The 57,077-nt window shown below is 56.0% G+C and carries 53 protein-coding genes and 1 other RNA gene (1 of these 54 only partly in view); 37 read left to right on the top strand and 17 right to left on the bottom strand.

The window, feature by feature from the left end; genetic code table 11:
• The first annotated feature begins 381 nt into the window (after positions 1 to 381).
• From speA to ACO6VX_RS11910, 3 genes are all read left to right on the top strand, one after another.
• A complete protein-coding gene (gene speA / locus ACO6VX_RS11920; RefSeq protein WP_010248849.1) occupies positions 382 to 2,358 on the top strand; it encodes a biosynthetic arginine decarboxylase in 1,977 nt (658 codons plus the stop codon).
• A gap of 169 nt (positions 2,359 to 2,527) precedes the next feature.
• Positions 2,528 to 3,448 carry an agmatinase gene (gene speB / locus ACO6VX_RS11915; RefSeq protein WP_010248847.1) on the top strand — a complete coding sequence of 307 codons (921 nt, stop codon included), beginning with the start codon at positions 2,528 to 2,530 and terminating at the stop codon, positions 3,446 to 3,448.
• A 197-nt stretch (positions 3,449 to 3,645) separates the two neighbouring features.
• Entirely contained in the window at positions 3,646 to 4,056 is a 411-nt protein-coding gene (locus ACO6VX_RS11910) for a YidB family protein (RefSeq protein WP_010248845.1), read from the top strand.
• Between the two features lie 55 nt (positions 4,057 to 4,111).
• Here ACO6VX_RS11910 and ACO6VX_RS11905 read toward each other — a convergent pair whose 3' ends face one another.
• Positions 4,112 to 4,867: a M48 family metallopeptidase gene (locus tag ACO6VX_RS11905; RefSeq protein ID WP_010248843.1), complete on the bottom strand. Its 756-nt coding sequence runs from the start codon at positions 4,865 to 4,867 to the stop codon at positions 4,112 to 4,114.
• Positions 4,868 to 5,138: 271 nt separating this feature from the next.
• On the opposite strand from ACO6VX_RS11905, the gene tkt reads away from it, so the two are divergent.
• The 7 genes from tkt (at position 5,139) to ACO6VX_RS11870 (ending at position 13,553) form a co-directional block, all read left to right on the top strand.
• Entirely contained in the window at positions 5,139 to 7,133 is a 1,995-nt protein-coding gene (gene tkt / locus ACO6VX_RS11900; protein WP_010248841.1) for a transketolase, read from the top strand.
• A gap of 314 nt (positions 7,134 to 7,447) precedes the next feature.
• Positions 7,448 to 8,467 carry an erythrose-4-phosphate dehydrogenase gene (gene epd, locus ACO6VX_RS11895; RefSeq protein ID WP_010248839.1) on the top strand — a complete coding sequence of 340 codons (1,020 nt, stop codon included), beginning with the start codon at positions 7,448 to 7,450 and terminating at the stop codon, positions 8,465 to 8,467.
• A gap of 51 nt (positions 8,468 to 8,518) precedes the next feature.
• On the top strand, positions 8,519 to 9,682 hold the full coding sequence (gene pgk, locus ACO6VX_RS11890; protein WP_010248837.1) for a phosphoglycerate kinase: 1,164 nt from the start codon (positions 8,519 to 8,521) through the stop codon (positions 9,680 to 9,682).
• A gap of 105 nt (positions 9,683 to 9,787) precedes the next feature.
• Positions 9,788 to 10,867 (top strand): class II fructose-bisphosphate aldolase, encoded by a 1,080-nt coding sequence (fbaA, locus tag ACO6VX_RS11885; protein WP_010248835.1) that lies wholly within the window; start codon positions 9,788 to 9,790, stop codon positions 10,865 to 10,867.
• A 190-nt stretch (positions 10,868 to 11,057) separates the two neighbouring features.
• Positions 11,058 to 11,939, top strand: coding sequence for a small-conductance mechanosensitive channel MscS (gene mscS, locus ACO6VX_RS11880; protein ID WP_022623840.1), 882 nt, complete (start codon positions 11,058 to 11,060; stop codon positions 11,937 to 11,939).
• 124 nt (positions 11,940 to 12,063) lie between these two features.
• Positions 12,064 to 12,687 carry an arginine exporter ArgO gene (gene argO / locus ACO6VX_RS11875; RefSeq protein ID WP_010671062.1) on the top strand — a complete coding sequence of 208 codons (624 nt, stop codon included), beginning with the start codon at positions 12,064 to 12,066 and terminating at the stop codon, positions 12,685 to 12,687.
• Between the two features lie 143 nt (positions 12,688 to 12,830).
• Positions 12,831 to 13,553 (top strand): oxidative stress defense protein, encoded by a 723-nt coding sequence (locus ACO6VX_RS11870; RefSeq protein WP_187493104.1) that lies wholly within the window; start codon positions 12,831 to 12,833, stop codon positions 13,551 to 13,553.
• A 256-nt stretch (positions 13,554 to 13,809) separates the two neighbouring features.
• Here ACO6VX_RS11870 and ACO6VX_RS11865 read toward each other — a convergent pair whose 3' ends face one another.
• Positions 13,810 to 14,715, bottom strand: coding sequence for a LysR family transcriptional regulator ArgP (locus tag ACO6VX_RS11865; RefSeq protein ID WP_010248822.1), 906 nt, complete (start codon positions 14,713 to 14,715; stop codon positions 13,810 to 13,812).
• A gap of 182 nt (positions 14,716 to 14,897) precedes the next feature.
• Between ACO6VX_RS11865 and rpiA the strand changes: the two genes are divergently transcribed.
• Positions 14,898 to 15,557 (top strand): ribose-5-phosphate isomerase RpiA, encoded by a 660-nt coding sequence (rpiA, locus tag ACO6VX_RS11860; protein ID WP_010248819.1) that lies wholly within the window; start codon positions 14,898 to 14,900, stop codon positions 15,555 to 15,557.
• Between the two features lie 279 nt (positions 15,558 to 15,836).
• Complete coding sequence (serA, locus tag ACO6VX_RS11855; RefSeq protein ID WP_010248817.1) at positions 15,837 to 17,075, top strand: phosphoglycerate dehydrogenase; 1,239 nt, start codon at positions 15,837 to 15,839, stop codon at positions 17,073 to 17,075.
• A 344-nt stretch (positions 17,076 to 17,419) separates the two neighbouring features.
• On the opposite strand, the gene ACO6VX_RS11850 is transcribed toward serA, so the two are convergent.
• The 3 genes from ACO6VX_RS11850 to zapA all read right to left on the bottom strand — a co-directional run bounded on the left by ACO6VX_RS11850 (position 17,420) and on the right by zapA (position 18,657).
• Positions 17,420 to 18,013 (bottom strand): 5-formyltetrahydrofolate cyclo-ligase, encoded by a 594-nt coding sequence (locus ACO6VX_RS11850; protein WP_010671060.1) that lies wholly within the window; start codon positions 18,011 to 18,013, stop codon positions 17,420 to 17,422.
• A gap of 92 nt (positions 18,014 to 18,105) precedes the next feature.
• A non-coding RNA gene (ssrS, locus tag ACO6VX_RS11845) (6S RNA) lies at positions 18,106 to 18,288 on the bottom strand.
• 39 nt (positions 18,289 to 18,327) lie between these two features.
• Positions 18,328 to 18,657, bottom strand: coding sequence for a cell division protein ZapA (zapA, locus tag ACO6VX_RS11840; RefSeq protein WP_008925677.1), 330 nt, complete (start codon positions 18,655 to 18,657; stop codon positions 18,328 to 18,330).
• 170 nt (positions 18,658 to 18,827) lie between these two features.
• On the opposite strand from zapA, the gene ACO6VX_RS11835 reads away from it, so the two are divergent.
• The 8 genes from ACO6VX_RS11835 (at position 18,828) to ACO6VX_RS11800 (ending at position 28,870) form a co-directional block, all read left to right on the top strand.
• The gene (locus ACO6VX_RS11835; protein ID WP_022623836.1) at positions 18,828 to 19,406 is read left to right on the top strand and encodes a YecA family protein; all 579 of its coding nucleotides are present in this window, start codon (positions 18,828 to 18,830) and stop codon (positions 19,404 to 19,406) included.
• 46 nt (positions 19,407 to 19,452) lie between these two features.
• Complete coding sequence (gene pepP / locus ACO6VX_RS11830; RefSeq protein WP_080694246.1) at positions 19,453 to 20,775, top strand: Xaa-Pro aminopeptidase; 1,323 nt, start codon at positions 19,453 to 19,455, stop codon at positions 20,773 to 20,775.
• Entirely contained in the window at positions 20,772 to 21,950 is a 1,179-nt protein-coding gene (gene ubiH / locus ACO6VX_RS11825) for a 2-octaprenyl-6-methoxyphenyl hydroxylase (RefSeq protein WP_124890312.1), read from the top strand. The genes pepP and ubiH overlap by 4 nt, the downstream gene beginning before the upstream one ends.
• 13 nt (positions 21,951 to 21,963) lie before the next feature.
• Positions 21,964 to 23,166, top strand: coding sequence for an FAD-dependent 2-octaprenylphenol hydroxylase (gene ubiI, locus ACO6VX_RS11820; RefSeq protein ID WP_010671056.1), 1,203 nt, complete (start codon positions 21,964 to 21,966; stop codon positions 23,164 to 23,166).
• Positions 23,167 to 23,598: 432 nt separating this feature from the next.
• Positions 23,599 to 24,696: a glycine cleavage system aminomethyltransferase GcvT gene (gene gcvT / locus ACO6VX_RS11815; protein WP_422458138.1), complete on the top strand. Its 1,098-nt coding sequence runs from the start codon at positions 23,599 to 23,601 to the stop codon at positions 24,694 to 24,696.
• A gap of 23 nt (positions 24,697 to 24,719) precedes the next feature.
• A complete protein-coding gene (gcvH, locus tag ACO6VX_RS11810) occupies positions 24,720 to 25,106 on the top strand; it encodes a glycine cleavage system protein GcvH (RefSeq protein WP_010248802.1) in 387 nt (128 codons plus the stop codon).
• Positions 25,107 to 25,186: 80 nt separating this feature from the next.
• Positions 25,187 to 28,060, top strand: coding sequence for an aminomethyl-transferring glycine dehydrogenase (gene gcvP / locus ACO6VX_RS11805; protein ID WP_022623832.1), 2,874 nt, complete (start codon positions 25,187 to 25,189; stop codon positions 28,058 to 28,060).
• 66 nt (positions 28,061 to 28,126) lie between these two features.
• Entirely contained in the window at positions 28,127 to 28,870 is a 744-nt protein-coding gene (locus tag ACO6VX_RS11800) for an SDR family oxidoreductase (RefSeq protein ID WP_187496079.1), read from the top strand.
• A 30-nt stretch (positions 28,871 to 28,900) separates the two neighbouring features.
• Here the strand turns inward: ACO6VX_RS11800 and ACO6VX_RS11795 are convergent, their stop codons facing one another.
• Both ACO6VX_RS11795 and ACO6VX_RS11790 read right to left on the bottom strand, forming a co-directional pair.
• Positions 28,901 to 30,340: a 6-phospho-beta-glucosidase gene (locus ACO6VX_RS11795; protein ID WP_422458137.1), complete on the bottom strand. Its 1,440-nt coding sequence runs from the start codon at positions 30,338 to 30,340 to the stop codon at positions 28,901 to 28,903.
• A 115-nt stretch (positions 30,341 to 30,455) separates the two neighbouring features.
• A complete protein-coding gene (locus ACO6VX_RS11790) occupies positions 30,456 to 31,175 on the bottom strand; it encodes a MurR/RpiR family transcriptional regulator (RefSeq protein WP_010248792.1) in 720 nt (239 codons plus the stop codon).
• A 169-nt stretch (positions 31,176 to 31,344) separates the two neighbouring features.
• Between ACO6VX_RS11790 and trhA the strand changes: the two genes are divergently transcribed.
• A complete protein-coding gene (trhA, locus tag ACO6VX_RS11785) occupies positions 31,345 to 32,010 on the top strand; it encodes a PAQR family membrane homeostasis protein TrhA (protein WP_033785639.1) in 666 nt (221 codons plus the stop codon).
• A 58-nt stretch (positions 32,011 to 32,068) separates the two neighbouring features.
• On the opposite strand, the gene ygfZ is transcribed toward trhA, so the two are convergent.
• Positions 32,069 to 33,055, bottom strand: a complete 987-nt coding sequence (gene ygfZ / locus ACO6VX_RS11780; protein ID WP_187507165.1) for a tRNA-modifying protein YgfZ — start codon at positions 33,053 to 33,055, stop codon at positions 32,069 to 32,071.
• 226 nt (positions 33,056 to 33,281) lie between these two features.
• Between ygfZ and sdhE the strand changes: the two genes are divergently transcribed.
• Together sdhE and ACO6VX_RS11770 are read left to right on the top strand one after the other, a co-directional pair.
• Positions 33,282 to 33,548, top strand: coding sequence for an FAD assembly factor SdhE (sdhE, locus tag ACO6VX_RS11775; RefSeq protein WP_010248781.1), 267 nt, complete (start codon positions 33,282 to 33,284; stop codon positions 33,546 to 33,548).
• Positions 33,523 to 33,933, top strand: a complete 411-nt coding sequence (locus ACO6VX_RS11770; RefSeq protein WP_010671050.1) for a protein YgfX — start codon at positions 33,523 to 33,525, stop codon at positions 33,931 to 33,933. Before sdhE ends, ACO6VX_RS11770 begins: the two co-directional genes overlap by 26 nt.
• Before the next feature lie 128 nt (positions 33,934 to 34,061).
• Here the strand turns inward: ACO6VX_RS11770 and fldB are convergent, their stop codons facing one another.
• Positions 34,062 to 34,580, bottom strand: a complete 519-nt coding sequence (gene fldB, locus ACO6VX_RS11765; RefSeq protein WP_010248777.1) for a flavodoxin FldB — start codon at positions 34,578 to 34,580, stop codon at positions 34,062 to 34,064.
• Positions 34,581 to 34,682: 102 nt separating this feature from the next.
• Here fldB and xerD point away from each other — a divergent pair, with 102 nt between their 5' ends.
• The 5 genes from xerD to lysS all read left to right on the top strand — a co-directional run bounded on the left by xerD (position 34,683) and on the right by lysS (position 40,908).
• Positions 34,683 to 35,576 carry a site-specific tyrosine recombinase XerD gene (gene xerD, locus ACO6VX_RS11760; protein ID WP_010248689.1) on the top strand — a complete coding sequence of 298 codons (894 nt, stop codon included), beginning with the start codon at positions 34,683 to 34,685 and terminating at the stop codon, positions 35,574 to 35,576.
• A 21-nt stretch (positions 35,577 to 35,597) separates the two neighbouring features.
• Positions 35,598 to 36,311, top strand: coding sequence for a bifunctional protein-disulfide isomerase/oxidoreductase DsbC (gene dsbC / locus ACO6VX_RS11755; protein WP_422458136.1), 714 nt, complete (start codon positions 35,598 to 35,600; stop codon positions 36,309 to 36,311).
• 3 nt (positions 36,312 to 36,314) lie between these two features.
• Entirely contained in the window at positions 36,315 to 38,048 is a 1,734-nt protein-coding gene (gene recJ / locus ACO6VX_RS11750; RefSeq protein WP_245116000.1) for a single-stranded-DNA-specific exonuclease RecJ, read from the top strand.
• Between the two features lie 231 nt (positions 38,049 to 38,279).
• Positions 38,280 to 39,378 (top strand): peptide chain release factor 2 gene (prfB, locus tag ACO6VX_RS11745; protein ID WP_099257461.1). Its coding sequence is split into 2 segments (ribosomal slippage): positions 38,280 to 38,354 and positions 38,356 to 39,378, totalling 1,098 coding nucleotides; the frame shifts between segments, so codons are not numbered across the junction.
• Positions 39,379 to 39,387: 9 nt separating this feature from the next.
• Positions 39,388 to 40,908: a lysine--tRNA ligase gene (lysS, locus tag ACO6VX_RS11740; protein ID WP_010248682.1), complete on the top strand. Its 1,521-nt coding sequence runs from the start codon at positions 39,388 to 39,390 to the stop codon at positions 40,906 to 40,908.
• 300 nt (positions 40,909 to 41,208) lie between these two features.
• Here lysS and ACO6VX_RS11735 read toward each other — a convergent pair whose 3' ends face one another.
• Positions 41,209 to 41,835, bottom strand: coding sequence for a serine protease (locus tag ACO6VX_RS11735; RefSeq protein WP_031592530.1), 627 nt, complete (start codon positions 41,833 to 41,835; stop codon positions 41,209 to 41,211).
• Positions 41,836 to 41,880: 45 nt separating this feature from the next.
• Positions 41,881 to 42,090 carry a hypothetical protein gene (locus ACO6VX_RS11730; RefSeq protein ID WP_062758376.1) on the bottom strand — a complete coding sequence of 70 codons (210 nt, stop codon included), beginning with the start codon at positions 42,088 to 42,090 and terminating at the stop codon, positions 41,881 to 41,883.
• Between the two features lie 105 nt (positions 42,091 to 42,195).
• Between ACO6VX_RS11730 and ACO6VX_RS11725 the strand changes: the two genes are divergently transcribed.
• The gene (locus ACO6VX_RS11725) at positions 42,196 to 43,359 is read left to right on the top strand and encodes an MFS transporter (RefSeq protein ID WP_010248677.1); all 1,164 of its coding nucleotides are present in this window, start codon (positions 42,196 to 42,198) and stop codon (positions 43,357 to 43,359) included.
• On the opposite strand, the gene ACO6VX_RS11720 is transcribed toward ACO6VX_RS11725, so the two are convergent.
• A complete protein-coding gene (locus tag ACO6VX_RS11720; RefSeq protein ID WP_010248675.1) occupies positions 43,356 to 44,276 on the bottom strand; it encodes a LysR family transcriptional regulator in 921 nt (306 codons plus the stop codon). The two genes, ACO6VX_RS11725 and ACO6VX_RS11720, sit on opposite strands and share 4 nt — an antisense overlap.
• A 102-nt stretch (positions 44,277 to 44,378) precedes the next feature.
• Here ACO6VX_RS11720 and lysA point away from each other — a divergent pair, with 102 nt between their 5' ends.
• Positions 44,379 to 45,635, top strand: a complete 1,257-nt coding sequence (gene lysA / locus ACO6VX_RS11715; RefSeq protein ID WP_132499425.1) for a diaminopimelate decarboxylase — start codon at positions 44,379 to 44,381, stop codon at positions 45,633 to 45,635.
• 32 nt (positions 45,636 to 45,667) lie between these two features.
• On the opposite strand, the gene ACO6VX_RS11710 is transcribed toward lysA, so the two are convergent.
• Positions 45,668 to 45,976: a PTS lactose/cellobiose transporter subunit IIA gene (locus ACO6VX_RS11710; protein ID WP_010671044.1), complete on the bottom strand. Its 309-nt coding sequence runs from the start codon at positions 45,974 to 45,976 to the stop codon at positions 45,668 to 45,670.
• Between the two features lie 178 nt (positions 45,977 to 46,154).
• Here ACO6VX_RS11710 and ACO6VX_RS11705 point away from each other — a divergent pair, with 178 nt between their 5' ends.
• From ACO6VX_RS11705 to ACO6VX_RS11685, 5 genes are all read left to right on the top strand, one after another.
• Positions 46,155 to 47,513: a PTS sugar transporter subunit IIC gene (locus tag ACO6VX_RS11705; RefSeq protein WP_010248669.1), complete on the top strand. Its 1,359-nt coding sequence runs from the start codon at positions 46,155 to 46,157 to the stop codon at positions 47,511 to 47,513.
• On the top strand, positions 47,510 to 48,937 hold the full coding sequence (locus ACO6VX_RS11700) for a glycoside hydrolase family 1 protein (RefSeq protein ID WP_010671043.1): 1,428 nt from the start codon (positions 47,510 to 47,512) through the stop codon (positions 48,935 to 48,937). The genes ACO6VX_RS11705 and ACO6VX_RS11700 overlap by 4 nt, the downstream gene beginning before the upstream one ends.
• 15 nt (positions 48,938 to 48,952) lie before the next feature.
• Entirely contained in the window at positions 48,953 to 49,270 is a 318-nt protein-coding gene (locus ACO6VX_RS11695) for a PTS sugar transporter subunit IIB (RefSeq protein ID WP_010248665.1), read from the top strand.
• A 96-nt stretch (positions 49,271 to 49,366) separates the two neighbouring features.
• Complete coding sequence (locus ACO6VX_RS11690) at positions 49,367 to 50,140, top strand: FCD domain-containing protein (RefSeq protein WP_010248663.1); 774 nt, start codon at positions 49,367 to 49,369, stop codon at positions 50,138 to 50,140.
• A complete protein-coding gene (locus tag ACO6VX_RS11685) occupies positions 50,137 to 50,589 on the top strand; it encodes a GNAT family N-acetyltransferase (protein WP_346550745.1) in 453 nt (150 codons plus the stop codon). The genes ACO6VX_RS11690 and ACO6VX_RS11685 overlap by 4 nt, the downstream gene beginning before the upstream one ends.
• Positions 50,590 to 50,629: 40 nt before the next feature.
• On the opposite strand, the gene ACO6VX_RS11680 is transcribed toward ACO6VX_RS11685, so the two are convergent.
• The 4 genes from ACO6VX_RS11680 to mutH form a co-directional block, all read right to left on the bottom strand.
• Positions 50,630 to 51,670 carry an NADP(H)-dependent aldo-keto reductase gene (locus ACO6VX_RS11680; RefSeq protein ID WP_010248659.1) on the bottom strand — a complete coding sequence of 347 codons (1,041 nt, stop codon included), beginning with the start codon at positions 51,668 to 51,670 and terminating at the stop codon, positions 50,630 to 50,632.
• Positions 51,671 to 51,810: 140 nt separating this feature from the next.
• Complete coding sequence (locus tag ACO6VX_RS11675; RefSeq protein WP_422431842.1) at positions 51,811 to 52,029, bottom strand: YgdI/YgdR family lipoprotein; 219 nt, start codon at positions 52,027 to 52,029, stop codon at positions 51,811 to 51,813.
• Positions 52,030 to 52,147: 118 nt separating this feature from the next.
• Positions 52,148 to 52,858, bottom strand: a complete 711-nt coding sequence (locus ACO6VX_RS11670; protein ID WP_010248654.1) for a TerC family protein — start codon at positions 52,856 to 52,858, stop codon at positions 52,148 to 52,150.
• Between the two features lie 99 nt (positions 52,859 to 52,957).
• Positions 52,958 to 53,635 (bottom strand): DNA mismatch repair endonuclease MutH, encoded by a 678-nt coding sequence (gene mutH, locus ACO6VX_RS11665; protein ID WP_010248652.1) that lies wholly within the window; start codon positions 53,633 to 53,635, stop codon positions 52,958 to 52,960.
• Between the two features lie 684 nt (positions 53,636 to 54,319).
• Here mutH and rppH point away from each other — a divergent pair.
• Together rppH and ptsP are read left to right on the top strand one after the other, a co-directional pair.
• A complete protein-coding gene (gene rppH, locus ACO6VX_RS11660; RefSeq protein WP_009087042.1) occupies positions 54,320 to 54,847 on the top strand; it encodes an RNA pyrophosphohydrolase in 528 nt (175 codons plus the stop codon).
• Between the two features lie 12 nt (positions 54,848 to 54,859).
• On the top strand, positions 54,860 to 57,077 hold the 5' portion of the coding sequence (gene ptsP, locus ACO6VX_RS11655) for a phosphoenolpyruvate--protein phosphotransferase (protein WP_010248647.1). Its footprint extends 29 nt past the window's final position; the window shows 2,218 of its 2,247 coding nt (coding positions 1–2,218); its start codon is at positions 54,860 to 54,862; its stop codon lies beyond the right edge, outside the window.

Raw genomic sequence — 57,077 nt, 5'->3', positions numbered from 1 at the left:
GGTTCTCTGCGCTGCGGCGCTGCGCTGGCTCTCTCCTGCCTCCCATCTGTTTCTCTTTCCTGCCGACGCGATGTCCGATGCGGTAATTTTACCGACACAGGCGCAGGCTAATCTTTATCTCTGCTCGATCGGTTTTGTCTCTTCTCTGCGCACGCGCAGCGGAACGACGCAGGTTATCCATGGTCAATACAGATCAGTTAAATGTTCTCTGTTTAAACGGAGATGGCCCGGGTGTTTTACACTTAACTCTCATGCGTGAATCGCGCTGACGGCAACGTCAGGTGAACAGGACATTGCGTTTAATGTGGCAACAGGTTTTCAGATTAGCGGCCATAAAGCCGGTTAACAGTTTCATCTTTCAACGGAAAATTGAGGTTCGCGATGTCTGACGACATGAAGAATATCAAAGGTTCGTCAGCTGGCGAACAGGGTACACTCCGCTCCATGCAGGAGGTTGCAATGAACGATCAGGATGCGAGCAAAATGTTGCGTACGTACAACATCGCCTGGTGGGGCAACAACTATTACGACGTTAACGAACTGGGCCACATCAGTGTCTGTCCCGATCCGGATCGTCCTGACGTGCGCGTCGATTTAGCTCGTCTGGTCAAAGAGCGCGAAGCGCAGGGCCAGCGTCTGCCTGCTTTATTCTGCTTCCCGCAGATCCTGCAACATCGTCTGCGTTCCATTAACGCCGCCTTTAAACGTGCGCGTGAATCCTACGGTTACAAAGGCGACTACTTCCTGGTTTACCCGATTAAAGTTAACCAGCACAAACGCGTGATTGAGTCCCTGATCCACTCCGGCGAACCGCTGGGACTGGAAGCGGGCTCAAAAGCCGAGCTGATGGCGGTGCTGGCGCACGCCGGTCAGACCCGTTCGGTGATCGTCTGTAACGGCTATAAAGATCGCGAATATATTCGTCTGGCGCTGATCGGTGAGAAGATGGGCCATAAGGTCTATCTGGTGCTGGAGAAGATGACCGAAGTGCGGCTGGTGCTGGAAGAAGCAGAGCGTCTGAATGTGGTGCCGCGTCTTGGTATCCGTGCGCGTCTGGCTTCGCAGGGCTCCGGTAAATGGCAGTCGAGCGGCGGCGAAAAGTCGAAGTTTGGCCTGTCAGCCACCCAGGTGCTGAAACTGGTTGAGATCATGCGCGAAGCGGGTCGCATCGACAGCCTGCAGCTGCTGCATTTCCATCTGGGCTCGCAGATGTCCAACATCCGCGACATCGCTACCGGCGTGCGTGAGTCGGCGCGCTTCTATGTCGAACTGGCCAAGCTGGGCGTCAACATCAAATGTTTCGACGTCGGCGGCGGTCTGGGCGTCGATTACGAAGGAACGCGCTCGCAGTCTGACTGCTCGGTCAACTACGGCCTGAATGAGTATGCCAACAACGTAATCTGGGCGATTGGTGCTGCCTGTGATGAGCACGGTCTGGAGCATCCGACGGTGATCACCGAGTCGGGCCGTGCGGTAACCGCGCACCACACGGTGCTGGTCTCCAACATCATTGGTGTGGAGCGCAACGAGTTCAGCGAACCTGAAACGCCGGATGCGGATGCGCCGCGCCCGATCCTCAGCATGTGGGAAACCTGGCAGGAGATGCACGAGCCAAGTACCCGCCGTTCGCTGCGTGAATGGCTGCATGACAGCCAGATGGATCTGTTTGATATCCATACCGGCTACTCGTCAGGCACCTACGATCTCAAGCAGCGTTCATGGGCTGAGCAGCTCTATCTGAGCATCTGCCACTATATTCAGCAGCATCTCGATCCGAGCAACCGTGCACACCGTCCAATCATCGACGAACTGCAGGAGCGGATGGCGGATAAGATTTACGTTAACTTCTCGCTGTTCCAGTCAATGCCGGATGCGTGGGGTATCGATCAGCTGTTCCCGGTACTGCCGCTGGAAGGGCTGAACAAGAAGCCGGAGCGCCGTGCCGTGCTGCTCGACATCACCTGTGACTCCGATGGCACCATCGATCACTACGTGGATGGCGACGGTATCGCGACGACCATGCCGATGCCGGAATATGACCTTGATAACCCACCCATGCTGGGCTTCTTTATGGTGGGTGCTTACCAGGAAATTCTGGGCAACATGCATAACCTGTTTGGTGACACCGAAGCGGTGGATGTCTACGCACGCGAAAATGGCGATGTGGAAGTGCAACTCTCCGATGAAGGCGACACCGTAGCGGATATGCTGCGTTACGTGCAGCTTGATCCCAACGAGCTGATGGCGCTGTTCCGCAATCAGGTTCAGGCATCCGATCTCGACGAAGAGCTGCGCGCGCAGTTCCTGGAAGAGTTCGAGAGCGGCCTCTACGGCTATACCTATTTAGAAGATGAATAATCGATCCTGGCGACCGGTAATCGCATATTGCAGTTGCCGTTAACTATGTCGATAATCTGACTCACTCAATCCCTTCCTCGTCGGGCCTAACGACGCGGAGGGGATTTTTTTCATCTCAACCTTAATGGTTTGCGGGCTGGCCCGACTTACGCACATAGAGAGAGCAATTATGTATAACACGCTTGGCAATCAGTACGACAACTCCCTGGTTTCTAACGCCTTTGGTTTCATGCGTTTTCCGCTGAATTTTCAGCCTTACGACAGCGACGCCGAATGGGTTATCACCGGCGTGCCGTTTGATGCCGCGACCTCGGGTCGTCCGGGCAGCCGCCTGGGTCCGGGCGCGATTCGCCAGATCTCCACCAATCTGGCCTGGGAAGGCTGCCGCTGGCCGTGGGATTTCGACCTGCGTCAGCGTCTGAACGTCGTCGATTGCGGCGATCTGGTTTACGCCTTCGGTGATTCGCAGGATCTCTCCGACAAATTGCAGGCCCATGCTGAAAAACTGCTGGCCAATGGCAAGCGCATGATGACCTTTGGCGGCGACCACTACGTCACACTGCCACTGCTGCGCGCCCATGCAAAACACTTCGGCAAGATGGCGCTGGTGCACTTTGATGCGCATACCGACACCTACTCCAACGGCCCGACCTTCGACCACGGCACCATGTTCTTTACCGCGCCGAAAGAGGGTCTGATCGATCCGCAGCACTCAGTGCAGATTGGTATCCGTACCGAATTCGACAAGAGCCTGGGCTTCAACGTGCTGGATGCGGCGCAGGTCAATGACCGCAGCGTTGACGATATCCTCGCCGAAGTGAAACGCACCGTCGGCGATCTGCCGGTCTATCTGACCTTCGATATCGACTGTCTGGATCCGGCGCATGCACCTGGCACCGGCACGCCGGTGATTGGCGGGCTGACCACCGATAAAGCGACCAAGCTGATCCGTGGCCTGCAGGGCATGAACATTGTCGGCATGGATCTGGTGGAAGTCGCACCGGGTTACGATCATGCTGATCTGACGGCACTGGCAGCGGCTACGCTGGCGCTGGATATGCTGCATGTTCAGGCTGTAAACAAAGGCTGATGCCTGCTGCCTGCCGGCTTCAGTCCGGCAGGCGCTGAACGCGGCGTCCTGTCCGTCGGGCGGACGCCGCTGCTGTGATCTTCCTCTCTTTGCCATGATCCGATCGATTCCCTTCTGACCCCGACGGGTAACCGTCAGGCGCGAACCCCTATCTGCAACTAAACTTACAGCGTAAAAATGGCGTAGTGGAGATAATCATGGGCTTTCTTGATGAACTGGCTGGCGCACTGGATGGCAACCAGAGTGAAGGGCATCCGCCGGGACAGTTACAGGCTGTCTGGCATTGGGTGCAGGAGCAGGGCGGTATTGAAGTGCTGCTGCAAAAATTCCAGCAGGGCGGGCTGGGTGAGGTGTTTGGTTCCTGGATCGGCACCGGCGATAACCATCCGGTTGGCCACAGTGAGATTCAGTCTGCTTTTGGTCAGGATGAACTGCAGTCACTGGCCGACAAACTCGGCACCGATGTGAAAGGTGCATCGGGTACGCTGGCCGCGCTATTGCCGCAGCTGATTGATAAAATGTCGCCGCAGGGACACATGGATGAACAGGCGCTGCATGACAACAAGCTGGATCTGGGCTCGATGGTGGATCAGATATTTAAGCGCTAGCGGACTTCGCACGGCTAAGCGCGCACGCCGGATGCATGCGCGCTCAGAGGCGGGATTACTTACTGTCGGCTGCAATTCTCTCACGAATATGCGCGGCGCGCGCTTCAGAGGCGGGATGTGAGTCAAACATCGAACTCTGACGTCCCTGTTCCATCTTCGCCAGCTTTTCAAAGCTGGTGGCCAGGCCCATTGGATCGATATTGCGCTTCTTCATCAGATCATAGGAGAAGTCATCCGCCTGTGACTCCTGCGTCTGGGAGAACTGCGCATTCACCAGTTTTTCACCCATTTCACCCAGCTGCGACTGCGACAGTGAACCAATCACGCCGCCAACCGAGGCGGCTGCGGTGCGGGCCGCGGTTGTGGCATATGCCAGTTGCATTGCCTTGCGCGTATGACCTAACGCGACGTGACCCATCTCATGACCCAGCACGCCTTCCACTTCATTGTCAGTCATCATATCCATCAGACCGCTGTAAACACGAATACAGCCATTTGCCATCGCCCAGGCGTTGACATCTTTGGTCTGATAAACCTTGTAGTTAGCCGGTACACCGTTGATGTTATCGCCCAGCGCCGCCGCGATCTTGTTCAGACGCTGCTGATAATCACTGTTAGCAGGCGCAATCTGATTATCTTTGTCCATCTGCTCACAGGATTTATCGCTCAGCTGTTTTACCTGATCGTCGCTGAGGGTATAAGCCTGATACGCCTGCGCGCCCGACTGCATCAGCGCATTGTTGTCTAAACCCTGACAGCCACTGAGCAGCGTGGTCAGTCCAAGCGCTAACACCATTTTTTTGATTTTCATGCTGTATCCCATTCATAACAAGGTAAGAAAAACAAACACCTGAAACTCAGACAGGTGAATAAACGATTTGGTTATAGCGTGCCAGTCTGCACTTTGCTAGCAGATATGGCTGGAAAAGCCATACGAAGCGGCTGCATTTAGCGTTTTACAGCATGTACTTTTGCCCCGTTTCTCATGTACATTGATGGGCAACTTTTTCCTTGTTTTGCCCGGTAACTCATTAATAACAATAAGTTAAGGTGCGAAGCATTAATCCGACCTGGAGTAGAAAATGCCCTCTCGTAAAGAGCTTGCCAACGCCATTCGTGCGTTAAGTATGGATGCAGTACAGAAAGCGAAATCGGGACATCCGGGTGCCCCAATGGGCATGGCGGACATCGCTGAAGTACTCTGGCGCGGCTACCTGAACCACAACCCAACCAACCCGCTGTGGGCGGACCGCGACCGTTTCGTGCTCTCTAACGGTCACGGCTCAATGCTGATCTATAGCCTGTTGCACCTGACCGGCTACGATCTGCCCCTGAGCGAACTGGAAAACTTCCGTCAGCTGCACTCAAAAACTCCAGGTCACCCGGAATATGGCTACACCGTGGGCGTTGAAACCACTACCGGTCCGCTGGGGCAGGGCATCGCTAACGCAGTCGGTTTTGCCATTGCTGAGCGCACGCTGGCAGCACAGTTCAACCGTCCGGGTCATGACATCGTAGACCACAACACCTATGTCTTCATGGGTGATGGCTGCATGATGGAAGGTATCTCGCACGAAGTCTGCTCACTGGCCGGTACGCTGAAGCTGGGCAAACTGGTGGCGTTTTATGATGACAACGGTATCTCTATCGACGGTCACATTGATGGCTGGTTCACCGACGACACCGCTAAGCGCTTTGAAGCTTATGGCTGGCACGTGGTGCGCGGCGTCGATGGTCACGATGCGGATGCGATTGCGAAAGCGATCGAGGAAGCGAAAAGCGTCAGCGACAAGCCTTCCCTGCTGATGTGCAAAACCGTTATCGGTTTTGGTTCACCGAACAAAGCCGGTACCCATGATTCACACGGCGCACCGCTGGGTGATGATGAAGTTGCACTGACCCGCAAACAGCTGGGCTGGACCCACGCGCCGTTCGTTATTCCTTCTGATATCTACGCTGAGTGGGACGCGAAAGAAGCGGGCCAGGCGAAAGAGTCTGCATGGAATGAGAAATTCGCCGCTTACGCACAGGCTCATCCTGAACTGGCTGCCGAGTTTAAACGCCGCGTCAGCAACGAACTGCCAGCTAACTGGCAGGAAGAGTCGCAGAAGTTCGTTGAGCAGCTGCAGGCGAACCCGGCGAAGATCGCCAGCCGTAAAGCCTCACAGAATGCTATTGAAGCTTTCGGTAAAATTCTGCCGGAATACCTGGGCGGCTCAGCCGATCTGGCACCCAGCAACCTGACAATCTGGTCTGGCTCTAAGCCGATCAACGAAGATGCTGCGGGTAACTACATCCACTACGGCGTGCGTGAGTTCGGTATGACCGCAATCGCCAATGGCCTGGCGCTGCACGGCGGCTTCCTGCCTTACACCGCGACCTTCCTGATGTTTGTTGAATATGCGCGTAACGCAGCGCGTATGGCGGCACTGATGAAGATCCGTCAGATCATGGTCTACACCCACGACTCTATCGGTCTGGGCGAAGATGGCCCGACGCACCAGCCGGTTGAACAGATGGCGAGCCTGCGCACCACGCCAAACATGAGCCTGTGGCGTCCATGTGACCAGGTTGAATCCGCGGTGGCGTGGAAATATGCCATTGAGCGTAAAGATGGCCCGACTGCGCTGATCTTCTCCCGTCAGAACCTGGCGCAGCAGGATCGTGACACGGCACAGCTGGCTAACGTAGCGCGCGGCGGTTACGTGCTGAAAGATTGCGATGGCACGCCTGAGCTGATCCTGATCGCCACCGGTTCCGAAGTTGAGCTGGCTGTCGGTGCCTGGGACAAACTCACCAGCGAAGGCCGCAAAGTGCGCGTGGTCTCTATGCCATCAACGGATGCCTTCGACAAGCAGAGTGATGAGTACCGTGAATCCGTGCTGCCAAAAGCGGTCAGCGCCCGCGTCGCAATCGAAGCGGGCATCGCTGATTACTGGTTCAAATACACCGGCCTGAACGGCGCTATCGTGGGCATGACCAGCTTCGGCGAATCTGCACCTGCCGATCAGCTGTTCGAACTGTTTGGCTTTACCGTCGACAACGTCGTCGCGAAAGCGAAAGCGCTGCTGGCGTAAAACCGGTCAGGCGGGCCTGTTCCCGCCCGGCTGTAAAAACAGAGGGACGAGATTTTCGTCCCTTTTATTTTTTTATTCCTGCAGTAATAACCGCCTTTTGCCTTAATTTGTGACACAGATCCAAATTTAAGCAGCCAGATTGATCACAATCATTCCTGTTATTCCTTCCTTCTATTATTGTAGCTGAACCGTTTCAGTCGCCAGGCAAATCGCCCTGGTTTCGGACAATGCCGGGTAAGAATCTCCTGTACAAAATGCAGTGAAACGCTCAGGCTAACGGCACGTTTTTTTCAGTCTGACGTGGCAGGAGAGAAATGACGGTACGGGTAGCGATAAATGGTTTTGGCCGGATTGGACGCAACGTCCTGCGCGCGCTGTATGAAACGGGCCGACGTGCAGAGATCACCGTGGTCGCGATTAACGAGCTGGCAGAAGCCACCGGTATGGCGCATCTGCTGAAATACGATACCAGCCATGGCCGTTTTGCTTTCGATGTCCGCCAGGAGCGCGATGTAATGTGGGTGGGTGGCGATACCCTGCGCATTTTGCACCGTGCAGCCATTGCCGATCTGCCGTGGCGTGAACTCGACGTGGATGTGGTGCTGGACTGCACCGGCGTCTATGGCTCACGCGCTGATGGCGAAGCGCATCTTCAGGCTGGCGCCAAAAAAGTGCTGTTCTCTCATCCCGGCGGAAACGATCTCGACGCCACAGTGGTGTATGGCGTTAACCAGCAGTTACTCACCGCCAGTGACCGCATCGTCTCCAACGCTTCCTGTACCACTAACTGCATTATCCCGGTGATTAAACTGCTGGATGATGCGTTTGGTATCGAATCCGGCACCGTCACCACGATCCACTCGGCGATGCACGATCAGCAGGTGATCGACGCCTATCACAGCGATCTGCGCCGTACGCGTGCAGCCAGTCAGTCGATCATTCCGGTGGACACTCGCCTGGCGGCAGGCATTACCCGTATTTTTCCGAAATTCAACGATCGCTTCGAGGCGATAGCCGTTCGCGTCCCGACGATTAACGTGACGGCCATTGATCTCAGCGTTTCTGTGCATCAGGCGGTGACGGCGTGTGAAGTTAACACCCTGTTGCGAAGCGCGGCAGAAGGGACATTTCGTGGTATAGTTGACTATACGGAATTACCGTTAGTCTCAGTAGATTTTAACCATGATCCGCACAGTGCCATTGTGGACGGAACACAAACGCGGGTCAGCGGTCAACACCTTATCAAGACCCTGGTCTGGTGTGACAACGAATGGGGCTTTGCTAACCGAATGCTCGACACGACGTTAGCGATGGCCGCAAGCGGTTTCAGGTAAGACGCGGTATGCGTCTGGCAAAACTTATGAGAATCAACGAGAGGATTCACCATGTCTGTAATTAAGATGACCGATCTGGATCTGGCTGGTAAACGCGTTCTGATCCGTGCCGATCTGAACGTACCGGTTAAAGAAGGTAAAGTGACGTCTGATGCACGTATCCGTGCTTCTCTGCCAACCATTGAAGCGGCGTTGAAACAGGGCGCGAAAGTAATGGTTACCTCTCACCTGGGTCGTCCGACCGAAGGTGAATACAATGAAGAGTTCTCGCTGCTGCCGGTAGTTAACTACCTGAAAGACAAGCTTAGCGGCACCACCGTGACCCTGGCAAAAGATTACCTCGATGGCGTTGAAGTCGGCGCTGGCGAACTGGTTGTGCTGGAAAACGTTCGCTTTAACAAAGGCGAAAAGAAAGATGACGAAGCACTGTCTAAAAAATATGCTGCTCTGTGCGACGTCTTTGTGATGGACGCCTTTGGTACCGCGCACCGCGCACAGGCTTCTACCCACGGCGTCGGCAAATTTGCCCCTATCGCCTGTGCTGGCCCGCTGCTCTCTGCAGAACTGGAAGCGCTGGGTAAAGTCATGAGCAACCCGGAGCGTCCGCTGGTGGCTGTGGTAGGGGGCTCAAAAGTCTCTACCAAATTTGACGTGCTGCAATCTCTGGTCAAAATCGCGGACACCGTGATTGTGGGCGGCGGCATTGCCAACACCTTCGTCGCTATCGACAACAACGTCGGCAAATCCCTGTATGAGCCAGATTTCGTTGAAGCGGCTAAAGGCCTGCGCGATCAGCACGGTATTCCGGTTCCAACTGATTCACGCGTTGGCACAGAATTCTCTGAAACTGCGACCGCTACTGTGAAAAAGGTTTCGGAAGTTGCGGATAACGAAGAGATTATGGACTTTGGTGATGAAACCGCACAGGCGATGGCTGCCATCCTGAAGGATGCTAAAACCATCCTGTGGAACGGCCCGGTGGGCGTGTTTGAGTTCCCTAATTTCCGTAAAGGCACCGAGATCGTGGCTAACGCCATTGCAGACAGCGATGCCTTCTCTGTTGCAGGCGGCGGCGATACCTTAGCGGCTATCGACCTGTTCGGCATTGAAGACAAAATTTCCTACATCTCTACCGGCGGCGGCGCGTTCCTTGAGTTCGTGGAAGGCAAAAAACTGCCTGCAGTTGCCATGCTGGAAGAGCGTGCGAAGCAGTAATCCTTTGGGGGCGATGCCTGGCGGCATCGCCTGAAGTCTTGCCCGTCTGGGCGTTTAAATCGACGTTCCTCAAGGGGAACAACGGTCACGAAACAGGACACAATCATGTCTAAAATTTTTGATTTCGTAAAACCCGGCGTTGTCACTGGTGATGACGTACAGAAGATCTTCAAAGTTGCGAAAGAGAACAAATTCGCACTGCCAGCCGTAAACTGCGTCGGCACTGACTCCATCAATGCGGCACTGGAAGCAGCGGCGAAAGTTAAAGCGCCAATCATCATCCAGTTCTCTAACGGCGGTGCTGCATTTATCGCGGGTAAAGGCTTCAAGACTGACAAACCACAGGGCGCGGCAATTTTCGGCGCTATCGCGGGTGCGCACCATGTTCACCTGATGGCTGAGCAGTATGGCGTGCCGGTTATCCTGCACACTGACCACTGTGCCAAGAAACTGCTGCCATGGATCGACGGTCTGCTGGACGCAGGTGAAGAGTACTTCCAGAAAAACGGTAAGCCACTCTTCTCTTCTCACATGATCGACCTGTCAGAAGAGTCACTGGAAGAGAACATCGAGATCAGCAGCAAATATCTGGCGCGCATGGCGAAACTCGACATGACGCTGGAAATCGAACTGGGCTGCACCGGTGGTGAAGAAGATGGCGTTGATAACAGCCACATGGACGCATCTGCACTCTACACCCAGCCAGAAGATGTGAACTACGCGTACGAAAAACTGAATGCTATCAGCCCGCGCTTCACCATTGCGGCTTCATTCGGTAACGTACACGGCGTTTACAAGCCAGGCAACGTGAAACTGACCCCAACCATTCTGCGCGATTCGCAGAAATATGTGTGTGAAAAACATGGCCTGCCGCACAACGCGCTGGACTTCGTTTTCCACGGCGGTTCAGGTTCTTCTGCTGCAGAAATCGAAGAGTCTATCAGCTACGGCGTGATCAAGATGAACATCGATACCGATACCCAATGGGCAACCTGGGACGGCATCCTGCAGTACTACAAAAAGAACGAGGGCTATCTGCAGTCGCAGCTGGGTAACCCGGAAGGCGCTGACAAGCCAAACAAAAAATACTACGACCCACGCGTCTGGCTGCGTTCAGCCCAGGCCTCTATGGTAGTGCGTCTGGAGCAGGCTTTCAAAGAGCTTAACGCTGTCGACGTGCTGTAACTGAAGAGTCGTTACCGTACAAAAAAGGCCCGAAAGGGCCTTTTTTTATGCACAATTTCTGGAAAAACAGGGTTAAACGCCGGTCGGTTTGGCGCTTAAGGAGATAATTGATTACCCTTGATGGCAGGGTGTCGGATGTCATCTGGCAGTTTTTTCATTCCCGGTGGGAATCTAACAACAGGGCTTATTAATGGAAGAGTTACACGTCGTCGACGGCTTAAACAACGCAGGTAACTGGCTGGTTCGCAATCAGGCGCTGATCATCAGCTATGCCGTAAATATCGTTGCAGCTATTGCCATCATTATTATCGGGATGATTATCGCCCGTATCATTTCTAATGCCGTAAATCGCCTGCTGCGCGCCCGTCACATAGACGCTACCGTGGCGGACTTCCTCTCCGCATTGGTGCGCTATGGGGTTATCGCCTTCACCGTTATCGCAGCGCTGGGACGCATCGGTGTGCAGACCGCCTCGGTGATTGCCGTGCTGGGTGCTGCGGGTCTGGCCGTGGGTCTGGCGCTGCAGGGGTCACTCTCTAACCTTGCTGCAGGCGTTCTGCTGGTCACCTTCCGTCCGTTTCGCACCGGCGAGTTCGTCGATCTGGGCGGCGTTATGGGAACCGTGCTGCATGTGCAGATTTTCTCCACCACGCTGAGAACGGCAGACGGCAAAATCGTGGTGGTGCCAAACGGCAAGATCATCAGCGGGAACATCGTCAACTTCTCGCGTGAACCGGTTCGCCGTAATGAATTTATCATTGGCGTGGCTTACGAGGCGGATGTGGATGAAGTGATCGCCTTACTGCAACAGGTTGTTGAAGCGGATAGCCGCGTGCTGAAAGATAAAGGTATCCAGATCGGTCTTAACGAACTGGCAGCCTCCTCTATGAACTTTGTGGTGCGTTGCTGGAGCAATAGCGGCGACCTGCAGGACGTTTACTGGGATCTGCTGAAGAACTTTAAGCGTGCGCTGGATGGAAAAGGGATTGGTATTCCTTATCCGCAGATGGATGTGCATCTGCATCAGAAGCCGACGCCTGAAGCAGAAGCAACCCAGGTTCAGCCACAGTAATCTTTAAGTGGGCGGCGTCTGTCGCCCATTCATTTTGCTAATCGCAGATTAATTCTTTCAATTTCCGCTAATCATCCTCTCTCTTTATACTTCTCCTCCTCTAACGATGTGAGGAAATAATCCTGTGTTATCTCTCTATTTTCAGGGGCTTGCCCTGGGCGCCGCGCTGATTCTGCCGCTGGGACCGCAGAACGCTTTTGTGATGAATCAGGGCGTGAAGCGTCAGTATCATCTGATGACGGCGGCCCTCTGCTCGCTGAGTGATATTCTGCTGATCTGCGGTGGGATCTTTGGCGGCAGTGCCTTGCTGAGCCAGTCTCCACTGCTGCTGATGGTGATCACCTGGGCGGGCGTAGCCTTTCTGTTGTGGTATGGCTGGGGCGCACTGCGTAGCGCTTTTCGCGGCGACGCCGATCTGGCGGATGGTGAGCCATTAAAGCAGAGCAGGGGACGCATTATCGCGACGCTGCTGGCAGTGACCTGGCTCAATCCGCACGTCTATCTCGATACCTTTGTGGTGCTGGGCAGTCTTGGCGGTCAGTTGCCGACCACCACCGCGCGTCAGTGGTTTGCGCTGGGCACCATCAGTGCGTCGATCCTGTGGTTCTTTGGTCTGGCGCTGCTGGCCGCCTGGCTGTCACCACGCCTGCGCACCGCCAAAGCCCAGCGCATCATTAACCTGCTGGTAGGCGCGGTGATGTGGTTTATCGCCCTGCAACTGGCGCGCCAGGGCATTGCCGGATTTTGATCGCAACGTCGATCCGGTGCGGTTATTGCCGCGCGGAGGCCGAACTTTTGCCATAATGACCACTCAAAGCATGGCGCATACCGATGCGCTGTTGGGCTTCGCCGGTTGGAAGCCGTCATAGTACCTTTTCAAGGAGGACTTTCATGAAACTGAAAGCATTGGCTCTGGCCGCAATCATGAGCGCCGGGGCATTGCCTGGCGTACACGCTGATGAGTTACCGAACGGGCCACACGTGGTGACCTCAGGCAAGGCAACGGTCGATGCCCGTCCCGATATCGCCACGCTCTCTATCGTTGTGAACGTGTCGTCAAAAGATGCCGCAGATGCGAAAAAGCAGGCGGATAGCCGGGTTGCACAATATTTCGATTTTCTGCAAAAAAACGACATTGAGAAGAAAGATATTGATGCGGCAAACCTGAGCACCCAGCCTGAGTACGATTACACCAAAGAGGGTAAATCCGTCCTGAAAGGCTACCGTGCGGTGCGTCAGGTGCAGGTAACCCTGCGTCAGCTGGACAAGCTGAATGATCTGCTGGACGGGGCGCTGAAGTCCGGTCTGAATGAGGTGCGTAGCGTCGAGTTAGGCGTGGCAAATCCGGAGAGCTACAAAGAGCAGGCGCGTAAAGCAGCGATTAAAAATGCGACTCAGCAGGCATCACAGCTGGCTGAAGGCTTTAACGCGAAGCTGGGATCGATCTACAGCATTCGTTATCAGGTCGCTAACTATCAGCCGATGCCGATGAACCGTATGTATAAAGCGGCTGCAGCGGCAGATACCTCGGCGCAGGAGACCTACGATCAGCAGAGCATCAACTTTGACGATCAGGTTGATGTGGTGTTTGAGATCAAGCCCAATACGCCATAGTGCAAAACGGGGCTGATGCCCCGTTAAGACTGCCGATGAATCTCAGGATCTGACCGCAATGAATAAATTCAAAGCGAAGGGAACATGGTCAGAGGAGGAAAGCGTCCCGCGCCATGGACGGCGCGGGCCGAGCGGCCAGGGATTGGCTTAAGCGCCTTTCCGATCTGACCTTGTTCCCTGAGCCGATCCATCCTTACAGCCGTTCGGGGCATAATTTGTCAGCAGTAAAAACGGGGCTTTCGCCCCGTTTTTGTTTTCAGGCTGCGACGTCATCCTGACGCAGCACCCGATGTCCATGCGCAATCAGCGCATCGGTCACCCGACGCATTAACCGGCTTTCCGGCGCAAAACGATGCCAGTAGAGCATCCGGCGCTGACACAAGCCTGGCGTCAGATCTATTAACTCACCGCTCGCCAGCTCACGCTCAATCTGCAGATGCGGGATCATACAGCAGGTCGAACCCTGTCGCGCCATCTGCACAAAGGCTTCAGAGGAGTTCACGATGTGGCAGGGCACACTGCCCGGTGAGAGATCAAAGTTCTGTTGCAGGAAGGCCTGATGCATATCATCAAGATGGTCAAACGCCACCGCAGGCGCTTTCAGCAGGGCAGAGCGGGTGACGCCGTTGGGGAAGAAGCGATCGGCAAAGTCACGCGACGCCACAAACAGGTAGTCGAGCGCACCGAGCTGATCCACCAGGCAACTGGGCAGCGGCTGTGGCTGAATACTCACCGCACCCACCACTTCACCACGACGCAGACGCTCCTGGGTGCGGGTTTCATCTTCGACCTGCAGATTCAGGCGTACGGGTGAATCTGCCAGCACATCCTTCAGTGCAGGCAGCAGCCAGGTCGCCAGACTGTCGGCATTGACCGCCAGCGACAGCAGCAGTGGCGTGGTGCCACTGTTCTCATCGCCCAGCCACTCCTCTTCCAGCAGTTCCACCTGGTGCAGCAACGCCAGCAGTTTCTGACCCTGTTCGGTCGGACGTGGTGGCACCGTGCGCACCAGCAGCGGCTGACCAAACAGATTCTCCAGCTGCTTGATACGCTGTGAAACCGCTGACTGGGTGATACATAATTTTTGAGCGGCACGCTCAAATCCGCGTTCGCGGATCACTGAATCCAGCGCCTGAAGCGTTCGATAATCCGGGCGTTTCATTATTCTTCTCTCTCCTTCAGGATGGATGTCACTATGCCACAAAAGTATCACCTGTGATGGCTCTCTTGTTTTTTGTGGGCTGGCTTCCAAAGCGATAAATCCGCGTCGGTCAGCCGAGCATTTTCAGCAAGCCTTGTTTTATACTACGCGCACTTCGTTGTCGCACAGGTTTTAAACATACCATGACCCAGGATGAACTGAAAAAAGCCGTTGGCTGGGCTGCACTTGAGTACGTGCAGCCGGGCACCGTTGTTGGTGTGGGCACCGGATCCACCGCTGCCCACTTTATCGATGCGCTTGCCACGGTCAGGCATCAGATTGAAGGTGCCGTCTCCAGCTCGGATGCCTCAACCCAGAAGCTGAAGAGCCTGGGTATTCAGGTGTTCGACCTGAACGAGATTGACCTGCTGTCGGTGTACGTAGATGGCGCGGATGAGATCAACCCACAGATGCAGATGATCAAAGGCGGCGGCGCGGCGCTGACGCGCGAAAAGATCGTGGCCGCCGTGGCTGAAACCTTTATCTGTATCGCTGACGCTTCAAAAGAGGTCGATGTGCTGGGCCGTTTCCCGCTGCCGGTCGAGGTGATCCCGATGGCGCGCAGTTATGTGGCGCGTCAGCTGGTGAAAATGGGCGGCTTGCCTGAGTATCGTCAGAACGTGGTCACCGATAACGGCAACATTATTCTCGATGTGCATAATCTGCGCATTCTCGATCCCATTGAGCTGGAAAAAACCATCAACGCCTTGCCTGGCGTCGTTACCGTGGGCCTTTTTGCCGCGCGTGGTGCCGATATTGCACTGATTGGCGGGCCTGATGGCGTGAAAACCATCAAAAAATGATCTGTCCGGCGTCGATGCGGCGTCGGTTATTTCTGCCTGCAAATCATCTTTTCTCGCTGCGGTGAAATTTGGTGACTTATGTCACATAACCGTCATCGGCAGCGGGTTCGTTCTCTCTTCCAGTCCGACCTCCTTATTTTGTCCGGCAATGTGCTGCCGTCAGCCGCTGCCGTGCTGGCGGCCGGGCAATCGTTTGTATTGCCCGACGCGATTTTTTTGATATTTTGACAGAAGGCTGGCTTATGGTAGTCCTCATTGAATGCTGAATAGGATCGGGAAATGGCAAAGGTATCACTGGAAAAAGATAAGATTAAGTTCCTGCTGGTGGAAGGTGTCCATCAGAGCGCGCTGGAGAACCTGCGGGCTGCAGGCTATACCAACATCGAATTCCATAAGGGCGCACTGGACTCCGACGCGTTAAAAGCATCGATCCGTGATGCACACTTTATTGGTATCCGTTCCCGCTCCCAGCTCACTGAAGAGATTTTTGCGGCGGCTGAAAAGCTGGTCGCCGTTGGCTGTTTCTGTATCGGCACCAACCAGGTTGATCTGCAGGCGGCTGCCAGCCGGGGTATTCCCGTGTTCAATGCGCCGTTCTCAAATACCCGCTCGGTTGCGGAGCTGGTGATTGGTGAGATGCTGCTGATGCTGCGTGGCATCCCGGAAGCGAATGCGAAAGCACACCGTGGCATCTGGAATAAGATTGCCAAAGGCTCATTTGAAGCGCGTGGCAAAAAACTGGGTATTATCGGTTACGGCCACATCGGAATGCAGCTGGGCGTGCTGGCAGAAAGCCTGGGTATGCATGTTTTCTTCTACGACATTGAAAACAAGCTGCCGCTGGGTAATGCCACGCAGGTACGCCATCTGGCCGATCTCCTCAACATGAGCGATGTGGTCAGCCTGCACGTGCCGGAAACCGTCTCTACACAGGATATGATTGGTGCAGAGCAGCTGGCGCAGATGAAGCCTGGCGCGCTGCTGATTAACGCCTCACGCGGCACGGTGGTGGATATCCCGGCGCTGTGCGATGCGCTGGCCAGCAAGCATGTGGGTGGCGCAGCCATCGACGTCTTCCCGAGCGAGCCAGCTACCAACAGCGAGCCGTTTATCTCTCCACTGAGTGAGTTCGACAACGTGATCCTGACGCCGCACATTGGCGGCTCGACGGAAGAAGCGCAGGAGAACATCGGCATTGAAGTGGCGGGCAAGCTGGCGAAATACTCCGATAACGGCTCGACTCTCTCGGCTGTTAACTTCCCCGAAGTGTCACTGCCGATTCACGGTATCAGCGCCAGTCGTCTGCTGCATATCCATGAGAACCGCCCTGGCGTGCTGACGGCTATCAACCAGATTTTTGCCGAGCAGGGCATCAACATCGCCGCCCAGTATCTGCAAACCTCGCCGTTTATGGGCTATGTGGTGATCGACATTGATGCAGAGCCGGAAGTGGCTGAGAACGCGCTGCAACTGATGAAGGCGATTCCGGGTACCATCCGCGCCCGTCTGCTTTACTAAGCGCTATCAACCTGAACAGGCGCTTAGTCGCGTCTCTTCAGGTAGTTAATACAGGCTCTCCCGATTTGCTGTAAGACCGAGACTGCGAAGAGAACACGGTCAGATCGGAAAGATGCAAAAGCCGCCATCCATGGCATGCCCGGCCCGCGCGATTACGCACCTCATCCCTGAGGTGCGCCCGTAACCGGGCCAACGCGTTGCGTTGTTTAAAAACGCTCCCGGCGTTTTTATCCGGGCGGCGGGACGCTTTCCTCTTCTGACCATGTTCCCTGCGCGTTAAGCTATTTTATTGCTGCCAGATGCGCCCAGGTATGGGTTTTCACTTGTCTGCAAAAGCGACTCTTCTACTCCCACTGCCAGAGTTTTGATGGCGTCATTACCGCCGGCAACGGCACATCCCATTCTGCCACCGGCAGGCTATCGACCTGCTGACAATCGTGTGCCAGGCCCACCGGCAAAAAACCGTGCTGCCGCCAGTTCTGCAGGGTGCGATCATAAAAGCCGCCGCCCATCCCCAGACGCTGTCCATGCTGATCAAACGCCACCAGCGGCACCATCATCAGATCCAGTTGATCAAGGGTGATCACCTGCCGGATATCCAGCGGCGGTTCAGGAATGCGCAGCTTATTTTTGAGCAATGGGGTATCGGGCGAATAGCGCAGAAACAACAAATTACCGGGGGAGAAGGGGTGTAAAACCGGCAGACAGACCGTTTTCTTCAGATGCCAGAGGCGGGCAATCAGCGGACGGGTATTCAGTTCGCCATCCACCGACAGAAACAGGGCGATATTGCGCGCTTCAGTCACCGGGGCGTAGTTGAGCGCATGTTCAGCGAGCTGCTCAGCGGCCTGCGTTTGCTGCTCATCGGTAAGTGCCCGTCGCAGATGTCGCACATGCTGGCGAATCGCCTGACGCTGGGTCATTGAAGGTTCAGACATGGAAGGTTCAGACATGATTTCCCCGCCGGATAAGTCGCTGTTGAGCGACTATAACATGTCAGTCAGGGGAAAAAAGCAGGACTACAGGAAGAGAGATCTCCGAGATGCCGCCGTAGGCTGTAACCCTTGAACCCTTGGTTCAAGGTGAACATGCCGTCATAACCATCAGGCTTCTCGGACGAACCGAGCATGCACACAGGTTACGAGCGTCACATTCTGTTTTTTCGAAATATCGGCTCAGGGGACTGGCCCACATGCAAACATCTCAGAGAAAATTTACCTCACCGTTACTTAAGTATAGCAACCATGAAGTTTTATTCGAACTTCGCACCCTCACGCTCAGAGATGCGACCCTGCTCAACTAATGCCTGTTCAATCGTCTGCTGCAACATACGGATACGCTGTTCCATATTAGCAGCATAATCGCGCGTTTTCACTTTCTCTTGCGCCAGCTCGTGGCAGACGTTTAACGCGGCGATGAACACCAGTTGTTCTGTATTGGTGACTCTAGTGCGAACTTTTAGATCTTGCAACCGTTGATTGAGATCTTCAGCCGCGCTATTGAGCGCATCTTGCTGCTCTGGCGGACAATTTACTCTCAACGAACGACCAAAAATTTGTAAATCTACCGGTTGTGCAGACATGCCACCTTCCTGACTGATTACTTCGCTCGCAACTCCCTTAGCAGTCAATGGCTTGGGAGGCGGGCAACTATATAGACCCACGAAATAAGATACAACCCCTTTTCTGGAAACCTTGAGGCAGCTAGTGGTAGCATAACACGAACTTATTCTGCCAACGACGATGAAAACTTATGTCCTTACAGAACGCAACCCCCGATTACAACGCGCTCGCGGCGGTGCTCTCACAGCAGGGCGTTGGAATGACGCCCGCGGAAATGCATGGCCTGCTGAGCGGGATCCTCTGCGGTGGTAACCAGGACACCAGCTGGAAGACGCTGGTACACGATCTGGCTAACGAAGGCATGGCGTTTTCACACACTCTTGCCGTGCCGCTGGCGGAACTACACGAGCATACGGCGACTACGCTGGAAGATGAAGGCTTCCTGTTTCAGCTGCTGCTGCCTGCTGACGACGACATCACTGTATTTGACCGTGCCGACGCGCTGGCGGGCTGGGTTAACCATTTTCTGCTCGGCCTGGGCGTAACACAGCCTAAACTGGATAAAGTCACCGGCGAAACCGGCGAAGCAATCGATGATCTGCGCACCATCGCACAGCTCGGTTACGAAGAAGATGAAGACCAGGAGGAGCTGGAGCAGTCGCTGGAGGAGGTGATTGAGTATGTACGTGTCGCCGCGCTGCTGTGCCACGATACGTTCACCCGCCCGCAGCCAACCGCGCCAGAAGTGCAAAAACCGACGCTACACTAATTTCAGGTCAACGAGTTTAACCGGTCAGTTTACAGGGAGTGCAGAGATGATTTCACTGGAACGATTCCTGCAGCGTCGTCAGGCGCTGCTGGCGAAGATGGTGCCTGGCAGCGCAGCGTTAATCTTTGCTGCGCCAGAAGTGATGCGAAGTAATGACACCGAATATCCGTTCCGCCAGAGCAGCGACTTCTGGTATTTCACCGGTTTTAACGAGCCGCAGGCGTTGCTGGTGCTGATCAAAAGCGATGAGAATCATAACCACAGCGTGTTGTTTAACCGCGTGCGCGATCCTGCGGCGGAAACCTGGTCTGGCCGTCGCCTGGGTCAGGAGGCTGCACCCGACAAACTGGGCGTCGATCGCGCTTTACCCTGGAATGATATTGGTGACCAGCTGCACCTGCTGCTGAATGGCCTGGATGTGGTTTACCATGCGCAGGGCGAATATGCCCACGCGGACACACTGGTGTTCAGCGCGCTGGATAAGCTGCGTCGCGGCTTCCGCCAGCATCTCAGTGCGCCCGATACCCTCACTGACTGGCGTCCCTGGGTGCATGAGATGCGCCTGTTTAAAGATGCGGATGAGATTGAACTGTTACGTCGCGCCGGGAAAATCAGTGCACTGGCGCATACCCGCGCCATGCAAGCCTGTCGGCCAGGCCTGTTCGAGTATCAGCTCGAAGGGGAAATTCAGCACGAATTTAACCGTCACGGCGCGCGTTTTCCCTCCTATAACACCATTGTGGGTGCCGGAGTTAACGGCTGCATTCTGCACTACACCGAAAACGAAAGCGAAATGCGCGACGGCGATCTGGTGCTGATCGATGCAGGCTGTGAGTTCCACGGCTATGCAGGCGATATCACCCGCACCTTCCCGGTTAACGGCAAATTCAGCCCGGCGCAGCGCGCGATTTATGACATCGTGCTGGCTTGCCTCAACCGCTCGCTTGAACTGTTCCGGCCAGGCATCAGCATTCGTGAAGTGAATGATGAAGTGGTGCGCATCATGGTCACCGGGCTGGTGGAGCTGGGCATCCTGGAGGGCGACGTCGATACATTGATCGCCGAGGAAGTCCATCGTCAGTTCTATATGCATGGCCTGGGCCACTGGCTGGGGCTGGATGTGCATGATGTCGGCCACTACGGCACCCCGAGCCGCGACCGCGTACTGGAGCCTGGCATGGTGTTAACCGTCGAGCCGGGTCTTTATATCGCACCGGATGCCGACGTGCCCGCGCAGTATCGCGGCATTGGTATCCGAATCGAAGATGACATTGTGATCACTGAAGATGGCATTGAAAATCTCACCGACAGCGTCGTGAAAGAGGCGGATGAGATTGAAGCACTGATGGCGGCGGCAAAACAGGCATGACGATTCTGATTGCCGGTGGCGGCATGACCGGGGCGACGCTGGCGCTGGCGATCTCCCATCTGACCCAGGGCACACTGCCGGTAACGCTGATAGAGAGCAGCGAGCCCGGCAGCCGGGCGCATCCCGGTTTCGACGGCCGCGCTATTGCGCTTTCTGCCGGTACCTGCCAGCAGCTTGCGGACATCAATCTGTGGCAGCACATCGCCCGTTGTGCCACGCCGATTACCGACATTCATGTCTCCGATCGCGGTCACGCCGGTTTTGTGTCGCTGGCGGCGGCTGACTACGCTATTCCGGCGCTGGGACAGGTTGTCGAGCTGTTTGACGTCGGTCAGCGTCTGTTTGCTGAGCTGAAAAAAGCACCCGGCGTAACGCTGCGCTGTCCGGCTCGTGTTACCCAGGCTAACCGCCGTGAGCAGCAGGTTGAGGTGACGCTGGACAGTGGCGAACAACTCAGCGGCAAACTGCTGGTGGCGGCGGATGGCACGCGCTCTGCGCTGGCGGCTTCGTGCGGCATTCAGTGGCAAAGAGACGACTATGAACAGCTTGCCGTGATTGCCAATGTTTCCACCGCGCTGCCCCATCAGGGCCGGGCATTTGAACGTTTTACCGAACATGGCCCGCTGGCGCTGTTGCCGATGTCCGGCAATCGCCTGTCGCTGGTCTGGTGTCATCCGGTTTCACAGCGTGAACGCATTGAGCAGTGGAGCGAGGCTGAATTCCTCAGCCAGCTGCAGCGTGCCTTTGGCTGGCGGCTGGGTAAATTCACCCATACCGGTCAGCGTGAGTATTACCCGCTGGCGCTGCACCGGGCGATGTCGCCGGTGACGCATCGCGTGGCGGTGGTGGGCAATGCGGCGCAGACGCTGCATCCGATTGCCGGGCAGGGCTTCAACCTGGGCCTGCGCGATGTGATGTCGCTGGCTGAAACGCTGGCAGCCGCCCATCGACAACAGCAGGACCCCGGCAGCTATGCGGTGCTGCATCATTACCAGCAGCGTCGTCAGCCCGACCGCGCTGCCACCATCGGTATCACCGACGGACTGGTTCGCGTCTTTGCGAATCGCTATGGCCCGCTGGTGGCAGGACGTAACCTGGGCCTGCTGGCGATGGATCATCTGCCGTGGTTAAGAAATCAACTGGCTGAGCGCACGCTTGGCTGGGTTAAGCGTTAATAAAGAGGCTCAGATGCAAACTTTTGATGTGGTGATTGCCGGTGGCGGTATGGTGGGACTGGCGGTGGCCTGCGGCTTGCAGGGCAGCGGACTGCGCATCGCCGTACTGGAAAAATCACCGGAGCCACCGCTGGCGCTGAGTGCGTCACCGTCAGTTCGCGTGTCGGCAATCAATGCCGCCAGCGAACGGCTGCTGCAGAAGCTGGATGTCTGGTCGACCATTCTCTCGCTGCGCGCCAGCGCTTATCACGGTATGGAAGTGTGGGATAAGGACAGTTTCGGCTCCATCGCCTTTGATGATGAGCAGCAGGGCCTGTCGCATCTGGGACATATCATCGAAAACCCGGTGATCCACAATGCGCTCTGGCAACGTGCCAGCGCCTGCAGCGACGTGACGATAATGGCACCTTCGCAGTTACAGCAGGTCGCGTTTGGTGACAACGAAGCCTTTGTTACTCTGCAGGATGGCAGCATGTTAAGTGCGCGATTAATGATTGCCGCTGACGGCGCTAACTCCTGGCTACGCAACAAAGCCGATATCCCGCTGACCTTCTGGGATTACGATCACCATGCGTTAGTGGCAAACGTCCGCACTGAGAAGCCGCACGACGCAGTAGCGCGCCAGGTGTTCCACGGCGACGGCATTCTGGCTTTCCTGCCGATGCAGGATCCGCATCTCAGTTCCATCGTCTGGTCGCTCTCGCCGCAGGAAGCGAGCCGTCTGGAAACCATGCCGGAAGCGCTGTTCAATCAGCAGCTCTCGGTGGCGTTTGATATGCGGCTCGGCCTGTGCCAGCTGGAAAGCGAGCGCAAATCGTTTCCGCTGGTGGCGCGCTATGCCCGCAACTTCGCGGCACACCGTCTGGCGCTGGTGGGCGATGCGGCTCACACCATTCATCCGCTGGCGGGTCAGGGCGTTAACCTTGGGTTTATGGATGCCGCCGAGCTGATCGGTGAGATTCGCCGTCTGCATCAGCAGGGCAAAGATATTGGCCAGCACCTCTATCTGCGACGCTATGAGCGCAGCCGTAAGCACAGCGCCGCAATGATGCTGGCGGGAATGCAGGGCTTCCGTGAAATGTTCGCAGGCAATAATCCGGCGAAAAAATTGCTGCGCGACGTGGGTCTGAAACTGGCTGACCGCCTGCCGGGTGTTAAACCCATGATGCTGAAGCAGGCGATGGGGCTAAATGATCTGCCCGCCTGGCTACGCTAAATCCGCCCTTCTGATAAGCCAGCTTCTGCTGGCTTTTTTTACGCCTGACACCGCTCTGCACCACAAAAAGGCAACGCTGCACCAGCACAGGTCTTCGTTTGATTTATTCTAATTTTGCGGGCGAATTCGCATTACTTTTTCTCATTCTTCTGTCCGCTGGGCGCGGGATTTTTTTAACATCCTGAATGCCATCCCGCATAAATTTGCTGCGTATATTTAAATTCCCTGCATTTATTGCGCGATTAATCACAAAATTGCAGTTTTATATCCTGTTGGCAGCCGTTCCTGGTTAGGCTGTGCCTCTGCTTTCGACCCCGGTTTGCTTATGGTTAATCGTCAGATTCGGTGGTAACGTCAGCCCTAAGAGAACGTTTGCGTCGGCACTGAATTCCGGCGCACTTTTGCACTCACTCGCTTCTGCACAGGATGGTTATGACTCAGCAAACACCTCTGTTTGAACAGCATCAGGCCTGCGGTGCCCGCATGGTGGATTTTCATGGCTGGATGATGCCACTGCACTATGGCTCCCAGATGGATGAACATCATGTGGTGCGCACCGACGCCGGTATGTTTGATGTCTCTCACATGACCATCGTCGACCTGACAGGCCCGCGTACCCGTGAATTCCTGCGCTACCTGCTGGCAAATGATGTGGCAAAACTGACCCAGCCAGGCAAAGCGCTCTACACCGGGATGCTGAATGCCTCGGGTGGCGTCATTGACGATTTAATTGTTTACTTTATGAGCGAAGAGTTCTTCCGCCTGGTGGTGAACTCTGCCACCCGTGAAAACGATCTCGCCTGGATCACGCAACACGCGCAGGGCTATGGCATTACTCTGACGGAACGCGACGACCTGGCGCTGATTGCCGTGCAGGGTCCGCAGGCGCAGCAGAAGGCTCAGACGCTGTTCAGCGAGGAGCAACGTCAGGCCGTTGCCGGCATGAAGCCATTTTTCGGCGTGCAGTCAGGAGACCTGTTTATCGCCACCACCGGCTATACCGGCGAAGCGGGATATGAGATTGCTATGCCTGCAGAGGAGGCGGCCGATTTCTGGCAGCGTCTGCTGGCTGCTGGCGTTAAACCTGCCGGACTGGGCGCACGTGACACGCTGCGTCTGGAAGCGGGTATGAATCTGTATGGTCAGGAGATGGATGAAGGCGTTTCACCGCTGGCTGCCAACATGGGCTGGACGGTCTGCTGGGAACCTGCTGACCGCGATTTCATCGGCCGGGAAGCGCTGGAACTGCAGCGTGAACGCGGTACCGAAAAGCTGGTAGGACTCATCCTCACAGAAAAAGGGGTGCTGCGTAACGGCTTGCCGGTGCGTTTCACCGATGACCAGGGGCAGCCGCAGGAGGGGACCATCACCAGTGGCTCTTTCTCTCCGACGCTGGGTTGCAGCATCGCCCTGGCGCGCGTACCGGCCTCAGTCGGCAGCACCGCCATCGTTGAGATCCGTAACCGCCAGATGCCGGTCCAGGTTACCCGTCCCGTTTTTGTCCGCGCCGGTAAACCGGTCGCTCAGTAAATTTTATTCAGGAGAAATGGCCAATGAGCAATGTGCCGAATACGTTGAAGTACCGCGACAGCCACGAGTGGGTGCGCAAAGAAGAAGATGGCAGCTACACCGTGGGTATCACTGAACACGCGCAGGAGTTACTGGGCGACATGGTGTTTGTCGATCTGCCGGAAGTGGGCGCGACGTTTGCCGCCGGTGAAGAGTGCGCGGTCGCGGAATCCGTTAAAGCGGCTTCAGATATCTATGCGCCGATCAGCGGTGAGATTGTGGCGGTCAACGAAGCACTGACTGACTCACCGGAGCAGGTCAACAGCGAGCCTTATGAAGGCGGCTGGTTATTCAAAATCAAAGCCAGCGACGCGTCTGAAATCGACACGCTGCTGGATGCGGATGCTTACAAAGCCTCCATCGACGAGTAGTCGTCAGGCGGCCTCACACAGAGGCCGCAGATTTATGTTTGCTCTCCGGTTCCCCCAGCCCGATTCAGGATTTACTGCTAATGACTCAGACTCTCAGCCAGCTTGAACACAACGGTGCATTCATTGAGCGCCATATCGGTCCTTCACCTGAGCAGCAGGCGCAGATGCTTGACGCTATTGGTGCCCGTTCGCTGGAAGCGTTAATCAGCACGATTGTGCCGGCAGACATTCAGCTGCCAGGCCCGCCAGCGGTTGGCGAAGCCGCCACTGAACAGCAGGCTCTGGCCGAACTGAAAGCGATTGCCAGCCAGAATCTGCGTTACAAATCCTGGATCGGTATGGGATACAGCGCGGTGATCACCCCGCCGGTCATCCTGCGTAATATGCTGGAGAATCCGGGCTGGTACACCGCCTATACTCCGTATCAGCCCGAGGTCTCCCAGGGCCGTCTGGAAGCGCTGCTGAACTTCCAGCAGCTGACGCTGGATCTTACCGGCATGGATATCGCGTCCGCCTCACTGCTGGACGAAGCGACCGCTGCCGCTGAAGCGATGGCGATGGCAAAACGCGTCAGTAAGCTCAAAAATGCCAATAAATTCTTCATTGCCGATGATATCCATCCGCAGACGCTGGATGTGGTCCGCACCCGTGCGGAGACGTTCGGTTTCGAACTGATTATTGATAGCGCGGACAAAGCACCCGATCATGACGACCTGTTTGGTGTGCTGCTGCAACAGGTGGGCACCACCGGCGAAGCGCACGATTACAGCGCGCTGATTGCCGGACTGAAAGCCCGCAAAGTGGTGGTCAGCGTGGCGGCGGACTTTATGTCGCTGGTGTTACTGGAAGCGCCAGGCAAACAGGGTGCGGACATTGTCTTTGGTTCAGCTCAGCGCTTCGGCGTGCCAATGGGCTACGGCGGCCCTCACGCGGCCTTCTTCGCCAGCCGCGACGAGCATAAACGCTCTATGCCAGGCCGTATCATTGGTGTTTCACGTGATGCGGCGGGCAACACGGCGCTGCGTATGGCGATGCAGACCCGCGAACAACATATCCGCCGTGAAAAGGCCAACTCCAACATCTGTACGTCGCAGGTGCTGCTGGCAAACATCGCCGGTCTCTATGCGGTGTTCCACGGCCCGGCGGGCCTGAAACGCATTGCCTCACGCATTCATCGCTTCACCAACATTCTGGCGGCGGGACTGCAACAGGGCGGCCTGAAGCTGCGCCATCAGCACTGGTTCGATACGCTGACGGTGGAAGTGGCGGATAAAGCCGCTGTGCTGAATCGCGCCCTGAGCTTTGGCGTTAACCTGCGTAGCGACATCCATAACGCCGTGGGCATCACGCTGGATGAAACCACCTGCCGCGAAGATATTCTGGCGCTGTTTGCCATTCTGCTGGGTGATGAACACGGTCAGGACCTGGAAAAGCTCGACAGCGAAGTGGCCAGCGAGAGCCACGCGATTCCTGCTGGCCTGCAACGCCACAGCGAGATCCTGACCCATCCGGTGTTCAACCGTCATCACAGCGAAACCGAGATGATGCGCTACATGCACAGCCTGGAGAAAAAGGATCTGGCGCTGAATCAGGCGATGATCCCGCTGGGCTCCTGCACCATGAAGCTCAATGCCGCGGCAGAGATGATCCCGATCACCTGGCCGGAATTTGCGGAGCTGCATCCATTCTGCCCGGCTGAACAGGCTACCGGCTATCTGCAGATGATCGGCCAGCTTTCGCAGTGGCTGGTGCAGCTCACCGGCTATGATGCGCTCTGTATGCAGCCAAACTCCGGCGCGCAGGGGGAATATGCCGGACTGCTGGCGATCCGTCGTTATCACGAAAGCCGTGGCGAGGGCGATCGTCATCTCTGCCTGATCCCAAGCTCGGCGCACGGGACTAACCCGGCCTCAGCCCAGATGGCGGGCATGGACGTGGTGGTGGTGGCCTGCGATAAACAGGGCAACATCGACCTTGGCGACCTGCGTGAAAAAGCGGCTCAGGCGGGCGACAAACTCTCCTGCATCATGGTGACTTACCCGTCAACTCATGGCGTTTATGAAGAGACCATCCGCGAAGTGTGCCAGATCGTGCATCAGTATGGCGGTCAGGTTTATCTGGATGGCGCGAACATGAATGCGCAGGTCGGCATCACCACGCCTGGCTATATCGGCGCGGATGTCTCGCACCTGAATCTGCATAAAACCTTCTGCATTCCGCACGGCGGCGGCGGTCCGGGTATGGGACCGATTGGCGTCAAAGCGCACCTGGCCCCGTTTGTGCCAGGACACAGCGTGGTGCAGATTGACGGTGTGCTGACGCAGCAGGGCGCCGTATCCGCAGCGCCGTTTGGCAGTGCATCCATTCTGCCAATCAGCTGGATGTACATTCGCATGATGGGCGCGGAAGGGCTGAAACAGGCCAGCTCGGTTGCGATTCTGAATGCCAACTACATTGCCCGCCGCCTGCAGTCGGCCTATCCGGTGCTCTACACTGGCCGTGACGGTCGGGTGGCGCACGAATGTATTCTCGACATCCGTCCGCTGAAAGAGCAGACCGGCATCAGTGAGCTGGATATTGCTAAGCGCCTGATCGATTATGGATTCCACGCACCAACGATGTCCTTCCCGGTGGCGGGCACCCTGATGGTGGAGCCGACCGAATCGGAAAGCAAAATCGAACTGGATCGCTTTATCGACGCGATGCTGGCGATCCGCATGGAGATTGATCGGGTGACGTCAGGTGAATGGCCGCTGGATGACAATCCACTGGTTAATGCGCCGCATACTCAGCTGGAAATCGTCAGTGAGTGGTCACATCCTTATAGCCGCGAACTTGCAGTCTTCCCGGCGGGCAGCCACAACAAATACTGGCCGACGGTAAAACGTCTGGATGATGTGTTTGGCGACCGTAATCTCTTCTGCTCCTGCGTGCCGATGAGCGACTATCAGTAATTTCCCCGCAGGCAAACGTTAACCACAAAGGGTCGATTCGTCGGCCCTTTGTACTGGAGAATCAGCATGAAACTGGCACTGGTTACGGGGGGCAGCCGCGGTATCGGGCGGGCCACGGCGCTGTTACTGGCCGTCCGGGGTTATCGGGTTGCGGTGAACTACCGTCAGCGCGAAGCGGAAGCTCAACAGGTGGTGGCGCAGATCCGGCAGCAGGGCGGTGAAGCCTTTGCTGTTCAGGCAGATATCAGTGATGAAGCCCAGGTGATGGCGATGTTTGCGCAGCTCGACCAGCAGTCCGAACCGCTGGCGTTGCTGGTGAACAACGCCGGGATTCTGTTTCAGCAGTGTCGCACCGAGCAGCTGGATGCGGCACGCCTGCATAAGGTCTTTGCCACCAACGTGATTGGGTCTTTTCTCTGCTGTCGTGAGGCGGTTAAGCGGATGGGCACGCATCACGGCGGCCAGGGCGGAGCCATTGTCAACGTCTCATCAGCAGCGTCGCGTACCGGTGCGCCTGGCGAATATGTCGATTACGCCGCTTCAAAAGGGGCGATGGACACGCTGACCAGAGGATTGTCGCTGGAAGTGGCGCAGCAGGGGATTCGGGTCAACGGCGTACGTCCGGGATTTATCTATACAGAGATGCATGCCGATGGCGGAGAGCCAGGCAGAGTAGACAGGCTTGCCAGCGTGATCCCGATGGGACGCGGCGGTGAAGCAGAAGAGGTGGCGGAAGCGATCGTCTGGCTGGCCAGCGACGCGGCCTCTTACGTCACCGGCAGCATCATTGACGCTGCCGGTGGGCGTTAACTCACTTCGCCGCTGATGCGGCGTGATGACTTACAGGTTTTCGCCGTTACTGGCGATAACCTGCTGATACCAGCTGAAACTCTTTTTCTTCCCACGAGAAAAATCGCCGCTGCCATCATCGTTTTTGTTCACATGAATAAAACCGTAACGTTTGTCGTACTGGCCGGTGGTAAACGAGACGCAATCGAGGCAGCCCCACGGCGTATAGCCTATTAATTCAACACCATCGTACGCCACAGCTTTCTTCATCTCTTCGATATGCGCACGCAGATAGTCGATGCGGTAATCATCTTCAATTACGCCATTGGCGTTTGGCTTATCGATAGCACCAAAGCCGTTTTCAACAATAAACAGCGGCTTCTGGTAACGCTCATACAACTCGTTCATGGCGTAGCGCAGACCAACCGGATCGATCTGCCAGCCCCAGTCTGACGCTTTCACATGCGGGTTTTTCACCACACCTTCAAAGCCGGTGATCGGATCGTCAACGCCGCTGGCATCGGTCTTCACTGCGTTGCTCATGTAGTAACTGAAACCGACATAGTCTGCACAGCCCTGGCGCAGCGTCTCGGCATCATCCGCTTCCATCTGAATGTCGTAACCCTTGCGCGCCCACTCTTTCAGGGTGTAGGCCGGATAGTAGCCGCGCATCTGCACGTCACTGAACACATAGCGCTGATGCATCGATTCCTGCGCCAGCACCACATCGTCCGGGTGGCAGGAGAAGGGATAGACCGGCACCATGGCGATCATGCAGCCAATCTGAAAATCAGGATTGATGTCGTGGCCGAGTTTCACCACTTTTGCACTGGCAACAAACTGGTGGTGCATCACCTGATACATCGCCTGTTCAGGTTTCTCATGTTCGGTAAAGATCACGCCTGAACAGCAGTAACCAAACAGCGGATACTGCCAGTTACGCTGGTTGTTGATCTCATTGAAGGTCATCCAGTATTTCACTTTGCTTTTATAACGGTTCAGCACCACTTCGCTGAAGCGCACAAAGAAGTCGACCACTTTGCGGTTGTGCCAGCCGCCATACTCTTTGACCAGGTGATAAGGCATTTCGAAGTGCGAAAGGGTGATGACCGGTTCAATGCCATACTTCAGCAGTTCATCAAACAGGTCGTCATAGAATTGCAGGCCCGCTTCGTTGGGCTGTTGCTCGTCACCGTTAGGGAAGATACGGGTCCAGGCAATCGAGGTTCGGAAACATTTGAAGCCCATCTCGGCAAACAGCGCGACATCCTGTTTGTAGTGGGAGTAAAACTCCACACCCTTGTGGTTCGGGTAGAAATGACCCGGCTGCACGCCGTCGGTGATCACCCGGTCAACGCCGTGTGAACCGCCAGTCATCACGTCAGCAATGCTGACGCCTTTGCCGCCCTGATCCCAGCCGCCTTCAACCTGATGCGCTGCCACCGCTCCGCCCCAAAGAAAGCCTTTTGGTAACTGCAATTCTGCACTCATGCTTCACCCCATTACGGATATTGAAATTGAGCTGAGTGTAGCAAGGCAATAATGAAAGTCACGATATAACAGCGCGGCAATAATTGCGTTTGTTACATCCAAAAAACAGGCTGTTTTATTTCCCCAGCTGGCGGCCGATTGCTTCAATAATATAGGTCACTGGCACCTGAGTCGTAATGTCGGAATTGTCCGCCATACGGATGATGGGCACATGGTAGCAGAGGTTGAAATCACCGATCTTCGCCAGCGAGCAGCTCTCCGTGTTGGTTATCGCAATGATTTTGCACTTATTCAGGCTGAACTGGCTGGCAATGCGCAGGATCTCTTCCGTTTCGCCGGAGACCGATAAAATAATGGCAATGGCGTTTTCATAGAGATCGGGACTGACCGGATAATAGGGATCGTCAATCGCGTGGCTGAATTTACCGAGGTTAGAGAAAAAGCGTGCGCCATATTTTGCCAGACTGCCGGAGGTGCCGACGCCAATAAAGAAGACCCGCTCAGCCTGATTAATCTTCTGCGCGGCCTCAGCGATGAGCTGTTCAAACTCCGGATTATTGATGCTCTTAAAAAAGCTCAGCATTTCACTGACGCCCGCCGTGTTGAGCATTGGCGCACTTTGCTGTTCGTTTAAGCGCAGGCGGATGCGGAATTCCGACCAGCCTTCACAGCCCATCTTGCGACAGAAACGCAGCACGGTGGTGGTGGAGACGCCAGCCTGCTCAGCCAGCTCGCGGATCGTCATGTAGCTGACGCCTTCGCGGTGCTTAATGATGAACTGATAGACCTGCATTTCCAGATCGTTAAGGCGGGCGAGATCGCTATGCGAAAACATGAATGACTCATTGAACAGTTGACTGGCGGCCAGTTTACCAGATTCATCACCCGGTTTAAGGGATAGTGAATTTCACTAGGATAATTTTAGCGTACAAGTGTACACTGAAAAAATTGTTGGCTACGCTGGATAACGATATCACTGCTATGGAGCTGATCAGGAACCTGTTATGACCCCCACACTCTCTCACAAACATCAACACGCTGCGGGCTATTCGTTCGCCGAGGAAATTGCCAACAGTATCAGTCACGGTCTTGGCTGCCTGTTCGGTATCGTCGGACTGGTGCTGATGCTCAATCAGGCAACGGAGAGGCAGGCCGACACCCTCACTTTTATCAGTTACAGCCTCTATGGTGGCAGCATGATCCTGCTGTTTCTGGCCTCGACGCTCTATCACGCTATTCCGGCTGGCCCGGCCAGACCCTGGCTAAAAAAGTTTGATCACTGCGCCATCTATCTGCTGATTGCCGGCACCTATACGCCGTTTCTGCTGGTCGCGCTGAGGACGCCGCTGGCGTATGGATTAATGGCGGTGATCTGGGGGCTGGCGCTGGCCGGTATCCTGTTCAAGCTCACGATTGCGCATCGCTTTAAAGCGCTGTCGCTGGTGACCTATCTCTGTATGGGGTGGCTGTCGCTGATTGTGGTTTATCAGCTGGCGATGATCCTGCCGCCGGGCTGCATCTGGCTGCTTGCCGCAGGCGGGATTATCTATTCGCTGGGGGTGATTTTCTATGTGGCGCGCCGCATTCCGTTTAATCACGCCATCTGGCATCTGTTCGTGCTGGGCGGCAGTCTCTGTCACTTCTGCGCTATCTACTTTTATGTGCGCTGAATTGAGCCTCTGAATTGTGGCACTGGCCCTTCCCTTAGCGGAAGGGCCATACGCTCAATCAGCTTTCATCCAGCGAGTAGGGCAGTGGCTGAATGGTCAGATGTCCGCCTTCATCGCCTTCCACCCGCAGCACGCTGTCCGCCTCCAGATCGTTATTCATCACGACCTGAATCCAGCTAATCCCGTCATCTAACTGCACCGCAGCCAGCACGCTGCCGGTTCGACGCCAGCGTTCACCCATCTGCAACTCCAGCGGGGCATTGGCTTCGGGCAGATGACTTGCCTGACCCGCCAGCCAGTAGAGCGCGCGTTTATTGGCGCCGCGATATTTCGCCCGTGCCACCATCTCCTGACCGGCATAACACCCTTTTTTAAAACTGATAGCATCCAGCGCCTGCAGGTTGGTGGCCTGCGGAATAAACTGCACGCTGGTGGCGGGATCAATCACCGGAATGCCCGCTTCAATATCCAGCGCCAGCCACTGCTGACTGTCATTAAACTGTGCATCGTCATTGAGCTTCTGCTTCAGCGCTTCTGCCTGGGCCAGCGAAGTGACAATCAGAAAACGTTCGGCCGGATGGGCAAACCACAGCAGCGTGGTTTCTCCCTGCTGCACCACCGGTTTTTCGCTGTCGGGCAGGCTATCAAACAGATTTTCCAGCGCGGCGCGCGCCTGGAAACCGGCCACGCCCAGCAATACTGACTCATCATCAGCCACCATCGACACTTTCGAAAACACGGCGTATTTCTTTAACTCGGGCAGCTGGGTGTCGCGCAGCTCACGACGGATCAGATAAGCATAGCCTTCACCGCGATGGAACAGGCGCATATTGCTCCACATTTTGCCTTTAGCATCGCAGTGTGCGGCGAGCGAATGGTGGTCGGCATCCAGCGCGGCGACATCCAGCGTTAACTGCCCCTGCAGGTAAGAGGTGCTGTCGGCACCAGTAATAGAAACCAGCGCCCAGCTATCCAGTGACATCAGGGTTAACGGCAGACGAGACGACGCGGCAGGCTGGCGCGGCGGTAAAGTAAATGTGGGCATGGAGATATCCTGTATAAGAAGGTTCATCCGGAATAATATCTTCAATGTTAAAAGAGCCGACTGGCAATGCAACCTGTTTACGGAAAACGGCGCACAAAAGGCGTGATAACCCTGAAAAGATCCAGCCTGAAATGTGGCAGGTTGCACAGCATGCGACGCTGCGCCTGCGAGCCGCATTAAACCAGGTTACACTAGGCGCCACGTTGTGAATTGTGGAAATTGATGCATGGATATTAATGATAAATCACGCATTCAGTGGGCCTGCCGTCGCGGCATGCTGGAACTGGATGTGGCTATTATGCCGTTCTTCAAATTTGAGTATGAGACGCTGAGCGACACCGATAAGCAGGTCTTTGTGGATTTGCTAAAGAGTGACGATCCCGATCTGTTTAACTGGCTGATGAATCACGGTGAGCCAAAGGATCCGGAGCTTAAGCGGATGGTGAACCTGATCCAGCAGCGTAACCATGCTCGCGGCCCGGTGGCAATGTAAGCTGCGGCCCTCTCGTCTGGCGTGCGGGTTAGTCTGCGCCTGGCTGATAGCAGCCGTGACTGGCGTGGTGCTGATGACGCTGCCTGCAGGCGGCTGGCTGGTTAAAGCGCCGATTATTCTGCTGTTGCTGGCTGAGGGCTGGCGCAGCGTTTGGCGATTGATTCAACGGCACGGTACGTTACAGCGGGAAAGCGTCCATTGCTGGATCTGGCAGGGAAAACGCTGGCGGCCAACTCAGCCACTACGCTGGTTACCCGTTGGCGTGCTGCTGGTGGCGAAGAGCGAACAGGGTGCCACACTGCGCTGGTGGCTGATGCAGGACAATATGCAGCCTGGCGAATGGCGGGCGTTACGCGCCTGCTGCTTCAGCCCGGCGCGGCATTAATGGCAGCAGTGCAGGCAAGAGCGTCTGAAGCCGTTCATCTGCCTGCACTGCGGTTCAATAATGACAGGCAAGAGCGATTAAAGCCGCTCACCTGTTCAGGCCACGGTTCGACACCGGCAGAAGGGCCGTCAGAGCAGTCCGGCGGTTTCGGTTAACACCTGCTCGCACCACTGCTCAACGCGCTCATCGGTGACCTCGAACTGATTCACATCATCAAGCGCCAGACCCACAAACTGCGAGCCATCGGCACTCAGCGGTTTCGGGCTGGTGAACTCATAGCCTTCAAGCGGCCAGTAGCCAACAAAACGTACTCCCATCGGCTGCAACAAATCGTGCAGCATGCCGAGCGCATCTAAAAACCACTCGCCATAGCCAATCTGATCGCCCATGCCATACAGTGCGACAATCTTGTTTTGCAGATTCAGCGCGGGCAACTGCGGCCAGATCGCCTCCCAGTCCTCCTGCAACTCACCGAAATCCCAGGTCGGGATGCCCATGATCAGCAAGTCGTACTGCTCCATCAGGCGTGGGTCGTCATCTTTCACGTTATGCAGCGTCACTAACTCTTCGCCAATAAAATCGCGAATTTTCTCCGCTACGATTTCGGTGTAACAGGTACTGGAACCGTAAAAAAGACCGATTTTCATGCAGATAACACTCTGTAAATACTGACTTTGGCGCAATTGTACCAGAAGCGCTGCTGAATCAGGCATAATGAGCATGATTTTACACCAGACGGCGGAGATTACGTGCAGGACAGCGATCTGACAGAACAGTTTCTTGATGCGCTCTGGATTGAACGCAATCTGGCGCAGAACACTCTCTCCTCTTATCGCCAGGATCTCCAGACGCTGACTGGATGGCTGGCGCATCACCAGCTGACGCTGCTTAGCGTGGCGCCGCTGGATCTGCAGCAGTTTCTGGCTGAACGGCTGGAGGGAGGCTACAAGGCGACCAGCTCAGCGCGGCTGCTCAGCGCCATGCGTCGCCTGTTCCAGTATCTTTATCGCGAAAAGCTGCGCCCGGACGATCCCAGCGCGCTGCTGTCAGCCCCAAAACTGCCGCAGCGTTTACCGAAAGATCTCAGTGAGGCGCAGGTCGAGCGACTGTTACAGGCGCCGAATATCGATATCCCGCTGGAGCTGCGCGACAAAGCGATGCTGGAGCTGCTCTACGCCACGGGCCTGCGCGTCTCCGAACTGATTGGCCTGACGCTCAGCGACATCAGCCTGCGCCAGGGCGTTGTCCGGGTTATCGGTAAAGGGGATAAAGAGCGGCTGGTGCCTTTAGGTGAAGAAGCGGTTTACTGGCTGGAGCAATATATGGAACATGGTCGTCCGTGGCTGCTCAACGGTCAGACGCTGGACGTGATGTTTCCCAGTAATCGGGCGCAGCAGATGACGCGCCAGACCTTCTGGCATCGCATCAAGCATTACGCCACGCTGGCGGGGATCGACAGCGAAAAGTTATCACCGCATGTGATGCGCCATGCCTTTGCGACCCATCTGCTGAACCACGGTGCCGATCTGCGTGTCGTACAGATGCTGCTGGGACACAGCGATCTCTCCACCACCCAAATTTATACGCACGTCGCCACTGAGCGCCTGCGTCAGTTGCATCAACAACACCATCCGCGGGCCTGAACCGCGGCGATAAGGACAAAAATGAACAAGCATTTTGCCATGCTGGCTCTTTTAGCCAGCGCCTTTTCCGGTCTCGCACAGGCCGATGACAGCGCCATTCAGCAATCACTTAAAAATCTCGGTCTGAACCAGACGGAGATCAGCCCGTCACCGCTGCCGGGTTTTAAAACCGTGCTGTCAGAAAGCGGCGTGCTCTACGTGACCGACGACGGCAAACATATGATCCAGGGTCCGCTCTATGACGTCAGCGGCAAACAGCCGGTCAACGTCACTAACCAGCTGCTGGACAAAAAAGTCGAGGCGCTGGTGCCGGAGATGATCGTCTACAAAGCGCCTAAAGAGCAGCACGTGATCACGGTCTTTACCGACATCACCTGTGGCTACTGTCACAAGCTGCACGAGCAGATGGCGGACTACAATGCGCTGGGCATCACCGTGCGCTACCTGGCGTTTCCGCGTGAAGGGCTGAATGGTCAGATTGAACCAGCGATGAAAGCGATCTGGTGCAGCGCCGACCGCAATAAAGCGTTTGATGAGGCGATGAAAGGCAATGCGCCGAAGATGGCCGCACCAGACAGTTGCAAAATCGATATTGCCCAGCACTATAAGCTTGGCGTGCTGTTCGGCATTCAGGGCACGCCCGCGATGCTGACTGACAGCGGCATGATGATCCCAGGTTATCAGTCGCCGCAGGAGCTGAAGCAGGTGCTGGACAATCAGAAGCGTGGTGGTTAATCGGTGGTAAAACAGGATGTGGAACTCCGTCGCCGTGAGGTGACGGTTGATGATGCGCTTCCGGCGACGCTGCCGCCGCTGCTGAAACGACTCTATCTGCAACGCGGCGTGCGCGACGCGGCAGAGCTGGAGCGCGGGGCGAAAAACCTGCTGCCGTTCCAGTCCTTAAGCGGGATTGAGAGCGCAGTGGAACTGCTGCATCAGGCGCTGCTGGATGGGCGTCGCATTATGGTGGTGGGCGACTTTGATGCCGATGGCGCGACCAGTACCGCGCTGACGGTCATGGCGCTGCGCAGCATGGGCGGCGGCAACGTGCAGTATCTGGTGCCTAACCGCTTTGAAGATGGTTATGGCCTCAGCCCTGAAGTGGTTGAGCAGGCGCGCGCGCGCGGCGCGGCGATGATCCTGACCGTCGACAACGGCATCTCCTCCCACGCCGGCGTTGAATGTGCCCATCAGCACGGGATTCCGGTGCTGATTACCGACCATCACCTGCCGGGCGAGACCTTACCAGCCGCTGAGGCGATCGTTAATCCCAATCTGCCGGACTGCAACTTTCCCTCACGTGCACTGGCGGGCGTGGGCGTTGCGTTCTATCTGATGCTGGCGCTGCGCGCCCATCTGCGCACCCAGGGCTGGTTTGGTGCCACCCGCACTGAACCCAATCTTGCAGAGATGCTGGATCTGGTGGCGCTCGGCACGGTTGCCGACGTGGTGCCGCTCGACGTCAACAACCGCATTCTGGTGTGGCAGGGACTCAGCCGCATCCGGGCCGGAAAATGCCGGCCAGGCATCCGGGCGCTACTGGAGATTGCTAATCGCGATGCGCGTCAGATGGCGGCCAGCGATCTCGGCTTTGCGCTGGGGCCACGGCTCAATGCCGCAGGCCGGCTCGACGATATGTCGGTGGGCGTGGCGCTGTTAATGACTGAGGATCTCAGTCAGGCACGGATGTTAGCCAGTGAGCTGGACGCGCTGAACCAGACACGAAAAGAGATAGAGCAGGGCATGCAGAGCGAAGCGCTGGCGCTGTGTCAGGCGCTGGAGCGTGAGCAGCGCGATCTGCCGCTGGGGCTGGCCTTTTATCATCCCGAATGGCATCAGGGCGTGGTGGGGATCCTCGCCTCCCGTCTGAAAGAGCGTTTCCATCGTCCGGTGATTGCCTTTGCTCCGGCGGGCGACGGCACGCTGAAAGGCTCAGGCCGCTCAATTGCCGGTCTGCATCTGCGCGACGCGCTGGAGCGTCTGGATACGCTGAATCCCGGCCTGATGCTGAAGTTCGGCGGTCATGCCATGGCGGCAGGCTTATCACTGGAAACCGCACGCTACGAGGAGTTTCGTCAGCGCTTTGCCGATCTGGTCGGTGAGTGGCTGGATGGCGAATCTCTGCAGGGCATCATCTGGTCAGATGGTGCGTTGCAGCCGCAGGAGTTTTCGCTGCAGACCGCTGAGATGCTGCGCGAAGCGGGCCCCTGGGGCCAGGCGTTCCCGGAACCCGCCTTTGACGGCAAATTTAAGCTGCTGCAACAGCGGCTGGTGGGCGAGCGACATCTGAAAGTGATGGTCGAACCGCTGGACGGCGGTCCGCTGATCGACGGGATCGCCTTTAATGTCGATACCACCCTGTGGCCCGACAGCAGCATTCGTCAGGTCGAGCTGGCCTATAAGCTGGATATCAATGAGTATCGTGGTAACCGCTCGGTACAGCTGATCATTGACCATATCTGGCCGCTTTGATTTTTATAAGGCGCGCGCGTCTCCGGTCACGGCAGAGGCGCGTCAGCCTGTTTTTTCCCTGCGTTAACCTGCTGTGCGAGCGGTTGTCGTCGCAGCCCGATAAGCAAATGCAACGCGTCACGCCGCCCCGGCATCAGCCCGCTGTCTCAGCGCTACAAACTGCCGCCAGTTTCGGGTAAACTTGTGCGTTAAATTTCCTGTCCCATCGAACATAAGAAAGACGCTAAAGCCATGTTTGAAATCAACCCGGTCAAAAACCGTATTCAGGACCTCAGTGAGCGCAGCGACGTTCTTCGGGGGTATCTTTGACTACGATGCCAAGAAAGAACGCCTCGAAGAAGTAAACGCCGAGCTGGAACAGCCCGATGTCTGGAACGAACCTGAGCGTGCTCAGGCGCTGGGCAAAGAGCGCTCCTCGCTGGAAGCGATCGTGCAGACGCTGGATCAGATGTCGCAGGGCCTGGAAGATGTGCAGGGTCTGCTTGAACTGGCGGTAGAAGCGGAAGACGAAGAGACTTTCGACGAAGCGGTTGCCGAGCTGGATGTCCTTGAGGGCAAGCTGGGCGAGCTGGAATTCCGCCGCATGTTCTCTGGCGAGTATGACAGCGCCGACTGCTACATCGATCTGCAGGCGGGTTCCGGCGGCACCGAAGCGCAGGACTGGGCCAGCATGCTGATGCGTATGTATCTGCGTTGGGCTGAAGCCAAAGGCTTCAAAACCGAAATTATCGAAGAGTCTGAAGGTGAAGTTGCAGGCATTAAATCTGTGACCATTCGCGTGTCAGGCGACTACGCCTTTGGCTGGTTACGTACAGAAACGGGCGTGCATCGCCTGGTGCGTAAGAGCCCGTTTGACTCCGGCGGCCGTCGTCACACCTCATTCAGCTCCGCCTTTATCTATCCGGAAGTGGATGACGATATTGATATCGACATCAACCCGGCCGATCTGCGCATTGACGTCTATCGCGCGTCAGGGGCGGGCGGCCAGCACGTTAACCGGACGGAATCTGCGGTACGTATTACCCATATTCCAACCGGTACCGTCACCCAGTGTCAGAATGACCGTTCTCAGCACAAGAACAAAGATCAGGCGATGAAGCAGATGAAAGCGAAGCTGTACGAGCTTGAGATGCAGAAGAAAAATGCTGAGAAACAGGCGCTGGAGGACAACAAGTCCGACATCGGCTGGGGAAGTCAGATCCGTTCTTACGTTCTCGATGATGCACGCATCAAAGATCTGCGCACCGGCGTAGAGACGCGTAACACCCAGGCGGTGCTGGACGGCGACCTGGATCGATTCATTGAAGCTAGTTTAAAAGCAGGGTTATAAGGAACCGACATGTCTGAACAACAACCGCAGAGCGCTGATGCCGCCGTTGAGTTAAATAACGAACTGAAAGCGCGTCGCGAAAAGCTGAGCGTGCTGCGTGCAAATGGCGTGGCGTTTCCTAACGATTTTCGTCGTGACAGCCTCTCAAACCAGCTGCATGAGAGCTATGGCGAGAAGAGCAACGAAGAGCTTGAAGATCTCGGCATCGAAGTCAGCGTCGCCGGACGTATGATGACCCGTCGTATTATGGGTAAAGCCTCTTTCGTGACCCTGCAGGATGTGGGTGGCCGGATTCAGCTTTACGTCTCGCGTGACGATCTGGCTGAAGGCATCTACAACGAGCAGTTCAAAAAGTGGGATCTCGGCGATATTCTGGGCGCGCGCGGCAAACTGTTCAAAACCAAAACCGGCGAACTGTCGATTCACTGTTCTGAACTGCGCCTGCTGACCAAAGCACTGCGTCCGCTGCCGGACAAGTTCCACGGCCTGGCCGATCAGGAAACGCGCTACCGTCAGCGTTACCTTGATCTCATCGCCAACGAGGAGTCGCGTAACACCTTCAGAATTCGTTCGCAGATCATGGCCGGCATTCGCCAGTTCATGGTGGGCCGCGACTTTATGGAAGTGGAAACCCCGATGATGCAGGTGATCCCTGGCGGCGCGTCAGCGCGTCCGTTCATCACCCATCACAATGCGCTGGATATCGACATGTATCTGCGTATCGCTCCAGAGCTTTATCTGAAGCGTCTGGTGGTGGGCGGATTCGATCGCGTGTTCGAGATCAACCGTAACTTCCGCAACGAAGGTATTTCGCCACGTCATAACCCAGAGTTCACCATGATGGAACTCTATATGGCTTATGCGGATTACAAAGATCTGATCGAGCTGACCGAAAGCCTGTTCCGTACGCTGGCGCAGGATGTGCTGGGCAGCACCGTGGTGCCTTACGGCGAGCAGGAGTTTGATTTCGGTAAGCCGTTTGAAAAACTGACCATGCGTGAAGCGATCAAGAAATACCGTCCGGAAACGGATCTGGCCGATCTGGAAGACTTTGATAAAGCGGTGGCGATTGCTCAATCACTGCACATCAAGGTTGAGAAAAGCTGGGGGCTGGGCCGCGTCGTAACCGAAATCTTCGAAGAGACCGCTGAAGCGCATCTGATTCAGCCGACCTTCATCACTGAATATCCGGCTGAAGTCTCTCCGCTGGCCCGTCGTAACGACGAGAACCCGGAAATCACCGATCGCTTTGAGTTCTTCATTGGCGGTCGTGAAATCGGTAACGGCTTCTCTGAGCTGAACGATGCGGAAGATCAGGCTGAGCGTTTCCTGCAGCAGGTGAATGCCAAAGATGCTGGCGACGACGAAGCGATGTTCTACGACGAAGACTATGTCACCGCACTGGAGCACGGTCTGCCGCCAACCGCCGGTTTGGGTATCGGTATTGACCGTATGGTGATGCTGTTTACCAACAGCCACACTATCCGCGATGTGATTCTGTTCCCGGCACTGCGTCCAGGCAGCAAGTAATCGTTATGAGTCGCTGTCAGGCCTGATCTTCAGGCCTGACAGCGTGATGACAAAGCCGAATCAGAGTGAATCTGGCAGCAACGGATAAACCCACGGCACAGGGAACACGGTCAGAAGAGAAAAGCGTCCCGCGCCATGGATGGCGTGGGCCGAGCGGTCATGGATGACAGTTTTTGCGTCTTTCCGATCTGACCGTGTTACCTGTGCAGGCTCGGTCTTACAGCGAACCAGGCCCGACTTTGCCACCAAGCTTAAGGCCGGAAATTCCGGCCTTTTTTACATCTGTTCGTTCAGCAGATATCAGGATTTAATCGCCTGATCCAACCAGGTCTGAAACCGTGCATAGGGCACATAGAGCGCAACGTTCTTATAGAGTGTCTTACCGCTGACATTGTCGTTGATGTTATTGCTGTAGCCAATAATCACACCCGCCAGCGTATCATCAGAGGCGTTATAGACTGCGCCGCCCGACATCCCTTTAACCACCCCCGCATTCGCCGCCACCACGACGCAGTCTGATTTGTTCCAGCTGTTCGCCAGCGTGGTATTGATCAGGTTCTGCCCGCTGGAACTGACCGGCATGGCCGAAATAAAACTGTAGCCGTAGAGATTGACCTGATCGCCGATGTGGCTGTTACGAAAGTTGGGTGGCAGGTTCATTTCGCTGTTTTTGTGGTAGACCACGGCCAGATCGCATTGCGGATGCCAGGCTTTGACCCGGTAAAGCGAAAACTTTGCCACATGTGCGGCGGTCAGGCTGTACTCCGGCGTCAGTGGGATGGTGGTACCGAGCGTGCCTAAACCCAGCACGGTGGGAATGCCGGTCACGGTCATATCCACCCGTTTTTCAGCTTCTTTACTGTACTCATAATGACCCACCGAGCAGCCGGTTAAGCCAAACACCATTAAGGCTATGAGTCGTTGCATTCTCTCTCCCTGCGTCAGAATTTGATCACATCACCTGGCAATTGATTAGGGATATATCGGCAACGTTAAGGATTTATTAATTAAATACGCACTAAAAAGCGTAACGGGTTCGCGGGAAATGACAACCTGACCCTGGGTCATGCGCGCTTTAACGGGCTTTGCCAGCAGGCTGACAAAGCCATTTGTTCTGGCAAAGCGGCAGATTATTGCGCCCCCGGCAATAATCCTTTGCTGCGCGCAGGCTATGTCGCGCATCAGCACTGTGCTGTAATGCTCACCGTGACGCAGATCAAATTTTAATAAGCGTCGAGGGGCTGCACGTCTGTGCAGTTCACCTGCAAATGATATTGGGAGAGTGTTATGCCTGTAGCATTAATGGCGCTGGCGTTGAGTGCGTTCGCCATCGGGACCACCGAGTTTGTCATTATGGGATTGCTGCCGGAGGTGGCGCGTGACCTTCAGGTGTCAATTCCGTCGGCGGGCTGGCTGATCAGCGGTTACGCGCTGGGCGTGGCGATAGGTGCGCCGATTATGGCGCTGCTTACCGCCAGGCTGCCGCGTAAAAAAACGCTGATTCTGCTGATGGTGATATTTATTGTCGGCAACCTGCTGTGTGCGCTGGCTTACAACTATAACCTGCTGATGCTGGCACGCATCGTCACCGCGCTTTGTCACGGTGCCTTCTTCGGTATTGGCGCGGTGGTCGCCGCCAGTCTGGTGCCAGCCGGTCGCCAGGCTTCCGCTGTCGCACTGATGTTCACCGGACTGACCTTAGCCAACGTGCTGGGCGTTCCGCTGGGGACCAGTTTCGGACAGATGTTTGGCTGGCGAGCCACCTTCTGGGGCGTGGCTGTGATTGGCGTGCTGGCGTTTATCGCCCTGATCGTGAGTCTGCCCAACAATAAACAGGAAAAGCCGGTTCACCTGGCGAGTGAAATTGGTGCACTGGCCAACGGGAAACTGTGGCTGTCGCTGCTGATGACGGTGTTCTTTGCCGCGGCGATGTTTGCGCTGTTCAGCTACATTGCGCCGCTGCTGCTAGAGGTGACGGGCATCAGCGATCGCGGCGTCAGCTGGACGCTGTTCCTGATTGGCGCAGGCCTGACGGTCGGTAATATTCTTGGCGGCAAGCTGGCCGACTGGAAAGTCTCCTTTAGCCTGATCCTCAGCTTCTCACTGATCGCCATCTTCTCGCTGCTGTTCAGCTGGACCAGCCATGCGCTGTGGCTGGCGGAGATCACCCTGTTCCTGTGGGCGATGGCGACCTTTGCGACGGTGCCGGGCCTGCAGATCAACGTGGTACGTCACGGCAAAGAGGCGCCTAACCTGGTCTCAACCCTTAACATTTCGGCGTTTAACGTGGGCAATGCGCTGGGTGCCTGGGTCGGCGGTGCGGTGATTGGCCGTGGATATGGTCTGACGGCGGTGCCGGTTGCTGCCGCTGCGCTGGCGGCAATCGGCCTGCTGATCTGTCTGATCACCTTCCGCAAATCGGGCCGCGCAGCCGCCAGGGTTCGCGCTTAAGCCAGGCGGGCGGCGATGCGTGCCGGAAAGTCAGCCACCTGCCGTTGCAGATGGCTGACAAAGGCATCGACCAGCGCCGATGCAGGGCGGTGCTGCGGCCTTACCAGGCTGACGGTAAACGGAACCGCCACGCTGAACTTACGCATCACCACACCGCTGTCGGCGTAATCCAGCGCCGTCAGCGGATTCACAATTGAAATGCCCACGCCCGCTCTGACCATGGCGCACACCGAAGCGGCACTGTGCGTCTCCATCACCAGCCGCCGCTCGACTCCCTGCTCATGAAACAGCGCATCCAGCAGCTGACGATAGCTGTCACTGCGCGACAGGCTCACATACTGTTCGCCCGCAAAATCGTGCGGCGTCAGCTCTGAACGCTGACTCAGAGGGTGATGCTGAGGCAATACGCACACTTCATCGCAGGTGAGCAGGGCGAGACGGTCAGTGCCGGCCGGAGCGTGCTGGGTTTCGGTTAAGCCGATATCGTAGCGCTGTGCTGACAGCCACTCCTCCAGCAGCGGCGACTCCTGCGGAATCACATTCAGGCTCACATCCGGGTAGCGCTGTAAAAAGGGCTGACACAGTGGTGGCAGCAGCGACTGCGAAAAAACGGGCAGGCAGGCGATCGACAGCTCACCCTGACGGAACTGGCGCAGCCCTTCAGCCGCTTCCATGATGCGATCCAGTCCGTACCAGGATCGCTGCACCTCTTCGAAAAGACGCAATCCCTGCACCGTCGGTTGCAGGCGACCACGAACCCGTCCGAACAACTCTAATCCCAGCTGCTGCTCCAGGCGTGCCAGCTCCCGGCTCACCGTCGGCTGTGAGGTGTGCAGCAGTGTCGCGGCCTGAGTCAGATTGCCGCTGGTCATCACCGCATGAAAAATCTCGATATGCCGCCAGTTAATGTTCGCCACGCACCCTTCCTATATCCATTCTGCATAGATGCTATTAAAACAGATATTTTTCGCTATGACACGATTCTGGCTTAATGCAGCTATTGCCACAGGAGAATTGCCATGCCACGTTCCTTACAGAGTACCGAAACCGCACTCAGCGCCGCTAACCTGCTGCCGCTGGCACGCCGCTACGCCGGGCCATTCTGGGCTTATGATGCGCAGATTATTCAGGCGCGTATTGCCCAGCTGCAGGCATTTGATGTGGTGCGCTTTGCGCAGAAGGCCTGCTCGAATACGCATATCCTGCGCCTGATGCGCGCAGCAGGCGTGAAAGTGGACTCGGTATCGCTGGGTGAGATCGAACGTGCGCTGGCCGCGGGTTACCAGCCTGGCGGTGATGAGATCGTCTTTACCGCGGATCTGTTCGATCAGCCGACGCTGGAGCGGGTGACCGCGTTAAAGGTGCCGGTTAATGCCGGATCGATCGATATGCTACATCAGCTCGGTGCGGTCTCACCGGGACATGCGGTGTGGCTGCGGGTCAATCCTGGTTTTGGTCACGGCCACAGTCAGAAAACCAATACCGGTGGCGAAAACAGCAAGCACGGGATCTGGCATGCCGATTTAGCCGAGGCGCTGGCGGCGATTAAGCAGCACGGCTTGCAGCTGGTGGGCATTCATATGCATATCGGCTCAGGCGTCGATTATGCGCATCTGCAGCAGGTCTGTGATGCGATGGTTGAACTGGTGATGGCGTCGGGTCAGGATCTGACCGCGATCTCTGCGGGCGGTGGCCTCTCTGTGCCTTATCGCTATGGTGAAGAGGCGATCGATACCGATCACTATTTCGGCCTGTGGGATGCAGCACGGCAGCGTATTGCCCAGCATCTGGGTCACGCGATAAAGCTGGAGATCGAACCGGGCCGTTTCCTGGTGGCCGAGGCCGGTGTGCTGGTCTCTCAGGTTCGGGCGGTTAAGTCGATGGGCAGCCGTCACTTCGTGCTGGTCGATGCCGGTTTCAGTGACCTGATGCGTCCCTCCATGTATGGCAGCTATCACCATATCTCGCTGATGGCGGGCGATGAGCGGGCCATTGATGAGCAGCAGACTATCGACACCGTGGTCGCTGGCCCGCTGTGCGAATCGGGTGATGTCTTTACCCAGCTGGAGGGCGGCATGGTCGAACCACGCGCGATTCCGGCGGCAAAGGTTGGCGATTACCTGGTGTTCCACGACACCGGTGCTTACGGTGCATCCATGTCCTCTAACTACAACAGCCGTCCGCTGATCCCGGAAGTGCTGTTTGAGCAGGGCCAGCAGCGCGAGATCCGCCGCGCGCAGACTATTGAGTCGCTACTGGCACTGGAAATCAGCTAATCACCTCGCTCAGGCGGCCGGCGCGCCGCCTGTCAGCCATAGATCTCTTTGCGCAGCATGACCAGCTCCTCTGCCAGCTCGCGGCACAGCATTGCATTCATCAGATGATCCTGCGCATGCACCAGAATCAGCGTGACCGGCAATTTTCCGCTTCCCTCGTCTGCACCAATCAACGCGGTCTGAATTTTATGTGCCGCTTTTGCCGCGGTATCTGAAGCAGCCAGCGCCGCGTCAGCCCCGGTCCAGTCGCGTTTGCGCGCACACTGAATCGCCATCATCGCCGACGAACGGGCTTCCCCTGCATTGATCAGCAATTCCATCATGGTCTGTTCGTAATCCATAACGCCTCCGCTATTGGTATGCCAAATTGGCCGTTTTAATCATACTGGAATGCCAATAAGCGTTTCCGGGAGGCTCGTCACAGAAAAAACCGAGGGGATTCGTCATTTTGGTATGCCACTAACAGGGAAGACCACGACGATTACAGGAATACCGATCTTACATCTCTGAGGGTTGATCATGTCTCTACAGGACCGCCTTATCGATTCCCTGGGCAGCTTTGCTACCCGCTTTAACAGTTATCGCTACATCATGGCGATTAAAGCCTCATTCATTACCCTGATGCCGGTGATCATTGTTGGCGCTTTCTCGGTATTGATCTCTAACATGGTGCTGGACAGCAAAAATGGCCTTGCCAGCTTTGCCGCCCTGGCTTTTTTAGCTGACCTCAAGCCCATCACCAGCAGTATCAATTACGCCACGCTCAGCTTTCTCAACATTGGTGCGGTGTTCCTGATTGGTATTGAGCTTGGGCGCATCAACGGTATAAAAACGCTGTTTCCCGGCCTGCTGGCGATCATCTGCTTTGTATCCGTAACGCCGACCACCTTACAGATGATGGTCGATGGGCAGATGCACCTGGTCACCGACGTGCTGGCCAAACAATTCTCCGATACCAAAAGCCTGTTTCTCGGCATGTTTATCGCCATTCTGTCGGTAGAGATCTACTGCCGCCTCGAACAGGTTGAACGGCTGAAAATCAAAATGCCCGACACCGTGCCGCCCAACGTGGCCGCCTCTTTCTCCGCGCTCATCCCCTCAATCATCACCGTGACGCTGATAGCGACTTTTGGCTTTATCTTCCATCGCGTCACCGGCATGTACCTTTACGACGCGGTATACCAGGTGGTGCAGCAGCCGCTGGAGTCGGTGGTGCAGAGCCTGTGGGGCATTCTGATTCTGATGTTCGTTGCCCAGCTGTTCTGGGTGATTGGTATTCACGGCAATCAGATGGTGAAGCCGATCCGTGAGCCGCTGTTGCTGGGCGCGATTATGGTCAACATGACCGCTTTTGAGCAGGGAAAAGAGGCACCGAACATCATCACCATGCCGTTCTGGGATGTTTATATGAGCATCGGCGGTTCCGGCCTGACCATCGGGCTGCTCACCGCCGTGATGCTGGCAACGCGACGCAAAGAGATGCGTGAAATCGCCAAACTGTCGTTCGGGCCAGGCATTTTCAATATCAACGAGCCGGTTATATTTGGTATGCCGATTATGCTTAACCCGATCCTGGCTATCCCTTTCATCATCACACCGCTAGTGACAGGTTCTATTGGTTACTTCGCTACGGTGATGGGATTTGCCGGAAAAGCCGTGGTGATGGTGCCATGGACCACGCCTCCGATTATCAATGCCTGGCTGTCAACGGCCGGATCGATGGGTGCAGTGGTGACGCAGATCGTCTGCATTCTGGTGTCAGTACTCATCTATCTGCCATTTGTGAAAGTCGCAGCCCGCCGCGCGGATGCAGCAGAAGCAGCGGAAGCAAAGAGCCTGCAACCTGAGCTGAACCCCAACCGAACGGAGGTGTTATGAGTCGTCAGACTGTCCACATACCTGAGAATTTCATTCTGGGAGCTGCTGCCTCCGCCTGGCAGACGGAAGGCTGGAGCGGAAAAAAAGCGGGGCAGGACTCCTGGCCTGACGCCTGGTATCAGCAGGATCGTCACGTCTGGCACAACGGCTACGGCCCGGCGGTTGCCACCGACTTTATCAACCGCTTTAGTGAGGATGTGGCGCTAATGAAGGCCAGCGGGCTGACCCACTACCGCACTTCGATCAACTGGTCGCGTTTCCTGATCGATTACGAAACCGCTACGGTCGATGAGGAATACGCGGCTTACTATGACCGGCTGATTGATGAAATGCAGCGCCAGGGCATTGAACTGATGCTCTGTCTGGAGCATTACGAGCTGCCCGCCACGCTGCTGGACCAGTATGGCGGCTGGCAGTCAAAGCATGTCGTTGAACTCTTTATCCGTTATGTCGAACAGGTGTTTAAACGCTATGCCGGTCGGGTCACGCGCTGGTTTGTGTTTAACGAGCCGATTGTGGTGCAGACCCGCGTCTATCTCGACGCGCTGCGCTGGCCTTATGAGCAGAACACCCATAAATGGATGCAGTGGAACCACCACAAGAATCTCGCGACCGCCCGGGTAGTGCAGCTGTTCCGCGCGGCAGGCTATGCTGGTCGCATTGGTACCATACTCAATCCGGAAGTCACCTATCCGCGATCGTCAGCCCCGCACGACCAGAAAGCGGCGCATATTTATGACCTGTTCTACAACCGGGTGTTTCTCGATCCCGCCATTAAAGGCGAGTATCCGGCGGAGCTGCTGGCGCTGCTTGATAAGCATCAGATTGAGTGGGAAACCACCCCGGAAGAGCTGGCGATTATTGCCGCCAATACCGTCGATGAAGTCGGGCTTAATCTCTACTATCCGCATCGCGTGAAGGCACCGTCCCGCGCCTGGCATCCCGAGACTCCCTTTCATCCCGCCTGGTATTACGAACACTTTGAACTGCCGGGGCGACGTATGAACCCTTCGCGCGGCTGGGAAATTCAGCCTGAAATTATCTGGGATATGGCGCAGCGGATGCGCGATGAGTACGGCAATATCCCGTGGTTTGTGGCGGAAAGCGGTATGGGAATTGAGAACGAAGCGCAGTTCAAAAATGCCGACGGGGAGATTCAGGACGATTACCGCATCGCATTTATCAGCGAGCACCTGCATCAGGCGATACGCGCCAGTCAGGCGGGTATTAACTGTCAGGGCTACATGCTGTGGGCGTTTACCGACAATGTCTCGCCAATGAATGCCTTTAAAAATCGCTATGGTCTTATCGAAATCGACTTAGATAAGCAGCGTCAGCGCCGTATGAAGAAATCTGCCCACTGGTTCCGTACGCTGCGCGACACGCAGCAATTTACTCTGTGGCTTGATGATGAGCCGAAATAACGCGAGGAAACGAGCATGAAACGAATTGTTCTGGCCTGTGCTGCGGGCATGTCGACCTCAATGGTGGTGACGCGGATGGAAAAGGAGGCTGCCGCTCGCGGACTGGCATTTCAGATCTACGCCATTCCGGAGCAAAACCTGCGTGAAGAGCTGCAAAACTACGGCAACGAGGTGGTGGTCGTGCTGCTCGGGCCACAGGTGCGCTTCAAACTGGAGGAGAACAGAAAACTCACCGACAGCTATCAGTTGCCCATCGCGGTGATCGATACGGTTGCTTACGGCACGCTGAATGGTGCAAAGGTACTCGATCAGGCGCTGGCTTTGATACACTGAGCCCCAGTTTGCGAGCCAGCCTCTCCGGTTCGCGGGCATTGTCGCGCAGGGAACCGCGGCAATGCCGTTAGCGCATTGATTGCAAAGGGTGACAGTGTGGACAAAGCCGAAGCGCCGCAAGAAAAAAAGCAGTATCAGGAAATTGGTCAGCACCTGCGTCAGCAGATCTGTGACGGGCACTATCCGGTGGGATCGCGCCTGCCGCCTGAACGTCAGCTGGCTGAAACCTGGGGCGTCAGCCGGACCATCGTGCGCGAGGCATTATTGATGCTGGAGCTGGAAGGTACGGTGGATATCCGCCAGAGCTCCGGCGTCTATGTGATGCGTATTCCTTCCGCCAGTGATGATGAAGAAGAGGCCTTCTTCCGCAGCGACGTTGGCCCGTTTGAAATGCTACAGGCACGTCAGTTGCTGGAGAGCAATATTGCAGCCTTTGCCGCAAAAATGGCGACCAAAGCGGACATTGAAAATCTGCGCCGAACGCTGGAACAGGAGCAGCGTGCTATCGCCGCCAACGACAGCAGTCAGGACAACGACAAGTTGTTTCATCTGCTGCTGGCGGGTGCCAGTCAGAATCAGATGCTGCTCGATACCGTCACCAGTATCTGGCGACATCATGACAGCAGCCCGCTCTGGCAGCAGCTGCGCCCGCAATTTGAAACCCGCGCCTATCGCCTGAAGTGGCTCGGCGATCACCAGACTATCCTGGCCGCTCTGCGTCGGCGTGATGTGATGGGGGCCTGGCAATCTACCTGGCAGCACCTTGAGAACGTCAAGAATACGCTGCTGGAGCTTTCCGACGCCGATGCGCCTGACTTTGATGGCTACCTGTTTGATTCAGTCCCGATCTTTCAGGGGAAACTGATGTGATTGAGATTGTATCGCTCAGCGATGCCCCCCATTTTGCCGATCAGATCATCGACTGGCAGTGGCGCGCATTTGGTGAAGCCACCAGCCGGGCGTTCTTTGCCTGTGTGGTGAACAGCAGCCTTATCGGTGCTGATTTTCCGGTGACTTTCGTTGCCGTGGAGGCGGGCAGGGCAGTCGGCACGGTGGGATTCTGGCGCTGCGACCTGATCAGCCGTCAGGATCTTTTCCCCTGGCTGGCGGCGCTCTATGTTGATGAGTCGGTGCGCGGCAAAGGTGTCAGTGAGGCGCTGCAGCAGCATGTCATCGCCTATGCACAGGCGCAGGGCTATCCACAGTTGTGGTTATGGTCAACGTTTGAGGGTTACTACGAACGTTATGGCTGGCTGCCACAGGGCGAAGCGCTGGAGTATCCCGCTAAGCCGGTAAAACTCTATTATCGCGATCTGTAAGAGATGCCAGCCGCCATCGCGGCAGCTGGCAACAGAACGCTCAGGGAGCCGGATAGGTATAACGACGGTGGATCGCCTCAATGCCTTCCAGGATCTCTGCATTTAAGGTCAGATTGAAGCTGTCGATATTGATCTGCAACTGTTCAGGCGTAGTGGCGCCCAGCAGCGTGCTGGCCACAAACGGCTGCTGACGCACATAGGCCAGGGCCATCTGCGACGGGTCAATCTGATGCTGCTGAGCCAGTGCCACATATTCGGCAATCGCCTTTTGTGACTGCTCGCCGCTGTAGCGGGTAAAGCGGCTGAACAACGTGTTGCGTGCGCCCGCAGGCTGCGCGCCATTCAGGTATTTACCGCTCAGCGTTCCAAACGCCAGGCTGGAATACGCCAGCAGCTCTACGCCTTCATGCTGGCTGATTTCGGCCAGACCCACTTCAAAGCTGCGGTTCAGCAGGCTGTAGGGATTCTGAATGCTGATAATGCGCGGCAGCTCATGCTTCTCCGCCAGCTGCAGATAGCGCATCACGCCCCACGCGGTTTCGTTCGACACCCCGATATAGCGGATCTTACCGGCGCGCACCTGTTCGGTCAGCGCTTCCAGCGTCTCCAGCAGCGTCACCTGAGCGGTGGTTTCGCTGTACTGATAGCCGAGCTTGCCAAAATAGTTGGTCTGACGCTGTGGCCAGTGCAGCTGGTAGAGGTCAAGGTAGTCAGTATTCAGGCGTTTCAGGCTGGCATCGAGTGCTGCGCGGATGTTTTTACGGTCCAGCGCCATATCCGGGCGAATCGACGCATCATTGCCACGTGAAGGCCCGGCCACTTTACTGGCCAGAATGATTTTGTCGCGGCTGCCGCGCTGTTTAAGCCAGCTGCCAATATATTGTTCGGTCAGACCCTGGGTTTCCGGACGCGGGGGCACCGGATACATCTCGGCAGTATCAATAAAGTTGATGCCGGAACGGATAGCTAAATCCAGTTGAGCATGGGCGTCGGCTTCGCTGTTCTGTTCGCCAAACGTCATGGTGCCCAACCCCAGCTGACTCACTTCCAGCGTGCTGTGGGGAATACGATGATAGTGCATTGCCAGCTTCCTTTTCTTTATGGAATGGAATGTTGTGTCCTCAGGGACTATAGCGCGAGCAATGGCGGGGAAGGAAGGGGGAAAAGTCGGGGAAATCACCTGCCAGCCGGGAATCGGTGGCAGGTGATTAAATCGGGCACTTAACGTTCAATGATCGTAGAAACCTCATCGCTGTTAATCTGCACCATATGACCCGTCTGGTCAGTGTACTCCACCAGGCCGGTCTCTTTATCAATGCTCGGCTTGCCTTCGGTCATGATCATCCGGCCATCTTTGGTCGCCATGACATAATCAGAACTGCATCCACTTAAGAATGCGGCGGTTACCATCACCAGTGCTACTTCTGCCAACCCTTTCATCACGCCTAATCCTCACAAATGGTCAAGTGCAAACAGTGTAGTAATAAATGGTTTTGCCGGCAGGGTTAATCGTAGAAATCTGAAAATAACCGGGCGAGCAGGCTCGCCCTTGACTTTATCAGGCGTGCTTTTTCTTACTGCGCATCAGGTTAAGACATTCAACCGCCATTGAGAAGAACATAGCGAAATAAATGTAACCTTTTGGTACGTGGACCGCAAAACTCTCCAGGATCAGGGTGAAACCGACCAGAATCAGGAAAGAGAGAGCCAGCATTTTCACTGACGGATGGCGGTCAACAAACTCACCGATCGCGCGCGCAGCGAACATCATCATCAGCACGGCAATAACCACCGCCGCCATCATAATGAACAGATGATCGGAGAGGCCGATGGCCGTGATCACCGAGTCGAGGCTGAAAATAATGTCGAGCATCATGATCTGCACAATCGCACCCAGGAAGGAATGGACGCGGGTGTTGTGTTCGCCTTCGCTGCCTTCGATCGTTTCATGGATCTCCATGCTCGATTTCCACAGCAGGAACAGTCCGCCAAACAGCAGAATCAGATCGCGCGCCGAGAACGCATGATCCATCAGCGTAAAGAGCGGATTAGTCAGACGGGCAACCCACGCGATAGAAGCGAGCAGGCCAAGACGCATCAGCATCGCGCCCATCAGACCAATGCGACGTGCGCTGGCTTGCTGGTGTTTTGGCAGTTTAGCGACCACCAGCGACAGGAAAATGATGTTATCAATACCCAGCACCACCTCAAGGATGGTCAGGGTGCCCAGCGCCAGCCAGGCGTTGGGATCGGAAATCCACTCAAACATACCGACATTTAATCCTAAACGAAAAGTAAACGGCGATTATACGCATTCAATTCGCCGATCTCCCACAAAATTGCGACACATCAACGCGGGTGGCGACGTTCAGAGGAGAAAATGACGCGCCAGCAGGGGCCCGGTGAAGCTTTTCTTCAGGTAGAAACCGCGCGGCAGCGTCATGATTGGCTGGCCCTGATCGCCGATTCCTTCTGTCAGCGCTTTGCTATTGGCGGCTTTGGGCCGGATTTGCAGCCAGGCACCATGTCGCGCGGTAATCTGCTCTACGCGACCCAGCACAATCATATCCATCAGCTCTTCCCAGTCCTGCCGCAGCATCTCATCTTCTTCCGCATCGGGGCTCCATAACAGCGGCGCGCCGACACGGCGTTCCCGCAGCGGAATCTCACGTCCGCCTTCAACCGGGATCCACAATACCCGCGCCAGCTTGTGGCGCACATGGCTGGTGAGCCAGGTCACGCCGCTGTTGCCGGTCAGAGGTGCCACGCAGACAAAGGTGGTTTCCAGCGGCTTACCCTGCGCATCAATCGGGATAGTTTTCAGTTCGATACCCAGATGGGCAAAGTCCTGCTCCGCTTTGCTGCCTGCGCTGGCACCAAGATGCCACTCCAGCAGCATGCCGACCCAGCCCTTGTCGCGTTTGAGATCCGCAGGCATGGGCAGACCGGCGCGCGCGGCCAGGGTTTCCAGGGTCAAACCGGCTAAATCCTGCGCGCGTGCCAGCAGGCTGGCTTCATCTTCAGGTGGTCCTGGCTGGTAACTCATGGTGAATACTCGCAATGATTAAAATTTGTACAGCAGCGGGTGAGTCACGTTTCTCACATAAATAATCCGCGTCAGGGATCGATAATAACATGATAGATCGTGCTTTTTTTAGCGGATTGCACGCTCGCCGCCCCAGGTGCTTCAGGGTTATCCCAGCTTACCCGCAACAATGAACAGGATCTCCAGCCCGGTTATCCACAGAAAAATGGGATAACCACCGTCTGAGTGCGGTACTGGTTCCATTTACAGCCTTGACTTTTCACGATCTGGCCATAATTTCGCCGCTCTGGCCTAACCCTGAGCGATTATCTGTGGATAAAAAGCAGTGTGCTTATATTTTAAGCAATTGTCAGTTACCATGAAAATATTCACTGTTTATAAAAGATTTACTGGTAAGGTTTTTGATTTAATATCATTAAAAATCATACGGATGTGTTGCTGGTTCTTTTTGGCTCTTCAGCGCGCACGGAAAAGGTTATTCAGATAACTCCCGCGTTCTGCACAAAGCTATCCACAGAAAAGGTGAATAAGATCGATCTTTTTCTCGGTCATTGTTTATAACTTTGCCATTTTCTGTGAGTTATCCCGGCGATGATGGCTTAACCCCCCATGAATCCAGTGGTTTACCGCCTGTAAGGAGTGTGAAACAATCAGCTCATTCAAATTTTGCTTTGAGGTAGTCCGGTGATCGATGATGATGGCTACCGCCCGAATGTTGGTATCGTAATCTGTAACCGGCAGGGACAAGTGTTATGGGCCAGGCGCTTTGGACAGCACTCCTGGCAATTTCCTCAGGGAGGCATCAATCCCGGTGAAACCGCAGAACAGGCGATGTATCGCGAACTGTTCGAAGAGGTCGGATTACACCGGAAAGATGTTCGAATACTTGCTTCTACCCGTAACTGGTTACGTTACAAGTTGCCAAAACGTTTGGTGCGTTGGGACACAAAGCCGGTATGTATCGGCCAGAAACAAAAGTGGTTTCTTCTGCAGTTAATGTGTAATGACGCGGATATCAATGTGCAGCACAGCAGCACGCCCGAGTTCGATGGCTGGCGCTGGGTCAGTTTCTGGTATCCGGTGCGTCAGGTTGTCTCCTTTAAGCGCGACGTTTATCGTCGGGTGATGAAGGAATTCGCTGGCGTGGTGATGTCTATGCAGGAGAGTGCGGGGCAGCGAAATAATCCTGCCCATCGACGTAAGAGAGGATAGGCCACGCCCTTTATGCTCACTCAGTTGCGCGAAATTGTAGAAAAAGTGGCGAGTGCGCCGCGTCTCAATGAAGCACTCGACATCCTGGTTAATGAGATCTGTCTGGCGATGGATACGGAAGTCTGTTCCGTTTACCTCGCCGACCACGATCGTCACTGCTACTACCTGATGGCGACGCGCGGACTTAAAAAACCGCGTGGCCGCACCGTGACCCTGGCGTTTGACGAGGGGATCGTCGGTTTAGTGGGCCGTCTGGCCGAACCGATTAACCTTGCTGACGCCCAGAGTCATCCCAGCTTTAAATATATCCCCGCAGTGAAAGAGGAGCGCTACCGCTCCTTCCTCGGCGTGCCGATTATCAGCCGTCGCCAGTTACTGGGCGTGCTGGTGGTACAGCAGCGCGAGCACCGTCAGTTTGATGAAAGCGAAGAGTCGTTTCTGGTCACCCTTGCCACCCAGATGGCGGCATTGCTGTCGCAGTCGCAGATGGCTCAGCTGTTTGGTCAGTTCCGGCAGACGCGGGTGCGCGCAATTGCAGCTGCGCCTGGCGTGGCGGTGGCACCGGGCTGGGTAGATGAGACGCAGCCACTGCTCGATCAGGTTTCGGCTGCCTCAACGCTGGATGTTCATCGCGAACGTGAGCGTCTGTCGCTCGCCATGAGTGAAGCCACCAGTGAATTTCGTCGCTTCAGTAAACGCTTCAGCGCCAGCGCTCAGAAAGAGAGTGCGGCCATTTTCGACCTTTACTCTCACCTGTTAACCGATGCCCGACTGAAAAAAGATCTGTTCGATGAGATCGAACGCGGATCGGTCGCCGAATGGGCAGTGAAACAGGTGATCGAGAAGTTTGCTGAACAGTTTGCCAGCCTGACGGACACCTACCTGCGTGAACGCGCAGGCGATCTGCGGGTGCTGGGTCAGCGCCTGCTGTTTCACCTTGACGATACACTGGTCGGCACCAATGCCTGGCCGGAACGCTTTGTGCTGGTGGCCGATGAGCTGACCGCCACCACCTTAGCTGAGCTGCCGCATGAGCGGCTGGCGGGCGTGGTGGTGCGTGACGGCGCAGCCAACTCCCATGCGGCGATTCTGACGCGCGCGATGGGGATCCCGACGGTCATGGGCGCTGATATCCAGCCCCATCAGCTCAACAAACGTTTGCTGATCGTCGATGGGTATCGCGGTGAGCTGTTGATCGATCCCGAGCCGGTGCTGGTGCAGGAGTACCAGCGTTTGATCAGCGAAGAGAATGCGCTGAGCAAAATGGCCGAAGGCGTGGTCGATCAGCCCGGTGAGCTGAAAAGCGGCGAGCGCGTGCAGGTGATGCTGAATGCCGGCTTAAGCCCGGAGCATGAGCAGACGCTGGGCAACTGGGTGGATGGCATCGGTCTCTACCGCACCGAAATCCCGTTTATGCTGCAGAACGGCTTCCCGTCGGAAGAGGAGCAGGTGGCACAGTATCAGGGCATGTTACAGCTGTTTCACAACAAGCCTGTGACGCTGCGTACCCTGGATGTGGGGGCAGATAAACAGCTACCCTACATGCCTATCAGTGAAGAGAATCCCTGTCTGGGCTGGCGCGGCATCCGCCTGACGCTTGACCAGCCGGAAATTTTCCTGGTGCAGGTGCGTGCGATGCTGCGTGCTAACGCCGCATCCGGCAACCTCAGTATTCTGTTGCCGATGATCAGCCATATCGATGAGATCGACGAAGCGAAAAAGCTGATCGATCGCGCAGGACGCGAAGTCGAAGAGATGCTGGGCTATACGATCCCCGCGCCGCGCATCGGCATCATGATTGAAGTGCCGTCGATGCTGTTTATGATCCCGCATCTGGCGTCGCGGGTCGATTTTGTCTCGGTTGGCACCAACGATCTGACCCAGTATCTGCTGGCGGTGGATCGCAACAACACCCGCGTGGCCAATCTCTACGACTCGCTGCATCCGGCGATGCTGCGTGCACTGAATACGATTGCGCAGGAAGCCCGTCTGGCCAATCTGGAATTGTGCCTGTGTGGTGAAATGGCCGGCGATCCAATGTGCGTGGCGCTGCTGGTCGGGCTGGGGTATCACCATCTCAGCATGAACGGCAAAAACGTACCACGGGTGAAATACCTGCTGCGCCATCTGGATCACGAAGAAGCACAGCAACTCAGCGAGCAGGGGATGAATGCTCATACCGCCACTGAGGTTCGTCATCTGGTCTCGACCTTTATGGAGCGTCGCGGGC

The organism is Pantoea sp. BJFS-204, from assembly GCF_049310725.1.
GTDB lineage: Bacteria > Pseudomonadota > Gammaproteobacteria > Enterobacterales > Enterobacteriaceae > Pantoea > Pantoea agglomerans.
This window is presented reverse-complemented; position numbering and strand designations above follow the sequence as displayed.

Excerpts from the sequence above, each read along its gene's own strand:
- speA (WP_010248849.1), top strand. The coding sequence starts at position 382 with ATGTCTGACGACATGAAGAATATCAAAGGTTCGTCAGCTGGCGAACAG.
- speB (WP_010248847.1), top strand. The coding sequence starts at position 2,528 with ATGTATAACACGCTTGGCAATCAGTACGACAACTCCCTGGTTTCTAAC.
- ACO6VX_RS11910 (WP_010248845.1), top strand. The coding sequence starts at position 3,646 with ATGGGCTTTCTTGATGAACTGGCTGGCGCACTGGATGGCAACCAGAGT.
- ACO6VX_RS11905 (WP_010248843.1), bottom strand. The coding sequence starts at position 4,867 with ATGAAAATCAAAAAAATGGTGTTAGCGCTTGGACTGACCACGCTGCTC.
- tkt (WP_010248841.1), top strand. The coding sequence starts at position 5,139 with ATGCCCTCTCGTAAAGAGCTTGCCAACGCCATTCGTGCGTTAAGTATG.
- epd (WP_010248839.1), top strand. The coding sequence starts at position 7,448 with ATGACGGTACGGGTAGCGATAAATGGTTTTGGCCGGATTGGACGCAAC.
- pgk (WP_010248837.1), top strand. The coding sequence starts at position 8,519 with ATGTCTGTAATTAAGATGACCGATCTGGATCTGGCTGGTAAACGCGTT.
- fbaA (WP_010248835.1), top strand. The coding sequence starts at position 9,788 with ATGTCTAAAATTTTTGATTTCGTAAAACCCGGCGTTGTCACTGGTGAT.
- mscS (WP_022623840.1), top strand. The coding sequence starts at position 11,058 with ATGGAAGAGTTACACGTCGTCGACGGCTTAAACAACGCAGGTAACTGG.
- ACO6VX_RS11870 (WP_187493104.1), top strand. The coding sequence starts at position 12,831 with ATGAAACTGAAAGCATTGGCTCTGGCCGCAATCATGAGCGCCGGGGCA.
- ACO6VX_RS11865 (WP_010248822.1), bottom strand. The coding sequence starts at position 14,715 with ATGAAACGCCCGGATTATCGAACGCTTCAGGCGCTGGATTCAGTGATC.
- rpiA (WP_010248819.1), top strand. The coding sequence starts at position 14,898 with ATGACCCAGGATGAACTGAAAAAAGCCGTTGGCTGGGCTGCACTTGAG.
- serA (WP_010248817.1), top strand. The coding sequence starts at position 15,837 with ATGGCAAAGGTATCACTGGAAAAAGATAAGATTAAGTTCCTGCTGGTG.
- ACO6VX_RS11850 (WP_010671060.1), bottom strand. The coding sequence starts at position 18,013 with ATGTCTGAACCTTCAATGACCCAGCGTCAGGCGATTCGCCAGCATGTG.
- zapA (WP_008925677.1), bottom strand. The coding sequence starts at position 18,657 with ATGTCTGCACAACCGGTAGATTTACAAATTTTTGGTCGTTCGTTGAGA.
- ACO6VX_RS11835 (WP_022623836.1), top strand. The coding sequence starts at position 18,828 with ATGTCCTTACAGAACGCAACCCCCGATTACAACGCGCTCGCGGCGGTG.
- pepP (WP_080694246.1), top strand. The coding sequence starts at position 19,453 with ATGATTTCACTGGAACGATTCCTGCAGCGTCGTCAGGCGCTGCTGGCG.
- ubiH (WP_124890312.1), top strand. The coding sequence starts at position 20,772 with ATGACGATTCTGATTGCCGGTGGCGGCATGACCGGGGCGACGCTGGCG.
- ubiI (WP_010671056.1), top strand. The coding sequence starts at position 21,964 with ATGCAAACTTTTGATGTGGTGATTGCCGGTGGCGGTATGGTGGGACTG.
- gcvT (WP_422458138.1), top strand. The coding sequence starts at position 23,599 with ATGACTCAGCAAACACCTCTGTTTGAACAGCATCAGGCCTGCGGTGCC.
- gcvH (WP_010248802.1), top strand. The coding sequence starts at position 24,720 with ATGAGCAATGTGCCGAATACGTTGAAGTACCGCGACAGCCACGAGTGG.
- gcvP (WP_022623832.1), top strand. The coding sequence starts at position 25,187 with ATGACTCAGACTCTCAGCCAGCTTGAACACAACGGTGCATTCATTGAG.
- ACO6VX_RS11800 (WP_187496079.1), top strand. The coding sequence starts at position 28,127 with ATGAAACTGGCACTGGTTACGGGGGGCAGCCGCGGTATCGGGCGGGCC.
- ACO6VX_RS11795 (WP_422458137.1), bottom strand. The coding sequence starts at position 30,340 with ATGAGTGCAGAATTGCAGTTACCAAAAGGCTTTCTTTGGGGCGGAGCG.
- ACO6VX_RS11790 (WP_010248792.1), bottom strand. The coding sequence starts at position 31,175 with ATGTTTTCGCATAGCGATCTCGCCCGCCTTAACGATCTGGAAATGCAG.
- trhA (WP_033785639.1), top strand. The coding sequence starts at position 31,345 with ATGACCCCCACACTCTCTCACAAACATCAACACGCTGCGGGCTATTCG.
- ygfZ (WP_187507165.1), bottom strand. The coding sequence starts at position 33,055 with ATGCCCACATTTACTTTACCGCCGCGCCAGCCTGCCGCGTCGTCTCGT.
- sdhE (WP_010248781.1), top strand. The coding sequence starts at position 33,282 with ATGGATATTAATGATAAATCACGCATTCAGTGGGCCTGCCGTCGCGGC.
- ACO6VX_RS11770 (WP_010671050.1), top strand. The coding sequence starts at position 33,523 with ATGCTCGCGGCCCGGTGGCAATGTAAGCTGCGGCCCTCTCGTCTGGCG.
- fldB (WP_010248777.1), bottom strand. The coding sequence starts at position 34,580 with ATGAAAATCGGTCTTTTTTACGGTTCCAGTACCTGTTACACCGAAATC.
- dsbC (WP_422458136.1), top strand. The coding sequence starts at position 35,598 with ATGAACAAGCATTTTGCCATGCTGGCTCTTTTAGCCAGCGCCTTTTCC.
- lysS (WP_010248682.1), top strand. The coding sequence starts at position 39,388 with ATGTCTGAACAACAACCGCAGAGCGCTGATGCCGCCGTTGAGTTAAAT.
- ACO6VX_RS11735 (WP_031592530.1), bottom strand. The coding sequence starts at position 41,835 with ATGCAACGACTCATAGCCTTAATGGTGTTTGGCTTAACCGGCTGCTCG.
- ACO6VX_RS11730 (WP_062758376.1), bottom strand. The coding sequence starts at position 42,090 with ATGCGCGACATAGCCTGCGCGCAGCAAAGGATTATTGCCGGGGGCGCA.
- ACO6VX_RS11725 (WP_010248677.1), top strand. The coding sequence starts at position 42,196 with ATGCCTGTAGCATTAATGGCGCTGGCGTTGAGTGCGTTCGCCATCGGG.
- lysA (WP_132499425.1), top strand. The coding sequence starts at position 44,379 with ATGCCACGTTCCTTACAGAGTACCGAAACCGCACTCAGCGCCGCTAAC.
- ACO6VX_RS11710 (WP_010671044.1), bottom strand. The coding sequence starts at position 45,976 with ATGGATTACGAACAGACCATGATGGAATTGCTGATCAATGCAGGGGAA.
- ACO6VX_RS11705 (WP_010248669.1), top strand. The coding sequence starts at position 46,155 with ATGTCTCTACAGGACCGCCTTATCGATTCCCTGGGCAGCTTTGCTACC.
- ACO6VX_RS11700 (WP_010671043.1), top strand. The coding sequence starts at position 47,510 with ATGAGTCGTCAGACTGTCCACATACCTGAGAATTTCATTCTGGGAGCT.
- ACO6VX_RS11695 (WP_010248665.1), top strand. The coding sequence starts at position 48,953 with ATGAAACGAATTGTTCTGGCCTGTGCTGCGGGCATGTCGACCTCAATG.
- ACO6VX_RS11680 (WP_010248659.1), bottom strand. The coding sequence starts at position 51,670 with ATGCACTATCATCGTATTCCCCACAGCACGCTGGAAGTGAGTCAGCTG.
- ACO6VX_RS11675 (WP_422431842.1), bottom strand. The coding sequence starts at position 52,029 with ATGAAAGGGTTGGCAGAAGTAGCACTGGTGATGGTAACCGCCGCATTC.
- ACO6VX_RS11670 (WP_010248654.1), bottom strand. The coding sequence starts at position 52,858 with ATGTTTGAGTGGATTTCCGATCCCAACGCCTGGCTGGCGCTGGGCACC.
- mutH (WP_010248652.1), bottom strand. The coding sequence starts at position 53,635 with ATGAGTTACCAGCCAGGACCACCTGAAGATGAAGCCAGCCTGCTGGCA.